At 64.5% G+C, this 57,671-nt stretch carries 49 protein-coding genes and 4 tRNA genes (1 of these 53 running past the window's edge); 17 read left to right on the forward strand and 36 right to left on the reverse strand.

The annotated features are described in order from the left end of the window. From rpsC to OXS31_RS08365, 28 genes are all read right to left on the reverse strand, one after another. Window positions 1-308, reverse strand: the start of a protein-coding gene (gene rpsC / locus OXS31_RS08230; RefSeq protein WP_007161245.1) for a 30S ribosomal protein S3. The gene continues 382 nt to the left of window position 1, outside the view; the window shows 308 of its 690 coding nt (coding positions 1-308); it begins with the start codon at window positions 306-308; its stop codon lies beyond the left edge, outside the window. 13 nt (window positions 309-321) lie between these two features. Continuing rightward, the gene (gene rplV, locus OXS31_RS08235) at window positions 322-654 is read right to left on the reverse strand and encodes a 50S ribosomal protein L22 (protein WP_007161246.1); all 333 of its coding nucleotides are present in this window, start codon (window positions 652-654) and stop codon (window positions 322-324) included. Window positions 655-666: 12 nt separating this feature from the next. Beyond that, window positions 667-942, reverse strand: coding sequence for a 30S ribosomal protein S19 (gene rpsS / locus OXS31_RS08240; protein ID WP_007161247.1), 276 nt, complete (start codon window positions 940-942; stop codon window positions 667-669). An 18-nt stretch (window positions 943-960) separates the two neighbouring features. After that, the gene (gene rplB / locus OXS31_RS08245) at window positions 961-1,782 is read right to left on the reverse strand and encodes a 50S ribosomal protein L2 (protein WP_007161248.1); all 822 of its coding nucleotides are present in this window, start codon (window positions 1,780-1,782) and stop codon (window positions 961-963) included. Window positions 1,783-1,794: 12 nt separating this feature from the next. Then, window positions 1,795-2,094: a 50S ribosomal protein L23 gene (gene rplW / locus OXS31_RS08250; protein ID WP_007161249.1), complete on the reverse strand. Its 300-nt coding sequence runs from the start codon at window positions 2,092-2,094 to the stop codon at window positions 1,795-1,797. Continuing rightward, window positions 2,091-2,693 carry a 50S ribosomal protein L4 gene (rplD, locus tag OXS31_RS08255; RefSeq protein ID WP_007161250.1) on the reverse strand — a complete coding sequence of 201 codons (603 nt, stop codon included), beginning with the start codon at window positions 2,691-2,693 and terminating at the stop codon, window positions 2,091-2,093. Before rplD ends, rplW begins: the two co-directional genes overlap by 4 nt. Before the next feature lie 13 nt (window positions 2,694-2,706). Then, window positions 2,707-3,342, reverse strand: a complete 636-nt coding sequence (rplC, locus tag OXS31_RS08260) for a 50S ribosomal protein L3 (protein WP_007161251.1) — start codon at window positions 3,340-3,342, stop codon at window positions 2,707-2,709. A gap of 84 nt (window positions 3,343-3,426) precedes the next feature. Beyond that, window positions 3,427-3,738, reverse strand: coding sequence for a 30S ribosomal protein S10 (rpsJ, locus tag OXS31_RS08265; protein ID WP_003243886.1), 312 nt, complete (start codon window positions 3,736-3,738; stop codon window positions 3,427-3,429). 171 nt (window positions 3,739-3,909) lie between these two features. Then, window positions 3,910-5,103, reverse strand: coding sequence for an elongation factor Tu (gene tuf, locus OXS31_RS08270; protein ID WP_027603089.1), 1,194 nt, complete (start codon window positions 5,101-5,103; stop codon window positions 3,910-3,912). A gap of 28 nt (window positions 5,104-5,131) precedes the next feature. Further along, window positions 5,132-7,234: an elongation factor G gene (gene fusA / locus OXS31_RS08275; RefSeq protein WP_027599186.1), complete on the reverse strand. Its 2,103-nt coding sequence runs from the start codon at window positions 7,232-7,234 to the stop codon at window positions 5,132-5,134. A gap of 30 nt (window positions 7,235-7,264) precedes the next feature. Continuing rightward, entirely contained in the window at window positions 7,265-7,738 is a 474-nt protein-coding gene (gene rpsG / locus OXS31_RS08280; RefSeq protein ID WP_007163088.1) for a 30S ribosomal protein S7, read from the reverse strand. 86 nt (window positions 7,739-7,824) lie between these two features. Continuing rightward, window positions 7,825-8,196, reverse strand: a complete 372-nt coding sequence (gene rpsL, locus OXS31_RS08285) for a 30S ribosomal protein S12 (protein WP_007163089.1) — start codon at window positions 8,194-8,196, stop codon at window positions 7,825-7,827. A gap of 165 nt (window positions 8,197-8,361) precedes the next feature. Then, entirely contained in the window at window positions 8,362-12,561 is a 4,200-nt protein-coding gene (gene rpoC, locus OXS31_RS08290; RefSeq protein WP_017641871.1) for a DNA-directed RNA polymerase subunit beta', read from the reverse strand. 62 nt (window positions 12,562-12,623) lie between these two features. Continuing rightward, window positions 12,624-16,697 carry a DNA-directed RNA polymerase subunit beta gene (rpoB, locus tag OXS31_RS08295; RefSeq protein WP_027599187.1) on the reverse strand — a complete coding sequence of 1,358 codons (4,074 nt, stop codon included), beginning with the start codon at window positions 16,695-16,697 and terminating at the stop codon, window positions 12,624-12,626. A 224-nt stretch (window positions 16,698-16,921) separates the two neighbouring features. After that, window positions 16,922-17,290 carry a 50S ribosomal protein L7/L12 gene (gene rplL / locus OXS31_RS08300; RefSeq protein ID WP_017641869.1) on the reverse strand — a complete coding sequence of 123 codons (369 nt, stop codon included), beginning with the start codon at window positions 17,288-17,290 and terminating at the stop codon, window positions 16,922-16,924. 79 nt (window positions 17,291-17,369) lie between these two features. Further along, on the reverse strand, window positions 17,370-17,870 hold the full coding sequence (gene rplJ / locus OXS31_RS08305; RefSeq protein ID WP_007163093.1) for a 50S ribosomal protein L10: 501 nt from the start codon (window positions 17,868-17,870) through the stop codon (window positions 17,370-17,372). A 208-nt stretch (window positions 17,871-18,078) separates the two neighbouring features. After that, the gene (gene rplA / locus OXS31_RS08310; protein ID WP_007163094.1) at window positions 18,079-18,774 is read right to left on the reverse strand and encodes a 50S ribosomal protein L1; all 696 of its coding nucleotides are present in this window, start codon (window positions 18,772-18,774) and stop codon (window positions 18,079-18,081) included. Then, the gene (gene rplK, locus OXS31_RS08315; RefSeq protein WP_007163095.1) at window positions 18,774-19,205 is read right to left on the reverse strand and encodes a 50S ribosomal protein L11; all 432 of its coding nucleotides are present in this window, start codon (window positions 19,203-19,205) and stop codon (window positions 18,774-18,776) included. The genes rplA and rplK overlap by 1 nt, the downstream gene beginning before the upstream one ends. 112 nt (window positions 19,206-19,317) lie before the next feature. Further along, window positions 19,318-19,851, reverse strand: coding sequence for a transcription termination/antitermination protein NusG (gene nusG / locus OXS31_RS08320; protein ID WP_007163096.1), 534 nt, complete (start codon window positions 19,849-19,851; stop codon window positions 19,318-19,320). Between the two features lie 11 nt (window positions 19,852-19,862). Continuing rightward, entirely contained in the window at window positions 19,863-20,231 is a 369-nt protein-coding gene (secE, locus tag OXS31_RS08325) for a preprotein translocase subunit SecE (protein ID WP_027601417.1), read from the reverse strand. A 35-nt stretch (window positions 20,232-20,266) separates the two neighbouring features. Next, a tRNA-Trp gene (locus OXS31_RS08330) sits at window positions 20,267-20,342 on the reverse strand. Window positions 20,343-20,396: 54 nt separating this feature from the next. After that, window positions 20,397-21,590, reverse strand: a complete 1,194-nt coding sequence (tuf, locus tag OXS31_RS08335) for an elongation factor Tu (RefSeq protein ID WP_027603089.1) — start codon at window positions 21,588-21,590, stop codon at window positions 20,397-20,399. An 84-nt stretch (window positions 21,591-21,674) separates the two neighbouring features. Then, a tRNA-Thr gene (locus tag OXS31_RS08340) sits at window positions 21,675-21,750 on the reverse strand. Between the two features lie 20 nt (window positions 21,751-21,770). After that, window positions 21,771-21,844 (reverse strand) — tRNA-Gly (locus OXS31_RS08345). Window positions 21,845-21,867: 23 nt separating this feature from the next. Then, a tRNA-Tyr gene (locus tag OXS31_RS08350) sits at window positions 21,868-21,952 on the reverse strand. Between the two features lie 220 nt (window positions 21,953-22,172). Then, complete coding sequence (locus OXS31_RS08355; RefSeq protein ID WP_007161252.1) at window positions 22,173-23,714, reverse strand: phosphoenolpyruvate carboxykinase; 1,542 nt, start codon at window positions 23,712-23,714, stop codon at window positions 22,173-22,175. 104 nt (window positions 23,715-23,818) lie between these two features. Then, window positions 23,819-24,712, reverse strand: a complete 894-nt coding sequence (gene hslO, locus OXS31_RS08360; RefSeq protein WP_007161253.1) for an Hsp33 family molecular chaperone HslO — start codon at window positions 24,710-24,712, stop codon at window positions 23,819-23,821. Between the two features lie 106 nt (window positions 24,713-24,818). Then, window positions 24,819-25,202: a S4 domain-containing protein gene (locus tag OXS31_RS08365; RefSeq protein ID WP_007161254.1), complete on the reverse strand. Its 384-nt coding sequence runs from the start codon at window positions 25,200-25,202 to the stop codon at window positions 24,819-24,821. A 118-nt stretch (window positions 25,203-25,320) separates the two neighbouring features. Between OXS31_RS08365 and OXS31_RS08370 the strand changes: the two genes are divergently transcribed. The 3 genes from OXS31_RS08370 to rimK are packed head-to-tail and all read left to right on the forward strand — an operon-like array spanning window position 25,321 to window position 27,491. Continuing rightward, window positions 25,321-26,097 carry an EAL domain-containing protein gene (locus OXS31_RS08370; protein ID WP_027598256.1) on the forward strand — a complete coding sequence of 259 codons (777 nt, stop codon included), beginning with the start codon at window positions 25,321-25,323 and terminating at the stop codon, window positions 26,095-26,097. Between the two features lie 15 nt (window positions 26,098-26,112). Further along, on the forward strand, window positions 26,113-26,589 hold the full coding sequence (locus OXS31_RS08375) for an ATP-dependent zinc protease (protein ID WP_027598255.1): 477 nt from the start codon (window positions 26,113-26,115) through the stop codon (window positions 26,587-26,589). Then, on the forward strand, window positions 26,586-27,491 hold the full coding sequence (rimK, locus tag OXS31_RS08380) for a 30S ribosomal protein S6--L-glutamate ligase (RefSeq protein WP_027598254.1): 906 nt from the start codon (window positions 26,586-26,588) through the stop codon (window positions 27,489-27,491). Before OXS31_RS08375 ends, rimK begins: the two co-directional genes overlap by 4 nt. Window positions 27,492-27,661: 170 nt before the next feature. Here rimK and OXS31_RS08385 read toward each other — a convergent pair whose 3' ends face one another. After that, window positions 27,662-28,981: an ATP-binding protein gene (locus OXS31_RS08385; RefSeq protein WP_027603085.1), complete on the reverse strand. Its 1,320-nt coding sequence runs from the start codon at window positions 28,979-28,981 to the stop codon at window positions 27,662-27,664. A 137-nt stretch (window positions 28,982-29,118) separates the two neighbouring features. Between OXS31_RS08385 and OXS31_RS08390 the strand changes: the two genes are divergently transcribed. After that, the gene (locus tag OXS31_RS08390; protein ID WP_267398673.1) at window positions 29,119-29,991 is read left to right on the forward strand and encodes an undecaprenyl-diphosphate phosphatase; all 873 of its coding nucleotides are present in this window, start codon (window positions 29,119-29,121) and stop codon (window positions 29,989-29,991) included. Between the two features lie 172 nt (window positions 29,992-30,163). Here OXS31_RS08390 and ompR read toward each other — a convergent pair whose 3' ends face one another. Further along, window positions 30,164-30,898 (reverse strand): two-component system response regulator OmpR, encoded by a 735-nt coding sequence (gene ompR, locus OXS31_RS08395; protein ID WP_027598251.1) that lies wholly within the window; start codon window positions 30,896-30,898, stop codon window positions 30,164-30,166. Between the two features lie 175 nt (window positions 30,899-31,073). On the opposite strand from ompR, the gene OXS31_RS08400 reads away from it, so the two are divergent. The 3 genes from OXS31_RS08400 (at window position 31,074) to gshA (ending at window position 35,566) form a co-directional block, all read left to right on the forward strand. Beyond that, entirely contained in the window at window positions 31,074-33,392 is a 2,319-nt protein-coding gene (locus tag OXS31_RS08400) for a Tex family protein (protein WP_267398674.1), read from the forward strand. A gap of 2 nt (window positions 33,393-33,394) precedes the next feature. Continuing rightward, window positions 33,395-33,778 carry a PaaI family thioesterase gene (locus OXS31_RS08405; RefSeq protein ID WP_267398676.1) on the forward strand — a complete coding sequence of 128 codons (384 nt, stop codon included), beginning with the start codon at window positions 33,395-33,397 and terminating at the stop codon, window positions 33,776-33,778. Between the two features lie 210 nt (window positions 33,779-33,988). Continuing rightward, entirely contained in the window at window positions 33,989-35,566 is a 1,578-nt protein-coding gene (gene gshA / locus OXS31_RS08410; RefSeq protein ID WP_267398677.1) for a glutamate--cysteine ligase, read from the forward strand. Between the two features lie 820 nt (window positions 35,567-36,386). On the opposite strand, the gene argA is transcribed toward gshA, so the two are convergent. Both argA and argE read right to left on the reverse strand, forming a co-directional pair. Beyond that, window positions 36,387-37,685: an amino-acid N-acetyltransferase gene (argA, locus tag OXS31_RS08415; protein ID WP_007161264.1), complete on the reverse strand. Its 1,299-nt coding sequence runs from the start codon at window positions 37,683-37,685 to the stop codon at window positions 36,387-36,389. Between the two features lie 163 nt (window positions 37,686-37,848). After that, window positions 37,849-39,009 carry an acetylornithine deacetylase gene (gene argE, locus OXS31_RS08420; protein ID WP_108581503.1) on the reverse strand — a complete coding sequence of 387 codons (1,161 nt, stop codon included), beginning with the start codon at window positions 39,007-39,009 and terminating at the stop codon, window positions 37,849-37,851. 170 nt (window positions 39,010-39,179) lie between these two features. Here argE and OXS31_RS08425 point away from each other — a divergent pair, with 170 nt between their 5' ends. The 4 genes from OXS31_RS08425 (at window position 39,180) to OXS31_RS08440 (ending at window position 47,286) form a co-directional block, all read left to right on the forward strand. After that, window positions 39,180-40,529, forward strand: coding sequence for an inorganic triphosphatase (locus tag OXS31_RS08425; RefSeq protein ID WP_144955095.1), 1,350 nt, complete (start codon window positions 39,180-39,182; stop codon window positions 40,527-40,529). Between the two features lie 189 nt (window positions 40,530-40,718). Further along, a complete protein-coding gene (locus OXS31_RS08430; RefSeq protein WP_027598246.1) occupies window positions 40,719-42,500 on the forward strand; it encodes a GspE/PulE family protein in 1,782 nt (593 codons plus the stop codon). A gap of 37 nt (window positions 42,501-42,537) precedes the next feature. Beyond that, complete coding sequence (locus OXS31_RS08435) at window positions 42,538-46,884, forward strand: PAS domain S-box protein (RefSeq protein ID WP_150340011.1); 4,347 nt, start codon at window positions 42,538-42,540, stop codon at window positions 46,882-46,884. An 87-nt stretch (window positions 46,885-46,971) separates the two neighbouring features. Then, window positions 46,972-47,286 (forward strand): DUF2388 domain-containing protein, encoded by a 315-nt coding sequence (locus tag OXS31_RS08440; RefSeq protein ID WP_007161269.1) that lies wholly within the window; start codon window positions 46,972-46,974, stop codon window positions 47,284-47,286. A gap of 80 nt (window positions 47,287-47,366) precedes the next feature. Here OXS31_RS08440 and gcvH read toward each other — a convergent pair whose 3' ends face one another. Beyond that, a complete protein-coding gene (gene gcvH / locus OXS31_RS08445) occupies window positions 47,367-47,750 on the reverse strand; it encodes a glycine cleavage system protein GcvH (protein ID WP_007161270.1) in 384 nt (127 codons plus the stop codon). Window positions 47,751-47,827: 77 nt separating this feature from the next. Beyond that, on the reverse strand, window positions 47,828-48,871 hold the full coding sequence (locus OXS31_RS08450; RefSeq protein WP_027598243.1) for a glycoside hydrolase family 5 protein: 1,044 nt from the start codon (window positions 48,869-48,871) through the stop codon (window positions 47,828-47,830). 440 nt (window positions 48,872-49,311) lie between these two features. Here OXS31_RS08450 and OXS31_RS08455 point away from each other — a divergent pair, with 440 nt between their 5' ends. From OXS31_RS08455 to OXS31_RS08470, 4 genes are all read left to right on the forward strand, one after another. Then, window positions 49,312-50,640, forward strand: coding sequence for a sorbosone dehydrogenase family protein (locus tag OXS31_RS08455; RefSeq protein ID WP_267398679.1), 1,329 nt, complete (start codon window positions 49,312-49,314; stop codon window positions 50,638-50,640). Between the two features lie 124 nt (window positions 50,641-50,764). Then, window positions 50,765-51,439, forward strand: coding sequence for a response regulator (locus OXS31_RS08460; RefSeq protein ID WP_027598241.1), 675 nt, complete (start codon window positions 50,765-50,767; stop codon window positions 51,437-51,439). Continuing rightward, entirely contained in the window at window positions 51,436-52,812 is a 1,377-nt protein-coding gene (locus tag OXS31_RS08465) for an ATP-binding protein (protein WP_027603078.1), read from the forward strand. The genes OXS31_RS08460 and OXS31_RS08465 overlap by 4 nt, the downstream gene beginning before the upstream one ends. A gap of 108 nt (window positions 52,813-52,920) precedes the next feature. Then, on the forward strand, window positions 52,921-53,535 hold the full coding sequence (locus tag OXS31_RS08470) for a glutathione S-transferase family protein (RefSeq protein WP_037007333.1): 615 nt from the start codon (window positions 52,921-52,923) through the stop codon (window positions 53,533-53,535). A gap of 7 nt (window positions 53,536-53,542) precedes the next feature. On the opposite strand, the gene OXS31_RS08475 is transcribed toward OXS31_RS08470, so the two are convergent. Then, window positions 53,543-54,799: an HD-GYP domain-containing protein gene (locus OXS31_RS08475; protein WP_267398681.1), complete on the reverse strand. Its 1,257-nt coding sequence runs from the start codon at window positions 54,797-54,799 to the stop codon at window positions 53,543-53,545. A 106-nt stretch (window positions 54,800-54,905) separates the two neighbouring features. On the opposite strand from OXS31_RS08475, the gene OXS31_RS08480 reads away from it, so the two are divergent. Both OXS31_RS08480 and mdtD read left to right on the forward strand, forming a co-directional pair. Then, window positions 54,906-55,793, forward strand: coding sequence for an acyltransferase (locus OXS31_RS08480; RefSeq protein ID WP_027598239.1), 888 nt, complete (start codon window positions 54,906-54,908; stop codon window positions 55,791-55,793). A gap of 71 nt (window positions 55,794-55,864) precedes the next feature. Beyond that, on the forward strand, window positions 55,865-57,298 hold the full coding sequence (mdtD, locus tag OXS31_RS08485; RefSeq protein ID WP_007161278.1) for a multidrug transporter subunit MdtD: 1,434 nt from the start codon (window positions 55,865-55,867) through the stop codon (window positions 57,296-57,298). An 87-nt stretch (window positions 57,299-57,385) separates the two neighbouring features. Here mdtD and OXS31_RS08490 read toward each other — a convergent pair whose 3' ends face one another. Continuing rightward, window positions 57,386-57,595, reverse strand: coding sequence for a cold-shock protein (locus OXS31_RS08490; RefSeq protein ID WP_007161279.1), 210 nt, complete (start codon window positions 57,593-57,595; stop codon window positions 57,386-57,388). Window positions 57,596-57,671 lie beyond the last annotated feature (76 nt).

A 57,671-nucleotide genomic window follows, 5' to 3' on the forward strand; every position in this document is an offset into this window, starting at 1 on the left:
ATGTTGATGTGCACGGGCACACCCATTCTTGCGGTCAGGTCCTGACGCAGCTTCTCGACATCCTCACCTTTCTTGCCGATCACGATACCGGGACGGGCGGTGTGGATGGTGATGCGTGCGGTTTGAGCCGGGCGATGAATATCGATACGGCTTACGGACGCGCTTTTTAGTTTGTCCTGGAGGTACTCACGAACCTTCAGGTCGGCCAGCAGATAGTCCGCATAAGTGCGCTTATCCGCGTACCAGACCGAAGTGTGCTCCTTGACGATACCCAGGCGAATGCCATTGGGATGTACTTTCTGACCCATCTGATCGACTCCGTTACTTGTCCGCAACCTTGACCGTGATATGGCAAGACCGCTTCACGATGCGATCAGCACGACCTTTGGCACGCGGCATGATGCGCTTGAGCGAACGACCTTCGTTTACGAAGACGGTGGAGACCTTCAGGTCGTCCACGTCGGCGCCTTCATTGTGCTCGGCGTTGGCAACAGCCGACTCCAGCACCTTCTTCATGATTTCAGCGGCTTTCTTGCTGCTGAAAGTCAACAGGTTGAGCGCTTCGCCCACCTTCTTCCCGCGAATCTGGTCGGCGACCAAGCGGGCTTTCTGGGCGGAGATACGAGCGCCCGACAGCTTAGCGGCTACTTCCATCTTCCTTACCCCTTAACGCTTGGCTTTCTTGTCAGCCGCATGACCGCGATAGGTGCGGGTAGCAGCGAACTCGCCGAGTTTGTGGCCGACCATGTCTTCGTTCACCAGAACGGGGACATGTTGACGACCGTTGTGCACAGCGATGGTCAGGCCGACCATCTGCGGCAGGATCATCGAACGACGCGACCAGGTCTTGATCGGCTTGCGTTCGTTTTTTTCCACCGCGACTTCGATCTTCTTCAACAGGTGAAGATCGATAAAAGGACCTTTCTTCAGAGAACGGGGCACAGTCGAATCCTCTACTGATTACTTGCCGCGACGGACAATCATCTTGTCGGTACGCTTGTTGGAGCGCGTCTTGAGACCCTTGGTCTTGACGCCCCACGGCGAAACCGGATGACGGCCACCGGAAGTACGACCTTCACCACCACCGTGCGGGTGATCGACCGGGTTCATGGCAACACCACGAACAGTCGGACGCACGCCACGCCAGCGGGTGGCACCGGCCTTACCCAGCGAACGCAGGCTGTGCTCACCGTTGGACACTTCGCCCAGGGTGGCACGGCACTCGGACAGCACCTTGCGCATTTCACCGCTGCGCAGACGCACGGTGACGTAGGCGCCTTCGCGGGCGACCAGCTGAGCGGAGGTACCCGCGGAACGAGCGATCTGAGCGCCTTTGCCAGGCTTCAGCTCGATACCGTGGATGGTGCTACCGACCGGCACGTTACGCAGCGGCAGGTTGTTGCCGGCCTTGATGGGCGCGCCAGCGCCGGACAGCAGCTGGTCACCGGCAGCAACGCCCTTGGGGGCGATGATGTAGCGACGCTCGCCATCGGCGTACTTCAGCAGAGCGATGTGTGCAGTACGGTTCGGATCGTATTCGATACGCTCAACGACGGCAGGGATGCCATCCTTGTTGCGACGGAAATCGACCAGACGATAGTGCTGCTTGTGACCACCGCCGATGTGGCGAGTGGTGATACGACCATTGTTGTTACGGCCGCCGGACTTGCTCTTCTTCTCCAGCAAAGGAGCGTAGGGCGCGCCTTTGTGCAGATCAGAGTTGACCACCTTGACCACAAAGCGGCGGCCAGCGGAGGTCGGCTTGCATTTTACGATTGCCATGATGCCCCCTGATTACTCGGCGCTGCTGGAAAAGTCGAGATCCTGGCCCGGCTGGAGCGCGATGTACGCTTTTTTCCAGTCGTTACGCTTGCCCAGACCACGAGCGGTGCGCTTGGTCTTGCCCTGGACGTTCAGGGTGCTGACGCTGCGAACCTTGACCTCGAACAGTTGCTCGACGGCCTTCTTGATTTCCAGCTTGGTTGCATCGGTGGCAACCTTGAATACGAACTGCTTCTGGCTGTCCGCCAGCATGGTGGCCTTCTCGGAGATGTGCGGGCCAAGCAGCACTTTGAATACGCGTTCCTGGTTCATGCCAGCAGCTCCTCGAATTTCTTCACGGCGGACACAGTGACCAGCACCTTGTCGTAGGCGATCAGGCTGACCGGGTCGGAACCCTGGACATCACGCACGTCGACGAAAGGCAGGTTGCGGGCGGCCAGATACAGATTCTGGTCGACAGCGTCGGTCACGATCAGCACGTCGCTCAGGCCCAGGCCGTCCAGCTTGCTGACCAGGGTCTTGGTCTTGGGCGCGTCGACGGCGAAGTCGTCAACCACGACCAGACGATCCAGACGGACCAGCTCGGCGAGGATGGAGCGCAGTGCAGCGCGGTACATCTTCTTGTTCAGCTTCTGGCTGTGATCCTGGGGCTTGGCTGCGAAAGCCACGCCACCGGAACGCCAGATGGGGCTGCGGATGGTACCGGCACGGGCACGACCGCTGCCCTTCTGACGCCAGGGCTTCTTGCCGCCGCCGCTGACTTCGGAACGGGTCTTCTGGGCACGGGTGCCCTGACGACCGCCAGCCATGTAGGCAACGACTGCCTGGTGAACCAGGGTCTCGTTGAATTCACCGCCGAAGGTGTGCTCGGAGACTTCGATAGCTTGAGAGCCATTCACATTGAGTTGCATGTTCTCTCTCCTCTCAACCACGGGCCTTGACAGCGGGACGCACGATCACGTCACCACCCGGCGCGCCGGGGACGGCACCCTTGACCAGCAGCAGGTTGCGCTCGGCGTCTACACGCACGACTTCCAGCGACTGAACGGTTACACGCTCCGCACCCAGGTGACCGGACATTTTCTTGCCCTTGAACACTCGACCAGGAGTCTGGCACTGGCCGATGGAACCAGGTGCACGGTGGGAAACGGAGTTACCGTGGGTGTTGTCCTGACCACGGAAGTTCCAGCGCTTGATGGTACCGGCGTAGCCCTTACCTTTGGACTGACCAGTGACATCAACCATCTGACCGGCTTCGAACAGGGCTACGGTGACTTCGTCGCCAGCCTTGTACTCACCGTCTTCCAGGCGGAATTCGAGGACGCTACGACCAGCAGCAACGCTGGCCTTGGCGAAGTGACCGGCTTGCGCCTTGGTCACGCGGGAAGCACGACGCTCGCCCACGGTTACCTGAATGGCACGGTAGCCATCGGTTTCTTCGCTTTTGAATTGGGTTACGCGATTCGGCTCGATCTCAATGACCGTAACCGGAACGGAAACGCCTTCTTCGGTGAAAACGCGGGTCATACCGCATTTACGACCGACTAAACCAATCGTCATGTTGAGAACCTCTTGAGTGTACGGGGCTTTCACCCGCTATGGCCGCCCATTTCAGAGCGTTACACGACTGAAACCTTGACGGTCTCAGCCGAGGCTGATTTGCACTTCAACGCCAGCGGCGAGATCGAGCTTCATCAGCGCATCGACGGTCTTGTCGGTGGGCTGAACGATGTCGAGCACACGCTTGTGGGTACGAATTTCGTACTGGTCACGAGCGTCCTTGTTGACGTGCGGAGAAATCAGCACTGTGTAACGTTCCTTGCGGGTTGGCAGAGGAATCGGACCACGCACCTGAGCACCAGTACGTTTCGCGGTTTCCACGATTTCCTGGGTAGATTGATCGATCAGGCGATGATCAAAAGCCTTCAACCGAATACGGATTTGTTGATTTTGCATTTGACCTCAGACTCCAAGCTTTCCCCTCGGGCAAAAAGGTGCCCGATTAAAGGAGGCGCAATTCTAAGGATGTCGCTGACAGCTGTCAAGAACGCCTCTTTTGCCATCTGTCAATTTCATGAGGCAAGAAAAAAGGCCCCGAAGGGCCTTTTTTCGTTTCAGATCAATCGATTACTCGATGATCTTGGCAACCACGCCGGCGCCGACGGTACGACCGCCTTCACGGATGGCGAAACGCAGACCATCTTCCATCGCGATCGGAGCGATCAGGGTGACAACCATCTTGATGTTGTCGCCCGGCATCACCATCTCGACGCCTTCCGGCAGTTCGCAGTTACCGGTCACGTCGGTGGTGCGGAAGTAGAACTGCGGACGGTAGCCCTTGAAGAACGGGGTGTGACGACCACCTTCTTCCTTGGACAGCACGTACACTTCGCACTCGAACTTGGTGTGCGGCTTGATGGTGTTCGGCTTGGCCAGAACCTGGCCACGCTCCACGTCTTCACGCTTGGTGCCACGCAGCAGCACGCCGACGTTCTCGCCAGCACGGCCTTCGTCCAGCAGCTTGCGGAACATTTCAACGCCGGTGCAGGTGGTCTTGACGGTGGCCTTGATGCCCACGATCTCGACTTCTTCCTGGACCTTGACGATGCCACGCTCGACACGACCGGTTACCACGGTGCCGCGACCGGAGATCGAGAACACGTCTTCGATCGGCATCAGGAACGGCTTGTCGATGGCGCGCTCGGGCTCGGGGATGTAGGAGTCCAGGGTCTCGACCAGCTTGCGCACGGCGGAAACGCCCATCTCGTTGTCATCCTGACCGTTCAGAGCCATCAGCGCGGAGCCGATGACGATCGGAGTGTCGTCGCCCGGGAAGTCGTAGGTGTTCAGCAGATCGCGAACTTCCATTTCGACCAGTTCCAGCAGCTCGGCGTCGTCAACCATGTCGGCCTTGTTCAGGAACACGACGATGTAGGGAACGCCTACCTGACGGGACAGCAGGATGTGCTCGCGGGTCTGCGGCATGGGGCCGTCAGCAGCCGAGCAAACCAGGATCGCGCCGTCCATCTGGGCAGCACCGGTGATCATGTTCTTCACGTAGTCGGCGTGGCCGGGGCAGTCGACGTGCGCGTAGTGACGGATCGCCGAGTCGTACTCAACGTGGGAGGTGTTGATGGTGATACCGCGAGCCTTTTCTTCCGGCGCGTTATCGATCTGGTCGAAACCACGAGCGGAACCGCCCCAGGTGTCGGCACAGACTTTGGTCAGCGCTGCGGTCAGAGTGGTCTTGCCATGGTCAACGTGACCGATGGTGCCCACGTTCAGGTGCGGTTTGTTACGTTCGAATTTTTCTTTAGCCACGAGATAAAACCTCTAGTCAAAGCGCTGATTAAGCTTGTTTCTTGATGATGGCTTCGGCGATGTTCGACGGAGCTTCGGCGTACTTGGAGAACTCCATGGAGTAGCTTGCGCGACCCTGAGACATGGAGCGGACATCCGTAGCGTAGCCAAACATCTCGCCCAGCGGAACCTCGGCACGGATGACCTTGCCGGTCACGGTGTCTTCCATACCCTGGATCAGGCCACGACGACGGTTCAGGTCGCCCATGACGTCGCCCATGTAGTCTTCCGGGGTCACGACCTCGACCTTCATGATCGGCTCGAGCAGCACGGCACCACCCTTCTGGGTGAGCTGCTTGGTCGCCATGGAGGCAGCGATCTTGAACGCCATCTCGTTGGAGTCGACGTCGTGGTAGGAACCGTCGAACACAGCGGCCTTCAGGCCAAGCAGCGGATAGCCGGCAACGATACCGTTCTTCATCTGCTCTTCGATGCCCTTCTGGATCGCCGGGATGTATTCCTTCGGAATCACACCGCCCACGACTTCGCTGACGAACTCCAGACCTTCCTGACCTTCGTCGGCCGGTGCGAAGCGAATCCAGCAGTGACCGAACTGGCCACGACCACCCGACTGACGAACGAACTTGCCTTCGATCTCGCAGGTGTTGCGGATGGTTTCGCGGTAGGCGACCTGAGGCTTACCGATGTTCGCTTCCACGCCGAATTCGCGCTTCATGCGGTCCACCAGGATGTCCAGGTGCAGCTCGCCCATGCCGGAGATGATGGTCTGACCGGACTCTTCGTCGGTCTTGACGCGGAACGAGGGGTCTTCCTGGGCCAGCTTGCCCAGTGCGATGCCCATCTTTTCCTGGTCGGCCTTGGTCTTCGGCTCGACGGCGACCGAGATCACCGGCTCCGGGAAGTCCATGCGCTCGAGGATGATCGGCTTTTCGATCGAGCACAGGGTGTCACCGGTGGTGACGTCCTTCATGCCGATCAGTGCGGCGATGTCGCCAGCGCGAACTTCCTTGATCTCTTCACGGGTGTTGGCGTGCATCTGCACCATACGGCCGACGCGCTCCTTCTTGCCCTTCACCGAGTTGATGACGGAGTCACCGGAGCTCAGTACACCCGAGTAGACGCGGGCGAAGGTCAGGGTACCCACGAAGGGGTCGGTAGCGATCTTGAACGCCAGAGCCGAGAAGGGCTCGTTGTCGTCTGCATGACGCTCGTCGGTGATTTCCTCGTTGTCCGGGTTGGTACCCTTGATCGCGGGAATCTCGATGGGCGCCGGCAGGAAGTCGATCACGGCGTCCAGAACCAGGGGCACGCCCTTGTTCTTGAAGGACGAACCGCAGACGGCCGGGACGATTTCGCAGGCGATGGTACGCTGACGCAGGCCGGCCTTGATCTCGTCGATCGACAGCTCGCCCTCTTCCAGGTACTTGTTCATCAGCTCTTCGTTGGCTTCGGCAGCAGCCTCGACCATGTTGGAGCGCCACTGCTCGGCATCGGCCAGCATGCCCGCAGGAATCTCTTCCTCGCGATAGGTCATGCCCTGGTCGTCATCGTTCCAGAAGATGGCCTTCATCTTCAGCAGGTCGATCTGGCCCTGGAAGTTCTCTTCCGCGCCAATGGCCAGCTGAACCGGGACCGGAGTGTGGCCCAGGCGCTTCTTGATCTGCTCGACGACGCGCAGGAAGTTGGCGCCGGCACGGTCCATCTTGTTGACGTAGACGATGCGCGGTACGCCGTACTTGTTGGCCTGACGCCATACGGTTTCGGACTGAGGCTCGACACCGGAGGTGCCGCAGAACACCACGACCGCACCGTCCAGCACGCGCAGGGAACGCTCCACCTCAATGGTGAAGTCCACGTGGCCGGGGGTATCGATGATGTTTACGCGGTACTTGTCGTACTGCTTGGTCGAACCGGACCAGAACGCGGTGGTGGCAGCGGAGGTGATGGTGATACCACGCTCCTGCTCCTGCACCATCCAGTCCATGGTCGCAGCGCCGTCGTGAACCTCACCCATTTTGTGGTTCACGCCGGTGTAGAACAGAATCCGCTCGGTAGTAGTCGTCTTACCTGCGTCCACGTGGGCGCAGATACCGATGTTCCGATAGCGGTTAATAGCGGTTGTACGAGCCATAAGGTCCTCGCTTGATTGGAAGCGCTAGGCTTAGAAGCGGTAGTGCGAGAAGGCCTTGTTGGCTTCTGCCATGCGATGCACGTCTTCGCGCTTCTTGACTGCGGCACCCTTGCCTTCAAAAGCGTCCATGAGTTCACCCGCCAGGCGCAGAGCCATGGACTTCTCACCACGCTTGCGCGCGGAGTCCACCAGCCAGCGCATGGCCAGGGCATTACGACGGGAAGGACGAACCTCAACCGGCACCTGGTAGGTAGCACCGCCGACACGGCGGGACTTCACTTCGACCAGCGGAGCGATGGCGTCGAGCGCTTTTTCGAAAACTTCCAGGGGTTCGGCATTCTTGGAACGCTCTTTGACCTTGTCCAGAGCACCATAAACGATACGCTCGGCAACGGCTTTCTTGCCGCTCTCCATCACGTGGTTCATGAACTTGGCCAGGATCTGGCTTCCGTATTTCGGATCGTCAAGTATTTCGCGCTTGGCCGCTACACGACGTCTTGGCATTGATAAGCCCTCAAAACGGTCTTCAGGTTAGCTCGGGACTCGTTGCCCGACCTTACTCTTATCGACTCGAACAAAAAGAAAGGTGGTTACTTCGGACGCTTGGTGCCGTACTTGGAACGGCCCTGCTTGCGGTCCTTCACACCGGTGGTGTCCAGCGAGCCGCGCACGGTGTGATAACGCACACCCGGCAGATCCTTGACCCGGCCACCGCGGATCAGCACGACGCTGTGTTCCTGCAGGTTGTGACCTTCACCGCCGATGTAGGAGGTGACTTCGAAGCCGTTGGTCAGACGCACACGGCAGACCTTCCGCAGTGCGGAGTTGGGCTTCTTGGGAGTGGTGGTGTACACGCGGGTGCACACGCCACGACGTTGCGGGCAGTTTTGCAGCGCAGGTACGTCGGATTTCTCGACGATACGCTTGCGTGCACTACGCACCAGCTGGTTGATAGTTGCCATCTATAGCTCCACTGATTGTCTTGCGACATAAACGAAATAGCAGAACGTCAGTCCTGCCCATTTTCGGGGAACGAAAGTCTAAAGAGCTTCGGCGTTCCAGTCAAGACAAAGCCCCCGGACGCCTGGGGCGCCGGGGGCTTTGTCAAGCGAGACCTGCTACCGAACTCAGCTGGCGCTGGAGTTCAGCGCTTCGGTCAGGGCGGCTTCGGCCTCGCTGGCGCTCACGCGCTGCGGCTTGCCGAGTTCGCGCTGGCGCTTGCGCTCGCTGTGGTAGGCCAGACCGGTACCGGCCGGGATCAGACGACCCACCACCACGTTTTCCTTCAGGCCGCGCAGGAAGTCGCGCTTGCCGGTCACGGCGGCCTCGGTCAGGACACGGGTGGTCTCCTGGAAGGAAGCAGCCGAGATGAAGGACTCGGTGGACAGCGAAGCCTTGGTGATACCCAGCAGCACGCGCTCGTACTTGGCGACGAAGCGATCATTGCCGACCAGCTGCTCGTTCTCTTCCAGGACGTGGGTCAGTTCGACCTGATCGCCCTTGATGAAGCTCGAGTCGCCGGTATCGCTCACCTCGACCTTGCGCAGCATCTGTCGCAGGATGGTCTCGATGTGCTTGTCGTTGATCTTCACGCCCTGCAGGCGGTACACGTCCTGGATCTCGTTGACGATGTACTTGGCCAGCGCGCTGACACCCAGCAGACGCAGGATGTCGTGCGGGTTGCTCGGACCGTCGGAGATGACTTCGCCGCGGCTTACCTGTTCGCCTTCGAAGACGTTCAGGTGGCGCCACTTCGGAATCAGCTCCTCGTAGGGATCGGTGCCGTCGGTCGGGGTGATGACCAGACGACGCTTGCCCTTGGTTTCCTTGCCGAAGGAGATGGTACCGCTGATCTCCGCCAGGATTGCCGGCTCCTTCGGACGACGCGCTTCGAAGAGGTCGGCCACGCGGGGCAGACCACCGGTGATGTCGCGGGTCTTGGAGGTTTCCTGGGGGATACGGGCGATAACGTCACCCACATGCACCTTGGCACCGTCGCTCAGGTTGACCAGCGCGTTCGGCGGCAGGAAGTACTGGGCCGGTACGTCGGTACCCGGCAGCAGCAGGTCCTTGCCGTTGGCGTCGATCAGCTTGACCGCCGGACGGATGTCCTTGCCGGAAGTCGGGCGATCCTTGGCGTCGAGCACCTCGATGTTGGTCAGACCGGTCAGTTCGTCGGTCTGGCGCTTGATGGTGATGCCCTCCTCCATGCCGACGAAGGCCACGGTACCGTCCATCTCGGTGACGATGGGGTGGGTGTGCGGGTCCCACTTGGCGACGATGGCGCCAGCGTCGACCTTGTCGCCTTCCTTGACCGAGATCACCGCACCGTAGGGCAGCTTGTAGCGCTCGCGCTCACGACCGAAATCGTCGGCGATCGCCAGCTCACCGGAACGGGACACGGCAACCAGGGCGCCATCGGCACGTTCGACGTGCTTCAGGTTGTGCAGGCGGATGGCACCGCCGTTCTTGACCTGGACGCTGTCGGCCGCGGAGGTCCGGCTGGCCGCACCACCGATGTGGAAGGTACGCATGGTCAGCTGGGTACCCGGCTCACCGATGGACTGGGCGGCGATGACGCCGACCGCTTCACCGATGTTGACCTGGTGACCACGGGCCAGATCGCGACCGTAGCACTTGGCGCAGATGCCATGACGGGTTTCGCAGGTGATCGGCGAACGCACCACGACTTCGTCGACGCTGTTGAGTTCGAGGAACTCGACCCAGCGCTCGTCGACCAGGGTGCCGGCCGGCACGATGATCTCTTCGGTACCCGGCTTGGGCACGTCGCGGGCGATGACCCGACCCAAAACGCGCTCACCCAGGGGCTCGACCACGTCGCCGCCTTCGATGTGCGGGGTCATGATCAGGCCGCGCTCGGTACCGCAGTCGACCTCGGTCACCACCAGATCCTGGGCCACGTCGACGAGACGACGGGTCAGGTAACCGGAGTTCGCGGTCTTCAGAGCGGTATCCGCCAGACCCTTACGGGCACCGTGGGTGGAGATGAAGTACTGGAGTACGTTCAGGCCTTCACGGAAGTTGGCGGTGATGGGCGTCTCGATGATGGAGCCGTCCGGCTTGGCCATCAGGCCACGCATGCCGGCGAGCTGACGAATCTGGGCCGCGGAACCCCGGGCGCCGGAATCGGCCATCATGTACATGGAGTTGAAGGACTCCTGGTCGACTTCCTTGCCCTCGCGGTCGATGACCTTCTCTTTCGAGAGGTTGGTCATCATCGCCTTGGACACTTCGTCGTTGGCCTTCGACCAGAGGTCGATCACCTTGTTGTACTTCTCGCCCTGGGTCACCAGGCCGGAGGCGTACTGGCTCTCGATCTCCTTTACCTCGGCGGTGGCGGCATCGATGATGCGGGCCTTCTCGTCCGGGATGACGAAGTCGTTGACGCCGATGGAGACGCCGGACAGGGTCGAATAGGCGAAACCGGTGTACATCAGCTGGTCGGCGAAGATGACGGTGTCCTTCAGACCCACCACGCGGTAGCAGTGGTTGATCAGCTTGGAGATGGCCTTCTTCTTCATCGACTGGTTAACCACGTCGTACGGCAGACCGGCGGGCACGACCTGGAACAGCAGCGCGCGGCCGACGGTGGTGTCGACGATGCGGGTGTTCTTGGTCAGGCTGCCGTCCTTGTGACGGATGGTCTCGTTGATGCGCACCTTGACCTTGGCGTGCAGCGCGGCTTCGCCGGCACGGAAGACGCGATCGACTTCCTGCAGGTCGGCGAACACGCGGCCTTCGCCCTTGGCGTTGATGGCTTCACGGGTCATGTAGTACAGACCCAGAACCACGTCCTGCGACGGCACGATGATCGGCTCGCCGTTGGCGGGCGACAGGATGTTGTTGGTCGACATCATCAGGGCGCGCGCTTCCAGCTGGGCTTCCAGCGTCAGCGGCACGTGCACGGCCATCTGGTCACCGTCGAAGTCGGCGTTGTACGCGGCGCAGACCAGCGGGTGCAGCTGGATCGCCTTGCCTTCGATGAGGACTGGCTCGAACGCCTGGATGCCCAGACGGTGCAGGGTCGGGGCGCGGTTGAGCAGCACGGGGTGTTCGCGGATGACTTCGGCGAGAACGTCCCAGACCTCGGGCAGTTCGCGCTCGACCATCTTCTTGGCGGCCTTGATGGTGGTCGCCATGCCACGGGCTTCCAGCTTGCCGAAGATGAACGGCTTGAACAGCTCCAGGGCCATCTTCTTGGGCAGACCGCACTGGTGCAGACGCAGGGTCGGGCCCACAGTGATAACGGAACGACCCGAGTAGTCGACGCGCTTGCCCAGCAGGTTCTGACGGAAACGACCCTGCTTGCCCTTGATCATGTCAGCCAGGGACTTCAGCGGGCGCTTGTTCGAACCGGTGATGGCACGACCGCGACGGCCGTTATCCAGCAGGGCGTCAACAGCTTCCTGCAGCATGCGCTTCTCGTTGCGCACGATGATGTCGGGCGCAGCCAGGTCGAGCAGCCGCTTGAGGCGGTTGTTCCGGTTGATGACGCGACGATAGAGATCGTTCAGGTCGGAGGTCGCGAAGCGGCCGCCATCCAGCGGCACCAGCGGACGCAGGTCCGGCGGCAGCACGGGCAGCACGGTCATGACCATCCACTCCGGCTTGTTGCCGGATCCCTGGAAGGCTTCCATCAGCTTCAGGCGCTTGGACAGCTTCTTGATCTTGGTCTCGGAGTTGGTCTGCGGAATCTCTTCGCGCAGGCGGCCGATCTCGTGCTCCAGATCAATGGCGCCGAGCAGTTGGAACACGGCTTCCGCACCCATGCGGGCATCGAAGTCGTCGCCGAACTCTTCCAGGGCCTCGAAGTACTGTTCGTCGTTGAGCAGCTGGTACTTCTCGAGGGTGGTCATGCCCGGGTCGATCACCACGTAGCTCTCGAAATAGAGCACGCGCTCGATGTCACGCAGGGTCATGTCCAGCAGTAGGCCGATACGGGACGGCAGCGACTTCAGGAACCAGATGTGGGCTACGGGCGAAGCCAGTTCGATGTGGCCCATGCGCTCGCGGCGCACCTTGGCCAGGGCGACTTCCACGCCGCACTTCTCGCAGATCACGCCGCGGTGCTTGAGGCGCTTGTACTTTCCGCACAGGCACTCGTAGTCCTTGACCGGGCCAAAGATCTTGGCGCAGAACAGACCATCGCGCTCGGGCTTGAAGGTACGGTAGTTGATGGTCTCCGGCTTCTTCACTTCACCGAACGACCAGGAACGAATCATCTCGGGCGAGGCCAGACCGATACGGATGGCATCGAACTCTTCGAGTTGACCCTGGTTTTTCAACAGATTGAGCAAGTCTTTCAAGGCCTTTCCTCCTCACGGACCGGAGACGACCGCCGCGCGGTCGTCTCCTCTAGGGTCTCGTGTTATTCGGTTTCCAGTTCGATATCGATGCCGAGCGAGCGGATTTCCTTGATCAGTACGTTGAAGGACTCGGGCATGCCGGCCTCCATGCGGTGATCCCCGTCCACGATGTTCTTGTACATCTTGGTCCGGCCGTTCACATCGTCCGACTTCACCGTCAGCATTTCCTGCAGGGTGTAAGCCGCGCCATAGGCCTCCAGTGCCCAGACCTCCATCTCCCCGAAACGCTGACCACCGAACTGCGCCTTACCACCCAGCGGCTGCTGGGTAACCAGGCTGTAGGAGCCGGTGGAACGGGCGTGCATCTTGTCGTCCACCAGGTGGTTCAGCTTGAGCATGTACATGTAGCCAACGGTGGTGGTGCGCTCGAAGGCGTTGCCGGTGCGACCGTCATACAGACGCATCTGGCCGCTCTCGGGCAGATCGGCCAGCTTCAGCATAGCCTTGATCTCGCGCTCCTTGGCACCGTCGAATACCGGCGTGGCCATGGGAACACCGCCACGCAGGTTCTTCGCCAGGTCGAGGATTTCCTGATCGCTCAGGTCGTCCAGCTTCTCCTGACGGCCACCGATCTCGTTGTAGATCTCGTGCAGGAAGCCACGCAGTTCGGCAACCTTGCGCTGCTCTTCGATCATCACGTTGATCTTCTCGCCCAGGCCTTTGGCCGCGAGGCCCAGGTGGGTTTCGAGGATCTGACCGACGTTCATCCGCGAAGGTACGCCCAGCGGGTTCAGCACGATGTCCACCGGCGTGCCGTTGGCGTCGTAGGGCATGTCTTCGACCGGCATGATCACCGAGACCACACCCTTGTTACCGTGGCGACCGGCCATCTTGTCGCCCGGCTGGATGCGGCGCTTGATGGCGAGGTAGACCTTGACGATCTTCAGTACGCCCGGAGCCAGGTCATCGCCCTGCTGCAGCTTGCGCTTCTTGTCTTCGAACTTGTCGTCCAGCAGCTGGCGACGGTCGGACAGGTAGGCCTGGGCCTTTTCCAGCTGCTCGTTGTGAGCATCTTCCGCCATGCGCAGCTTGAACCACTGGCCGCGCTCGAGGCCGTTCAGGTACTCGTCGGTGATGACGGCACCCTTCTTGACCGCCGGACCGCCTTCGGCGACCTGACCGACCAGAGCCTGACGCAGACGCTCGAAGGTCGCGCCTTCGACGATGCGGAACTCTTCGTTCAGATCCTTGCGGATCTCGTCGAGCTGGGACTTCTCGATGGCCAGGGCGCGGGAGTCGCGCTCGACGCCGTCACGGGTGAAGACCTGGACGTCGATGACGGTACCCTTGGTGCCGGTGGGCACGCGCAGGGAGGTGTCCTTAACATCGCTGGCCTTCTCGCCGAAGATGGCGCGCAGCAGCTTCTCTTCCGGGGTCAGCTGGGTTTCGCCCTTGGGCGTGACCTTGCCGACCAGGATGTCACCGGCACCGACTTCGGCGCCGACGTAGACGATACCGGCCTCGTCCAGCTTGTTCAGCGCAGCCTCACCCACGTTCGGGATGTCAGAGGTGATCTCCTCCGGGCCGAGCTTGGTGTCACGGGCCACACAGGTCAGTTCCTGGATGTGGATAGTGGTGAAGCGGTCTTCCTGGACCACGCGCTCCGACAGACAGATGGAGTCTTCGAAGTTGAAGCCGTTCCAGGGCATGAAGGCTACGCGCATGTTCTGACCCAGTGCCAGCTCGCCCATATCGGTCGAGGGGCCATCGGCTAGGATGTCGAACTTGGCCACCTGATCACCCTTGCTCACCAGCGGACGCTGGTTGATGCAGGTGTTCTGGTTGGAACGGGTGTACTTGGTCAGGTTGTAGATGTCGACGCCGGCTTCACCGGTCTCGACTTCGTCATCGTTGACCCGCACCACGATACGGCTGGCATCGACGGAGTCGATCACGCCACCCCGACGGGCCACGACGCAGACGCCGGAGTCACGGGCGACGTTGCGCTCCATGCCGGTACCCACCAGCGGCTTGTCCGAACGCAGGGTCGGTACGGCCTGACGCTGCATGTTCGAACCCATCAACGCGCGGTTGGCGTCGTCGTGCTCGAGGAACGGAATCAGCGAGGCGGCGACGGAGACGACCTGCTTGGGCGAAACGTCCATCAGGGTGACGTCTTCGGGCGCCTTGACGGTGAATTCGTTCAGGTGACGCACGGCCACCAGTTCGTCGATCAGCCGGTTGTTCTCGTCCAGCCCGGCGGAGGCCTGGGCGATCACGTGGTTGGCTTCTTCGATGGCCGACAGGAAGACGATCTCGTCAGTGGCTACGCCGTCCTTGACCATGCGGTACGGGCTTTCGAGGAAGCCGTACTGGTTGGTGCGGGCATAGGCAGCCAGGGAGTTGATCAGGCCGATGTTCGGACCTTCCGGCGTTTCGATCGGGCAGACCCGTCCGTAGTGCGTCGGGTGTACGTCACGGACTTCGAAGCCGGCGCGCTCACGGGTCAGACCGCCCGGGCCGAGTGCGGAGACACGGCGCTTGTGGGTGATCTCCGACAGCGGGTTGTTCTGGTCCATGAACTGGGACAGCTGGCTGGAACCGAAGAATTCCTTGATCGCGGCGGCCACCGGCTTGGCGTTGATCAGGTCTTGCGGCATCAGGCCTTCGCTTTCGGCCATGGACAGGCGTTCCTTGACGGCACGCTCTACCCGCACCAGGCCCACGCGGAACTGGTTCTCGGCCATTTCACCGACGCAACGGACGCGACGGTTGCCCAGGTGGTCGATGTCGTCGACGATGCCCTTGCCGTTACGGATGTCGACCAGGGTCTTGAGCACGTCGACGATGTCTTCGCGGCTCAGGACGCCCGAGCCTTCGATGGCGTCGCGACCGATACGGCGGTTGAACTTCATGCGGCCGACGGCGGACAGGTCGTAACGCTCGGCGCTGAAGAACAGGTTGTTGAACAGGGTCTCGGCAGCTTCCTTGGTCGGCGGCTCGCCAGGACGCATCATCCGATAGATCTCGACCAGGGCTTCCAGCTGGTTGCCGGTGGAATCGATCTTCAGGGTATCGGAGATGAACGGACCACAGTCGATGTCGTTGGTGTACAGCGTCTCGAGCCGTACGACATTGGCCTTGGCCATCTTGGCCAGCATGTCCAGGGTCAGCTCGGTGTTGCACTCGGCGATGATCTCGCCGGTGGACGGGTGCACGATGGCCTTGGCAGTGGTACGGCCAATGACGTAATCGAAGGGCACTTCCAGCTCGGTGATGCCGGACTTCTCCAGCTGGTTGATGTGGCGAGCGGTCACGCGACGGCCCTGCTCCACGATCACCTTGCCGGTTTCGTCCTTGATGTCGAAGCTGGCGATGTCACCACGCAGGCGCTGGGGCACCAGTTCCAGATTCAGGGTCTCGCCCTTGATGTGGAAGACGTTGGTGTCATAGAAGGCATCCAGCACTTCTTCGGTGCTGTAGCCGAGCGCGCGCAGCAGTACCGAGGCCGGCAGCTTGCGGCGACGGTCGATACGCACGAACACGGCGTCCTTGGGGTCGAACTCGAAGTCCAGCCAGGAGCCGCGGTAGGGAATGATGCGCGCCGAGTACAGCAGCTTGCCCGAGCTGTGGGTCTTGCCGCGGTCGTGATCGAAGAACACGCCCGGGCTGCGGTGCAGCTGGGACACGATGACACGCTCGGTACCGTTGATGATGAAGGTACCGTTCTCGGTCATCAGGGGGATTTCCCCCATGTAGACTTCCTGCTCCTTGATGTCCTTGATCGCCTTGTTCGACGACTCGCGGTCGAAAATGATCAGACGAACCTTGACCCGCAGCGGGACGGCGAAGGTCACGCCGCGCAGGACGCATTCCTTCACATCGAAAGCCGGCTCGCCCAGGCGATAGCCGACGTATTCCAGGGCCGCATTGCCGGAATAGCTGATAATCGGGAAAACGGACTTGAAGGCCGCATGCAGGCCGATATCGCGGAACTGGTCTTTGCCTGCGCCCGCCTGCAGGAATTCGCGGTACGAATCCAGTTGGATAGCCAGCAAATAGGGCACGTCCATGACGTGCGGCAACTTGCTAAAGTCCTTGCGGATACGTTTTTTCTCAGTGTATGAGTAAGCCATCAGCGTTCCCCAGCTTGGTCACCAGCTTGTTTGGCCTCTCCGACGGGAGCAGCCGGAAAATCGTGCAAACCCTTGGTTTGCCGCACCCCGAGAGCGAGGTGGATACAGCGCGTTTTGCCAGGCGGATATGCTCGCCCTGCACAAAACGGCAAAAGGCCGGTGGCGTTCGCCACCAGCCATCAGCCGAACGTGAGACGTTCTGGCTGTAGACGCAAGAACCGAACTTACTTGAGCTCGACCTTGGCGCCTGCTTCTTCCAGAGACTTCTTGGCAGCCTCGGCTTCCTCTTTGGAAACGCCTTCCTTGACCACGCCCGGGGCGCCGTCAACGACAGCCTTGGCTTCTTTCAGGCCCAGACCGGTCAGTTCACGAACGACCTTGATGACGTTCACTTTCTTGTCGCCGGCTTCGGTCAACATGATGGTGAATTCGGTCTGCTCTTCGACGACGGCAGCGGCAGCAGCCGGGCCAGCGGCAACGGCGGCAGCGGCGGTCACGCCGAACTTCTCTTCCATCGCCTTGATCAGTTCCACCACTTGCATGACGGACATTTCGGATACGGCGTTGATGATGTCTTCGTTGGTCAGAGCCATGACTCTATATTCCTATAACAGGGTGCGGCTTCAGGCCGCAAATAATAAGAAAGACTTGCAGGAAACGCAGCACGCCTGATCAGGCGGCGGCAGCTTCCTTTTGGTCGCGAATGGCGGCGAGGGTACGAGCCAGCTTGCTGGTAGCGCCCTGGATGACGCTCATCAGCTGGGACACAGCTTCGTCGTAGGTCGGCAGCGATGCCAGTACGTCGATCTGGTTAGCCGGAATGAGCTTGCCTTCGAACGCGGCGGCCTTGATCTCGAACTTGTCCTGACCCTTGGCGAAATCCTTGAAGATACGGGCGGCAGCGCCCGGATGCTCCTGGGAGAACGCGATCAGGGTCGGGCCCTTGAAGGTGTCGTTGAGGACGTCGAAAGACGTACCTTCAACGGCACGACGCAGCAGGGTGTTACGTACGACACGTACATAGACACCGGCCGCGCGGGCCTCTTTACGGAGTCCGGTCATGGCACCCACAGTCACGCCACGGGCATCGGCCACGACAGCGGACAGGGCACCTTGGGCAGCCTCGTTGACTTCAGCGACGATAGCCTTCTTGTCTTCGAGTTTGATTGCCACGGGTTTAACTCCTGGATGTTACCGTTTCGCCCGATGGACTGGGCGGCGTTTTGGTGTCTGACTCGGTAACCGAATCGGGAGCACCATCTGCGTAGGCTAGGGTTTCCCCGGTTTAAGACCTGCGTCCCCTACGGTCTTGGACAGCCCCCGCCAGGCAGGGACCCCAATCTTGGCGCCATGCCCGAGGGCACGGCGACTTGCAACTTGCTTAGGCTTCCAGGGAAGCCTGGTCGATCTGCAGACCCGGGCCCATGGTGGAGCTCAGGGTGATGCGCTTGACGTAGATGCCCTTGGAGGTCGAGGGCTTCAGGCGCTTCAGGTCGGCCAGCAGAGCTTCAACGTTCTGCTTCAGCTTCACGGGCTCGAAATCGATCTTGCCAACGGAAGCGTGGATGATGCCGTTCTTGTCGGTACGGAAGCGCACCTGACCAGCCTTGGCATTCTTGACGGCGGTAGCGACGTCCGGGGTCACGGTGCCAACCTTGGGGTTGGGCATCAGACCGCGCGGGCCGAGCAGCTGACCCAGCTGGCCAACAACACGCATGGCGTCCGGCGAGGCGATGACGACGTCGTAGTTCAGGTCGCCGGCCTTCATTTCGGCAGCCAGTTCGTCCATGCCGACTTTCTCGGCACCAGCGGCCAGTGCAGCTTCGGCATTGGCACCCTGGGTGAACACGGCAACGCGAACCGACTTGCCGGTGCCGTTGGGCAGCACGGTGGCGCCACGGACGACCTGGTCGGATTTACGCGGATCCACGCCCAGGTTCACGGAGACGTCGATGGACTCCTTGAACTTGATGGTGGACAGCTCGGCCAGCAGGGCTGCAGCTTCTTCGAAGCCGTACTGCTTGCCAGCCTGGATTTTTTCGGCGATAGCCTTTTGACGCTTAGTGAGCTTGGCCATTACACGCCCTCCACATTCAGACCCATGCTACGAGCGGAACCGGCGATGGTACGCACGGCGGCGTCCATATCGGCGGCGGTGAGATCGGCATTCTTGGTCTTGGCGATCTCTTCCAGCTGGGCGCGGGTGACGGTACCGACCTTCTGGCTGTTGGGACGAGCGGAACCGCTCTGAATGCCAGCAGCCTTCTTGAGCAGCACGGAAGCCGGGGTGCTCTTGATTTCGAAGGTGAAGCTGCGGTCGCTGTACACGGTGATGATCACCGGGGTGGGCAGACCGGGCTCCATGCCCTGGGTGCGGGCGTTGAACGCCTTGCAGAATTCCATGATGTTGACGCCGTGCTGACCCAGCGCCGGACCGACCGGCGGGCTCGGGTTGGCTTGAGCGGCCTTAACCTGCAGCTTGATGTAAGCCTGAATCTTCTTAGCCATGTGCTACTCCAATGATGGGTTCAACGCCCCGCGGGGCTCCCCAATTACTTGCTATATCCCAGTGACGACAAAACCCCGCAGCCTGGGCTACGGGGCGAGGGATGCGGACAACCTAGACCTTTTCGACCTGGCTGAACTCGAGCTCCACAGGGGTCGACCGACCAAAGATCAGTACCGCCACGTGGATGCGGCTCTTCTCGTAATTCACTTCTTCGACGACGCCATTGAAGTCGGCGAACGGACCATCTACCACTCGAACCGTCTCGCCAGCCTCGAACAGGGTCTTCGGCTTGGGCTTGTCGCTGCTGTCGGAGACACGACGCAGGATGGCATCTGCTTCACGATCAGTGATGGGTGCAGGCTTGTCGGCAGTACCGCCGATGAAGCCCATGACCCGAGGGGTATCCTTGACCAGGTGCCAGGTCCCTTCGTTCATTTCCATCTGCACCAGGACGTAGCCCGGGAAAAACTTACGCTCGCTCTTGCGCTTCTGGCCATTGCGCATTTCCACCACTTCTTCGGTGGGCACGAGAATATCGCCGAACTGGTCTTCCATTTCGTGCAGCTTGACGCGCTCGATCAACGAACGCATGACATGCTTCTCGTAACCCGAGTAGGCATGCACGACGTACCAACGCTTAGCCACGGCGAACCCTTTCAACCAACAATCGTGGAAACCAGCCAACCGAGCAGGGAGTCGAGCCCCCACAACAACAAAGCCATCACGAGCACCACTGCAACCACGATCAGCGTGGTCTGAGTGGTCTCTTGCCGGGTAGGCCAGACAACCTTGCGAATCTCGGTACGGGCGTCTTTCAGCAAGCCAAAGAAGGCCTGCCCCTTGGCGGTCTGCAGGGCAACAAAGGCAGCAATGGCTGCCAGCACCAACAGACCTACCACTCGATACAGGATGGACTGAGCAGCGAAGTAGTGGTTGGCAACAACACCGACCGCTACCAGAACGACAACCACCAGCCACTTCAGCGCATCGAAGCGCGACTCTTTGGCTTCCGCCTTGATGCTCATTGCATGAATCCTGTAAGGAGTGCCAGATGGGAATCTGGCAGGCCAGGAGGGAATCGAACCCCCAACCTGCGGTTTTGGAGACCGCCGCTCTGCCAATTGAGCTACTGGCCTGTAACTTGAATCAGGCCGACCATTATGCCGGCCTGACAGTCCAAGATCAATCGATTACTCGATGATCTTGGCAACCACGCCGGCGCCGACGGTACGACCGCCTTCACGGATGGCGAAACGCAGACCATCTTCCATCGCGATCGGAGCGATCAGGGTGACAACCATCTTGATGTTGTCGCCCGGCATCACCATCTCGACGCCTTCCGGCAGTTCGCAGTTACCGGTCACGTCGGTGGTGCGGAAGTAGAACTGCGGACGGTAGCCCTTGAAGAACGGGGTGTGACGACCACCTTCTTCCTTGGACAGCACGTACACTTCGCACTCGAACTTGGTGTGCGGCTTGATGGTGTTCGGCTTGGCCAGAACCTGGCCACGCTCCACGTCTTCACGCTTGGTGCCACGCAGCAGCACGCCGACGTTCTCGCCAGCACGGCCTTCGTCCAGCAGCTTGCGGAACATTTCAACGCCGGTGCAGGTGGTCTTGACGGTGGCCTTGATGCCCACGATCTCGACTTCTTCCTGGACCTTGACGATGCCACGCTCGACACGACCGGTTACCACGGTGCCGCGACCGGAGATCGAGAACACGTCTTCGATCGGCATCAGGAACGGCTTGTCGATGGCGCGCTCGGGCTCGGGGATGTAGGAGTCCAGGGTCTCGACCAGCTTGCGCACGGCGGAAACGCCCATCTCGTTGTCATCCTGACCGTTCAGAGCCATCAGCGCGGAGCCGATGACGATCGGAGTGTCGTCGCCCGGGAAGTCGTAGGTGTTCAGCAGATCGCGAACTTCCATTTCGACCAGTTCCAGCAGCTCGGCGTCGTCAACCATGTCGGCCTTGTTCAGGAACACGACGATGTAGGGAACGCCTACCTGACGGGACAGCAGGATGTGCTCGCGGGTCTGCGGCATGGGGCCGTCAGCAGCCGAGCAAACCAGGATCGCGCCGTCCATCTGGGCAGCACCGGTGATCATGTTCTTCACGTAGTCGGCGTGGCCGGGGCAGTCGACGTGCGCGTAGTGACGGATCGCCGAGTCGTACTCAACGTGGGAGGTGTTGATGGTGATACCGCGAGCCTTTTCTTCCGGCGCGTTATCGATCTGGTCGAAACCACGAGCGGAACCGCCCCAGGTGTCGGCACAGACTTTGGTCAGCGCTGCGGTCAGAGTGGTCTTGCCATGGTCAACGTGACCGATGGTGCCCACGTTCAGGTGCGGCTTGTTACGTTCAAACTTTTCTTTAGCCATCGACACTCTCTCCCTTCACGAATTGAGCAAAGCAATGCCGCCATTAAAACAAAGGCAGATATTTTCATATCTGCCTTTTTAAGATGGAGCTCATGAGCGGATTTGAACCGCTGACCTCACCCTTACCAAGGGTGTGCTCTACCAACTGAGCTACATGAGCGAAACATTTGCCAGTCAAACTGGAGCGGGTAGCGGGAATCGAACCCGCATCATCAGCTTGGAAGGCTGAGGTTCTACCACTGAACTATACCCGCAGAGCCTAAACGCTCTAGCAATCTGGTGGAGGGGGAAGGATTCGAACCTTCGAAGTCTGCGACGTCAGATTTACAGTCTGATCCCTTTGGCCACTCGGGAACCCCTCCAAAGTGAGGCGGCATTTTCTTCATCTGCCCTCCTCTTGTCAAGGATCTTTTTAAAATCTCCTTAACAATCAGTGCTTTCGCCTCGCTCGCTAGCGTTATCAGCGAAAGCGGGCGCAGTTTATGCAACCACGGCGGAGTGCGCAACCCCAAAACGAAAAAAAAGCTTAAAAAACAAAGGCCGCCCTAGCGGCGGCCTTTGTTTGCAGACGGCGACCTCCTGTTACAGCTGGGGACCGGCCGCCACGATGCCTTCGGAGACGCCGGAGAACTTCTTGAAATTCTCGACGAACTTGCCGGCCAGCTCCCGAGCAGCGGCGTCATAGGCGGCGCCATCCTGCCAGGTGTCGCGCGGATTGAGCAGGACGCTGTCCACGCCCGGCACGGCGACCGGGACGTCGAGATTGATGACCGGCACATGGCGAGTCTCGGCACCGATGAGGGCACCGCTCTGAATGGCCGCGATCACCGCGCGAGTGGTGGGGATGTTGAAGCGCTTGCCCACGCCGTAGCCACCACCGGTCCAGCCTGTGTTGACCAGGTACACCTTGGAGCCGAAGCCCTGGATGCGCTTAATCAGCAGATCGGCGTATTCGGCCGCCGGGCGCGGGAAGAAGGGCGCACCGAAGCAGGTGGAGAAGGTCGACTTGATGCCGGGACCGGAACCCATCTCGGTCGAGCCGACCAGGGCGGTGTAGCCGGACAGGAAGTGATAGGCCGCCTGCTCATTATTAAGGATGGAAACCGGGGGCAGGACGCCAGTGAGGTCGCAGGTCAGGAAGATGACCGCATTGGGCTCGCCACCCAGGTTGTGCTCGGCGCGCTTGTCGATCAGCTCGCGCGGATAGGCCGCCCGGCTGTTCTGGGTCAGGCTGTCGTCGGCATAGTTGGGCTGACGGGTCTGGGGATCCAGGACCACGTTCTCCAGCACGGCGCCGAACTGGATGGCCTTCCAGATCACCGGCTCGTTCTTCTCGGACAGGTCGATGCACTTGGCGTAGCAGCCACCTTCCATGTTGAAGACCGTGCCCACGCCCCAGCCGTGCTCGTCGTCACCGATGAGGTAGCGGCTCTGGTCGGCGGACAGGGTCGTCTTGCCGGTGCCGGAGAGGCCGAAGAACAGGGTGACATCCCCCTCCTCGCCCACGTTGGCGGCGCAGTGCATCGGCAGCACATCCTTTTCCGGCAGCAGGAAGTTCTGCACCGAGAACATGGCCTTCTTCATTTCGCCGGCGTAGCGCATGCCGGCGATCAGCACCTTGCGGGCCGCGAAGTTGATGATGACGGTGCCGTCGGAATTGGTGCCGTCACGCTCGGGCTCGCAGACGAACTCGGGCGCATTGAGGATCTCCCAGGCCGGCTTGGACTGGGGATTGTATTCGGCCGGATTGATGAACAGGCAGCGGCCGAACAGGTTGTGCCAGGCGGTCTGGGTGCGCATGACGACGGGCAGGTAGTGCTCGACATCGGCGCCTACATGGACGTGGGAGACGAATTGATCACGCTCGTCCAGGTAGGCGCTGACGCGCTCCCACAGCGGGGCGAACTTCTCCTCCGGGAAAGGCCGGTTGATCGGCCCCCAGTGGATGGCGTCGCGCGTGGAGGCTTCCTCGACGATAAAGCGATCTACCGGCGAACGCCCCGTGCGATGCCCCGTCTTGACGACCAGCGAGCCATTGGCGGCCAGCTCTCCTTCGCCACGTCGCAGGGACTCTTCCACTAACTGCGCGACGCTGATATCGGTATACACGTTGGCTTTCGTCATTTCGTTCCCCATGGCCCTGGGCCGTTCCTCATGCTTGTAGCTCTTACACGGCAGAACTACACGTTGCGGGATTATGCCAGAAAGCCTTCGGGCTTTTGCAACGGCTAGTGCCGGGTATTTCCTGGGGTTTGCGTGCCGCCGCCCGCAAAAATCTGCGCGATATCGGCGGCGTCGAAGACCTGCTGCTCATTGCAAAACTGACAATCGACCCGAATTTGTCCGTCCTGTTCATCGAGCAGACTCTCGACGTCCGGCTGCCCCATGCTGATCAGGGCATTGGCCGCCCGATCGCGGGAGCAGCTGCAGCTGAAGGCCACCGGTTGCTCGTCGAACAGACGCACCGTTTCCTCGTGGAACAGGCGATGCAGGATCACCTCGTTATCGAGGCCCAGCAGTTCTTCGGCGGTGAGGGTATCAGCCAGGGTGACGACGTGCTCCCAGCTGTCCTGGCGGGCCTGGGCATCCTTGATACGCGACGGCGGCAGCTGCTGGAGCAGCAGGCCACGGGCGCGGCGACCGTCGGCGTTCAGCCAGAAGCGGGTGGGCAACTGCTCGGAGGTGGCGAAGTAGCCGGACAGGCATTCGGCCAGGTTCGCGCCCTCGAGCGGGACGATGCCCTGGTAACGCTGACCGTGGCGGGGATCGATGGTCAGGGCCAGGACGCCATCAGGCATGAGCTCACCCAAAGAGGCGGACGCGGTGATCTCGCTTTCTTCGTAGCGGGCGATGCCGCGCACCTCGCGCTCGCTGGAGCACTCGACCATGAGCAGCGGGATTGGCCCGCTGGAACGCGCCTGCAGCACGAGCAGCCCTTCGAACTTGAGGGTTCCGCACAGCAACGCGGCCGCCGCCAGCATCTCGCCCAGCAATTGGGCGACGGGCTCCGGGTATGCGTGCTTGGCGAGGACCTCGACATAGCTGCGATCCAAGGTGGCCAGTTCGCCGCGGACATCGGTTTCGTCGAACAGGAAGCGCTGGGTGAAATCGTGGGAAGTCATGAACTACCTATATAAGGAAGGAGACCGCGAAGCCTGAAGCTGCGGGACACGCCAGGGCCGCCGAGCGGCCCTGGCCATTGAGAGGATCCGGCGAGTCGCGACGGGATCAGTCGTCGAACGGATGGACGTACTCGCGGAACTGGTGGATCTGGCGCCGCTGCTTCTTGGTGGGGCGGCCGTCGGTCTGCAGGCCGAGGTTGCCCGCCTTGCGCGCCGCAGCGGCCTGTTCGCGCGCCTTGAGGCTTTCCGGCGTCTCGGTATAGAGCTGCTGGGCCTCGGGCGCACCACGGCGGTTCTGCGACAGGGCGACGATCACCACGGTCTTCTCGTCATAGCCCTGACGGATGGTGAGGACATCGCCGACACGCGGCTCCTTGCTGGGCTTGCAGCGTTCGCCACGGCACTGGACCTTGCCGCCTTCGAGGGCCGCCTTAGCCAGCGCGCGGGTCTTGAAAAAACGTGCAGCCCAGAGCCATTTATCAAGGCGCATCCGTTCTTCAGTGTGATCTACTGCATACATCGAATAAAAGGTCCCCTATTGGGTCTTAGACTCTTCTCAAGAACTCTAAACCATCGGACCGACGCTGCAAGCGCGCCTCTGGAGAGCCATGACCACATTCTTTCCTTCCGACCTGACCGGTCAGACCCGCTGCGCGGGGTGCCAGCAGTCGGAACCCCTGGGCTTCGACTTCGACTTTGCCTATCAGCCCATCGTGGATCTGGACAGAGGCGCGGTCTTCGCCCGGGAAGCGCTGGTGCGCGGACCAGGCGGCGAAGGCGCACTGTCGGTGCTCAATCAGGTGACCGACAGCAACCGCTATAGATTCGACCAGCTCTGCCGCACCAAGGCCATCGCCACCGCGGCGGCCCTGGGCATGCAGGAGAGTCTCTCGATCAACTTTCTGCCCAACGCCGTCTATCGTCCGGAATTGTGTATCCGCAGCACCCTGGCCGCCGCGCGCGAGCATGGCTTTCCCCTGGAGCGCCTGATCTTCGAGACGGTGGAAACCGAGCACGTGGCCAGCAACCACCTGACGCACATCCTGCGCGAATATCAGCAATTCGGCTTCAAGACCGCCATCGATGACTTTGGCGCCGGTCATTCCGGCCTGACCCTGCTGGCCGAATTCCAGCCGGACCTGGTCAAGCTCGACATGGCGCTCATCCGCGGCATCGACCAGGATCAGGTGCGACGGACCATCGTGCGCAACCTCATCGTCATGTGCCGCGAACTGGGTACCCAGGTGATCGCCGAAGGCGTGGAGACCGTCGCCGAACGCGATTGCCTGCGGGACCTCGGGATCGAGCTGATGCAGGGCTATCTGTTCGCCAAACCAGCCTTCAAGCAGCTCGTTGATCCGCAACATTTAGGCGGAGGCCACTGATTTCAAGGAGCAGCGATGAGCAATTCCGCCGAACCGGTCATTATCGGCCTGAGTGAGTGGGTGGCCCTGCCCGATCTGGGCGTGGTCGGGCTGAGAGCCAAGATCGACACCGGCGCCAGTACCTCGGCGCTGCATGCGACAGAAGTCCAGCCGTTCATGCGTGGCAAGGAGCGCTGGGTGAGATTCACCGTGCACCTGGGCACCCTGGTCCAGTCCCGGCACCGCCATTGCGAAGCACCGCTGGTGGCGAAAAAGACCATCCGCAGCTCCAATGGCATCGCCCAGACCCGTTACGTCATCCGTACCCTGCTGGCCCTGGGCGAGTGCCAGTGGCCGGTGGAATTCACCCTGGCCTGCCGCAAGAGCATGCGCTATCGCATGCTGCTCGGCTCCAAGGCGTTGATCGATGGTGGCTTGCTGGTGAATCCGGCCGTCTCCTATGCGCAAGACAAACCCCAGTTGTCCCTTACTCCGGCCTCCGGTGCCCCATGAAAATCGCCGTTCTCTCGCGTAACCCCAACCTGTATTCCACCCGGCGCCTGGTCGAAGCCGGCGTCAGCCGCGGCCATGAGGTGGTCGTGGTCGACACCCTGCGCGCGTACATGAACATCGCCAGCCACAAGCCGCAGATCCATTACCGTGGCAAACCGCTGGAAGGCTTCGATGCGGTCATCCCGCGCATCGGCGCCTCGGTGACCTTCTATGGCTGCGCGGTGCTGCGCCAATTCGAGATGCAGGGCGTCTTTCCGCTCAACGAGAGCGTGGCCATCAGCCGTTCGCGCGACAAGCTGCGCTCCCTGCAACTGCTCTCGCGCAAGGGCATCGGCCTGCCGGTCACCGGCTTCGCCCACTCGCCGGACGACGTGCCGGACCTGATCCAGATGGTCAACGGCGCCCCACTGGTGATCAAGGTGCTGGAAGGCACCCAGGGCATCGGCGTGGTGCTGTGCGAAACCGAGAAGGCGGCCGAGTCGGTGATCGAGGCCTTCATGGGGCTCAAGCAGAACATCATGGTGCAGGAATACATCCGCGAAGCGGGCGGTGCGGACATCCGCTGCTTCGTGGTCGGCGACAAGGTGATCGCGGCGATGAAGCGCCAGGCGGCGCCCGGGGAATTCCGCTCGAATCTGCATCGTGGCGGCACCGCCAGCCTGATCAAGATCACCCCCGAGGAACGCATGACCGCCCTGCGTGCGGCCCGGGCCATGGGCCTGAGCGTGGCCGGGGTGGACATCCTCAGATCCAACCACGGCCCGCTGGTGATGGAGGTCAACTCCTCGCCCGGCCTGGAAGGCATCGAGCAGACCACCGGCAAGGACGTGGCCGGGATCATCATCGAATACCTGGAAAAGAACGCCGAGCCGGGGCTGACACGGACCAAGGGCAAGGGCTGAGGCCGTGGTTTGGGAGGTTGGGCTGCGCTGGCGTCTGGCCCAACCTCCCTATCTCCTGATAGATCGCGCGCGAGCCCGATGTCGAGGCCATTTCGCTATGTCACAGCATCGCGGCCATGGCGGTCCGCCGATGCGGCCGCTCCTACAAAGTGCAGAAGCAGCGTTCGGCGTCAGCTGGCGCTGCGGGGCAGCAGCAGGCCCAGGGGCAGCAGTACCCGGGCTTCCACCCCGCCACCTTCGCGATTGCGCAGCTCGGCACTGCCGCCGTGCTGCGCGGCAATGCGCTTGACGATGGCCAGGCCCAGCCCGGAACCGCTGACGGTGCGGGCGCGATTGCCGCGGGTGAAGGGATTGAAGATGTCCTGCAGGTCCTTGGGATCGATGCCGGGACCGCGATCCATCACGCTCAGGGCGACATAGGGCGCCGTGGCGGAGCCCGCGACCTGTCCGACCACCTCGATACCGCCACCGCCGCCATGGCGCAGGGCGTTTTCCACCAGGTTGGTCAGCAGCCGCTTGAAGGAGATGCGCCGCACCGGCAGCGGCGGCAGCACGTCCAGCATCAGCCGTACCCGCTCCGTCTCCTGGTTGTAGGGCGCCACCACCTGGCGGGCCAGTTCGTTGAGGTTGGTGAGCTCCTGGGGTTCGTCCCGCCCATCGCGCACGAAAGCGAGGAACTGGTCGAGGATGGCGTTCATGTCCTCGATGTCGCGGATCATGTCCTCGGCTTCTTCGCGCTCCGCCGGCGGCATCAGTTCCACCGCCAGACGCAGGCGGGTCAGGGGCGTGCGCAGGTCGTGGGAGACCCCGGCCAGCATCAGTTCGCGTTCGCGGCCGGCCTGCTCGACGTCTTCGGCCATCTGGTTGAAGGCGTGGTAGACATCCTGGATCTCGCTCGGGGCATCGGTCTCCGGCAGCCGCACGCTACGGCCCTTGCCCAGCTCGCGCGCGGCGTTCACCAGGCGCCGCAAGGGCTGGTTGAGCTGCCGCACGAAGACCCAGGCGGCACCCACGGACAGCAGGCCGATGGCGAAAAACCAGCCGAGCACGCTCCAGATGTGCTGGCCACGCAGCGGATGGGCCATCAGCGGAATCTTGATCCAGTCCGGTCCCAGGCTCGGCGCCAGCACCCAGAGCGCCGGACCGTGCTGGACCCGCACCCGCACCTCGGTCTCCTCGCCCAGTTCCTGTTTCATCTGGCGCTCGAAGATCTCGCTGTAGGGCCAGTGGTATTCCCCGGCCGGCACGGTTTCCGGTGATTCGTAGCGCAGACCGGCGGCCTGGGCGATGCGCGGTCGCTCGGACTCCGGGGTGGCCCAGTAGGCCTTGAGCGTCAGGGCCGCGCCATGGCTGTACTGGCGATCGACCAGGACGTCCTCATTGAGCAGCAGATAGACCAGGGTCAGTGCCTTGGAAAACAGCACCGCGAGCAGGACCATCCACAGCGAGCGGGCGAAGAAACTCTGGGGAAACCAGCTGGGCGCCTTCATCGGTCCGGATTTCCGCGCAAAACGGCGCGAAAGCCATCACAACCTCTGGGATTGCAGGGTCCAGATAGGCCACCGGACGCGGACACATTCGGATACATTTGCTCGTCCATTTCTTCCCTTCAACCTGGAGTTCTCTCGTGTCCGACATCTGCCAGACCGGCCTGGACATCGGCTTCGCCTCGCTCAGCTACGCGCAGATCGCCTTTCTCGGCGTGGTGCAGGGTATCACCGAGCTGCTTCCCATTTCGTCCACGGCACACATGCGGGTGGTACCCGCCCTGCTCGGCTGGCGCGACCCCGGCTCGGCCTTTTCCGCCGCCATGCAGATGGCGGCGCTGGCCGCGGTGATCAGCTATTTCTGGCGCGATGTGAGTGGCGTGACCCGCGGCAGCCTGGCCGCGGTGCGCCAGCGCGACTTCGACAGCCCGGACTTCCTGCTGGCGGTGATGATCGTGCTGGCGACCATTCCCATCTGCATCGCCGGTCTGCTGCTGGCGCCCCTGCTCAACGCCTGCGACTCGCCGCTGCGCGGCATCAGCGTCATCGGCTACGCCTGCCTGGCCATGGCCGCGCTGCTGGCGCTGGCGGAGCGGATCTGCCGGCACAACAGGGACATCTCGCAAATGCGGCTGCGCGATGCGCTGATCGTGGGGATCGCCCAGGTCGGAGCGCTGATTCCGGGCGTGTCCCGCTCGGGCTCGACCCTGACCGCCGCCATGTTCCTCAATCTGCGTCGCGAAGAAGCCGCACGCTTCTCCTTCCTGCTGGGTCTGCCGGCCATCGCCCTGGCCGGACTCAAGGAGCTGGTGGTGCTCTGGCACGCGCACATCCCGGCCGAAGCCTGGTCGCTGCTGCTGGTGGGATTGCTGGTGGCGAGCCTGTCGGCCTTTGCCGCGATCTGGGGCCTGATGCGCTTTCTGGAGCGCTTCTCGACCTGGCCCTTCATCATCTATCGCGCGCTGCTGGGGATTTTCCTGCTGGTCGGCGTGCATCAGGGGCTGTTCGCCTGAGCCTATTCAAAGTCAGCTGCGCGTCGGCCAAACAGCGTTGAAAAGACCTTCGGAATGCTCATTTACGCCTTGTAAACTCCGCTTCCTCAGGTCTTTTCGCCTCGTTTGACTCTAGCTCGCAAGACTTTGAACACGCTCTGTATCGTCGACACCTAAGTGTGGCGGTGAGAGCTTATTTGCCGGCGCCGTCCGGTACGAAGACGTAGCCCACGCCCCAGACGGTCTGGATATAGCGCGGCTTGGACGGATCGGGTTCGATCATCCGGCGCAGGCGCGAGATCTGCACATCGATGGAGCGCTCCAGGGCGTCCCATTCGCGACCGCGGGCCAGGTTCATCAGCTTGTCGCGGGTCAGCGGCTCGCGGGCGTGGTCGACCAGTGCCTTGAGCACGGCGAATTCGCCGGTGGTAAGCATGTGGGTCTCTTCGCCGCGCTTGAGTTCGCGGGTGGCCAGGTGCAGGGCGTAGTCGCCAAAGGTCACCACCTCGTCGGTCCCGGCGGGGGCGCCGGGCACCACCGGCGCCTGACGGCGTAGCACGGCCTTGATGCGAGCCACCAGCTCCAGCGGATTGAAGGGCTTGGCCAGATAGTCGTCAGCGCCCTGGTCGAGGCCCTGGATGCGGCTGCCTTCGTCGCCCTTGGCGGTCAGCATGATGATGGGGATGCGGTTGCCGCTCTCGCGCAACCGGCCGCAGGCGGACAGGCCGTCTTCGCCGGGCATCATCAGGTCCAGCACGACCAGGTTGAAGACCTCGCGCGCCAGCAGGCGGTCCATCTGTTCGGCGCTCTCGACGGTGCGCACGCGATAACCCTGCTCGGCCAGAAAACGCTCCAAGAGGCGACGCAACCGGGCGTCGTCGTCGACGACCAGGATCTTTTCACCTTCCGGGGCAACGGGGGTGCTCATAATATCTCCTTGTGATCTAGCACTGGATTATGCCGTAGGCCATCCGACCGCGGCATTGGGCCATTGTTAGCAGATTTTGCCCACTCCGGGGTGGCGGTGCCGGCATGGGAGGCAGGGCTCCGGCGGGCTCGGGTATACTGCCGCCCGCTTTTTCTCGTGCAAGCCAGGTAGCCCGATGGATATCAATAGCCGCATCGCCGAAGAGCTCGGCGCCCGCCCGCAACAGGTCGCCGCCGCCGTGGCCCTGCTCGACGAAGGGTCGACCGTGCCCTTCATCGCCCGTTACCGCAAGGAAGTCACCGGCAGCCTGGACGACACCCAGCTGCGTCATCTCGAAGAGCGGCTGCGCTATCTGCGCGAGCTGGAAGAGCGCCGCGGCGCGGTGCTGGCCTCCATCGAGGAGCAGGGCAAGCTGACCCCCGAACTGGCCCGCGAGATCAACCTGGCCGACACCAAGACCCGCCTGGAAGACCTCTATCTGCCCTACAAGCAGAAGCGCCGCACCAAGGGCCAGATCGCCCTGGAAGCCGGCCTCGGCCCGCTGGCGGAGGCGCTGCTGCAGGATCCGACCCTGACCCCGGAGTCCGAAGCCGCCGGCTATGTCGACGCGGACAAGGGCGTGGCGGACGTCAAGGCCGCTCTGGAAGGCGCCAAGTACATCCTCATGGAGCGCTTCGCCGAAGACGCCGACCTGCTGGCGCGGCTGCGCGGCGTCCTGCAGCAGGACGCCATCCTCAGCGCACGACTGGTGCCCGGCAAGGAGACCGAAGGCGCCAAGTTCAGCGACTACTTCGAGCATGACGAGCCCTTCAAGGCGGTGCCCTCGCACCGCGCCCTGGCGATCTTCCGCGGCCGCAACGAGGGCATGCTCAGCGCCGCGCTCAAGCTCGGCGAAGAAGGCCCGGGCATCGCCCATCCCTGCGAAGGCCTGATCGCCGCGCATTTCGAGCTGAAGAACCAGGGCCGCGCCGCGGACAAGTGGCTTTCCGAGGTGGTGCGCTGGACCTGGAAGGTCAAGCTCTATACCTCCCTGGAAACCGACCTGCTCGGCGAGCTGCGCGAAAAGGCCGAGGAAGAGGCCATCGCGGTCTTTGCCCGCAACCTGCACGACCTGCTGCTGGCCGCGCCGGCCGGCCCGCGCACTACCCTGGCGCTGGACCCGGGTCTGCGTACCGGCTGCAAGGTCGCCGTGGTGGACGCCACGGGCAAGCTGCTGGCCACCGACACCGTCTATCCCCATGCGCCGCGCAATCAGTGGGACCAGACCCTGGCCACCCTCGGCGTGCTCTGCACCAAGCATGGCGTGGACCTGATCGCCATCGGCAACGGTACCGCCAGCCGCGAGACCGACAAGCTGGCCGGCGAGCTGATCAGCAAGTACCCGGGACTCGGCCTGACCAAGGTGATGGTCAGCGAAGCCGGTGCCTCGGTGTATTCCGCCTCGGAACTGGCCGCCCGGGAATTTCCCGAGCTGGACGTCTCCCTGCGTGGCGCCGTGTCCATCGCCCGCCGCCTGCAGGATCCGCTGGCCGAGCTGGTGAAGATCGAGCCCAAGTCCATCGGCGTGGGCCAGTACCAGCACGACGTCTCCCAGCTCAAGCTGGCGCGCAGCCTGGACGCCGTGGTGGAAGACTGCGTGAACGCCGTGGGCGTGGACGTGAATACCGCTTCCGCCGCCCTGCTGGCGCGGATCTCCGGGCTCAACGCCACCCTGGCGCAGAACATCGTGCAATTCCGCGATGCCAACGGCGCCTTCGCCACCCGTGAGGCCCTGAAGAAGGTGCCGCGCCTGGGCGACAAGACCTTCGAGCAGGCCGCCGGCTTCCTGCGCGTGATGAGCGGCGCCAATCCGCTGGACGCCTCGGCGGTGCACCCGGAGACCTATCCCCTGGTGCAGCGCATCGCCGCCGACACCGGTCGCGACATCCGCTCGCTGATCGGCGATTCGGCCTTTCTCAAGCGGCTGGATCCGAAGAAGTTCACCGATGAGAGCTTTGGCCTGCCGACGGTGACCGACATCCTCCAGGAACTGGACAAGCCGGGTCGCGATCCGCGTCCGGAGTTCAAGACCGCGGTGTTCCAGGACGGCGTGGAGAAGCTTTCCGACCTCAAGCCCGGCATGGTGCTGGAGGGCGTCATCACCAACGTCACCAACTTCGGTGCCTTCGTCGACATCGGCGTGCACCAGGACGGCCTGGTGCACATCAGCGCGCTGTCGGAGAAGTTCGTCAAGGATCCCTACGAGGTGGTCAAGGCGGGCGACATCGTCAAGGTAAAGGTGATGGAGGTGGACGTGCCGCGCAATCGCGTGGGACTGTCCATGCGCATGGGCGACACCCCCGGCGAGAAGGTCGATGGCAAGCCCGGCGGCCAGACCCGCGGCAACGGTGGCAAGCCGCGCACCGACAAGGGCGCCCCGCGCCAAACCCAGGCCGCGCCGGCCAACAATGCCATGGCGTCCCTGTTCGCCAACGCCAAGCAACTGAGGAAATAGGCATGAGCGGTTCTCTCGCAGGCAAAGACAGCGCCTTCAGCACCCTGCTGGGCATGACCATCCACAAGGCCGGGGGTGGCGAGTCCGAGGTGCGCATGAGCGTGCAGGACACGCTCATCAACCTGCACGGCAAGCTGCATGGCGGTGCCATCTTCTCGCTGATCGACACCGCCCTGGGCCAGGCCAGCCACAGCCTGTTCGATGGCCAGGCCGGCAGCGTGACCCTGGAATGCAAGGTCAACTACGTGCGTGGCGTCAGCGACGGCGAACTGGTCTGCCGCGCCCGGGTGATCCACCCGGGCCGCAAGACCCATGTGCTGGAAGCCCAGGTGCATCAGGGCGACAAGCTGATCGCCCTGGCCCAGGCGACCTTCGCCTGTCTGTGACCGGCCAGAGCGGGCGGCAGCGAAGCGGCGCATATCGCCCTTTGCCGTCGCCTGAGCTACGCTGGGAGACAACTGAGCGGGTTGCGGTCTGAGGCTTGAACCCGGACCGCAGCAGTGACTGCTGCCCCCGCGTCGGCCCTGGCCGGCAACCCTCATTTCAGTCGGTTTCTTCTACCCTGCCCGGGGCGAGTACCGCCATAGGAAGTCAACTTGAGCGATATCCTGTCCCGCCGCCTGGCCCTGCTCGGCGCTGATCCCACCCTTCTCGCCGAATGCCTGCACGGCATCGAGCGCGAGACCCTGCGGGTGGACGCCCGTGGCCAGCTGTCCCGCCGCCCCCATCCCCGGGCGCTGGGCTCGGCCCTGACCCATCCGCAGATCACCACGGACTACTCCGAGGCCCTGCTCGAATTCATCACCCCCACCGGCACCCGCACCCCCGACGTGCTGGACGCCTTGGATCGGGTGCACCGCGCCGCGGTCGCCGAACTCGACGGCGAGCGCCTCTGGAGCGGCTCCATGCCCTGCGCGCTGCCGGCGGAGGACGAGATCCCCATCGCCGACTACGGCAGCTCCAACATCGGCCGGCTCAAGCACGTCTACCGCCGCGGCCTGGCCCTGCGCTACAGCCGCACCATGCAGTGCATCGCCGGCATCCACTACAACTTCTCGCTGCCGGAAGCGGCCTGGGAGCTCCTGCGCCAGCAGGAAGGTGACGCCCGCGATGCCCGCGACTACCAGTCGGCGCGCTATATCGCCCTGATCCGCAACTTCCGCCGCTACAGCTGGCTGCTGATGTACCTGTTCGGCGCCTCGCCGGCGCTGGACGCAGGCTTCCTGCGGGGCCGGCCACATCGGTTGCAGACCCTCGACGAGCGGACCCTGTACCTGCCCCATGCCACCAGCCTACGCATGAGCGACCTGGGCTATCAGAGCAACGCCCAGGCCAGCCTGACGCCGGACTACAACGATCTGACCACCTATACCGAGAGCCTGAGACGCGCGGTGGGTACGCCCTACCCGCCCTATGCGGAGATCGGCACGCACCAGAACGGCGAGTGGGTGCAGCTCAACACCAACATCCTGCAGATCGAGAACGAGTACTACGCCACCATCCGCCCGAAGCGCGTCACCCGCAGCGGCGAGCGGCCGGTGCAGGCGCTGATGGCGCGCGGCGTGCAGTACATCGAGGTGCGCTGCCTGGACATCGATCCCTTCCTGCCGCTGGGCATCGATACCACCGCCGCGCTGTTCCTCGACGCCTTCCTGCTCTATTGCGCCCTGGAAGGCAGTCCGCCGCTCAACGGCGAGTGCAGCGAATGCACCGACAACTTCGCCAGCGTGGTGCGCGAAGGCCGCAAGCCGGGCCTGCGCCTGCAGCGCCATGGCGCCTCGGTGACCATGATCGACTGGGCGGCGGAGATGCTCGACCAGATCGAGCGCTGCGCCGAGACCCTGGACGCCAGCCTGGGCGGCGACGCCCATCGCCGGGCGGTGGCGGTGCAGCGGCAGAAGGTCGCCGATGTCCGCCTCACCCCCTCGGCGCGGGTGCTGCAGGAGCTGCGCGAAAGAGGCGAGAGCTTCGCCGACTTCGGCCTGCGCCAGAGCGAGGCTCATGCGGCCTATTTCGCCAGCCACCCGCTGAGCGCCGGCGAGCAGGCCTGCTATGCCCAGATGGCACGCCAGTCGCTGGAAGAGCAGGCGGAGATCGAGGCGGCGCCCCAGGGGGATTTCGATACCTTCGTGGCGGCCTATCAGGCGAGCATTCTGGCGACGATCGGGGTGTAGATGCGTAGGTTGGGTTGAGCGAGAGCGAAGCCCAACATTGCGGTGCCAAGTGCCAAAGAGCTTGTTGGTGCCTTAGCTGATTGTCGTGCTTTGCTGATGGCTCTTGTGTCGCCCCCTCGGGCGACTCACTTTTTTCAGTCGCGGCTGCGCGCCCCGGAAAAAAGTAAGCAAAAACGCTTGCCCCGACCATCCGGCCCTCCGCTGCGCTCCGGGTGACTCGCGTTGCTCGCCCTTCGGGCCAGCCTACGGCTGTTACTTCGCTACGCTACGTTTCGCTCACGCCAGCACCGTTCCGGGGTCGGTCCAGATGGGCCGTCCATGGCCCACTGGACCTCTCGCCGCATCCATGCGGCTCGACCCACTCCACGACACTGGCGCTCGCCCTGCTGAACGGGGCGATTCGCCAGCCTGGAGGTTCTGGATGAAGAACCCTGAACAGCCCGCAGCCCGTAGCCCGTAGCCCGTAGCCCGTAGCCCGTAGCCCGTAGCCCGTAGCCCGTAGCGTGGACGGCGGCGAAGCCTTGTCCGCTGAGCAACGGAGCCCATTAGTGGAAAACGCTGCGCGGTTTTCCACGCTACGTCTCCAGACGCCAGCGGGCGACTCGATGGTTGACGAGTGCGCCTTCCGGCATAGATGCAGGAAGGGCCAGCTCCGCCTTGCAGCGGTTTCCGTTGGGACTGGCGCTATCGCGGCCATGGGCCGCTCCTACAGGCGTGCCTTGAATCTGTAGGAGCGGCCCATGGCCGCGATGACGGTGGGACTTGGCAGTATTGGCTTCGACGATACAGCCGTCTCAGCCCAACCTACGAGCGCGCGCTCTTACAAGCCCTTCTCGAAAATCTTCGAATTGCGCTGGAAGTTGTACAGCGATGCCCGCGCCGCAGGGAGGCGCTCCACGCTGCTGGGTTCGAAGCCGCGTTCGCGGAACCAGTGGGCGGTCTTGGTGGTGAGCACGAACAGGGTGCTCAGGCCGCGCTCGCGGGCGCGTTGTTCGATGCGGGCCAGCAGGGCGTCGCCGCGACCGCCGTGGCGGTAGTCGGGATTGACCGCGAGGCACGCCAGCTCGCCCGCCGCCGAGTCGGCGATGGGATAGAGCGCCGCGCAGGCGATGATCAGGCCTTCGCGTTCGACGATGCTGAATTGCTCGATCTCGCGCTCCAGCACCTCGCGGGAACGGCGCACCAGGATGCCCTGTTCTTCCAGCGGGCGGATCAGCTCCATCAGGCCGCCGACGTCGGCGATGGTCGCCTCGCGCAGGGTCTCGAAAGGCTCCTGGGCCACCAGGGTGCCGCTGCCGGCGCGGGTGAAGAGTTCGGTGAGCAGGGCGCCGTCCTCGGCGTAGCCGACGATGTGGCAGCGGCGTACGCCACCGCGGGTGGCCTGGGCGGCGGCGTCGAGCAGTTCGGCCTGGTAGGAGCTGCCCAGGCGCGCCAGATGGGTGGGGATCTGCTGCGGACCGATCTCGCGGATCAGGGCGCCGTGTTCGTCCAGCAGGCCCGGTTCGGCGCCGTAGAGCACCAGCTTGTCGGCGCCCAGATCGATGGCGGCGCGCATGGCGACGTCTTCGCAGGCCAGGTTGAAGGTCTCGCCGGTGGGGGAATAGCCCAGTGGCGAGAGCAGCACGATGGTGCGCTCGTCGAGCAGGCGGCCGATGCCGCGGCGGTCGATGCGGCGGACTTCGCCGGTGTGGTGGAAGTCGACGCCATCCTGCACCCCGACCGGGCGCGCGGTGACCAGATTGCCGCTGGCGACGCGCAGCCGCGAGCCCTGCATGGGCGAGGCGGCCATGTCCATGGACAGGCGCGCCTCGATGGCGCTGCGCAGGCTGCCGACGGCATCGATCACCGCTTCCAGGGTCGGGCCGTCGGTGATGCGCAGGTCGTTGTAGAAGCGCGGCTCGATGCCGCGCGCGGCCAGGCGCGATTCGATCTGCGGACGGGAGCCGTGGACCAGCACCAGGCGCACACCCAGGCTGTGCAGCAGCACCAGGTCGTGGACGATGTTGCCGAAGTTGGGGTGGGCGACGCCGTCACCGGGCAGCATGACGACGAAGGTGGCGTCGCGGTGGGCGTTGATATAGGGCGAGGCGTGGCGGAGCCAGTTGACGTATTCGTGCATCGAGACGAAGACCCTTGGAGGATAGGCGGGAGGGTGAACGAGGGCAGGCAGGGCGTTCAGCGTCGTCGCAGCACGGGGGTTCCTCGACAGGGAGCGGATGGGCAGACAGCCTCAGTAGACCGTCTGGAGTTTACAAAAAGTCACGCCGGACGCGCGGGTCTGTTCATCGGACCGCTGCGGCCGCGCCCAGGCAGTAGTGGCCGATCAGCTGCTGCAGCAGCTCGACGGTAGGCGCGATCCGCGCCAGCGCCAGGTGCTCCTCGGGCTGGTGCGCGCAGCTGATGTCGCCGGGGCCGAGCACCAGTACCTCCTGGGTGATCGCCTGCAAATAGGGCGCCTCGGTGGCGAAGGCCACGGCCTCGGCGCGGTGGCCGGTGAGCCGCTCGGCCAGGCGCACCAGTTCGGCCTCGGCGGGCTGCTCGAAGGGCGGTACGGCGGGAAACAGCGGCTGGTAGTCGATCCGTACCCCGAAGCGTTCGGCGACCGGCAGCAGCCGCCCGCGGATGGCCTGGCGCAGGGCTTCGGGCTGCATGCCCGGCAGGGGGCGCAGGTCGAATTCCAGAGCGCACTGGCCGCAGATGCGGTTGGGATTGTCGCCGCCATGGATGCAGCCCAGATTCAGCGTCGGCTGGGGCACCAGGAACAGCGGATTGCGGTATTCACGCTGCCACTGGGCGCGCAGGTCGAGCAGCTCGCCCATCACCGCCTGCATGGCGTCCAGGGCGCTGTGGCCCAGGCTCGGATCGGAGGAGTGGCCGCTCTGGCCGAGGATGTCGATGCGCTCCATGAGGATGCCCTTGTGCAGGCGGATCGGCCGCAATCCGGTCGGCTCGCCGATCACTGCGGCGCGGCCCAGGGGGCGGCCGGCTTCGGCCAGTACCCGGGCGCCGTCCATGGAGGATTCCTCGTCGCAGGTGGCCAGCACGATCAGCGGCTGGCGCAGCTGGCGCGGATCCAGGTCGCGTACCGCCTCGAGGATCAACGCGAAGAAGCCCTTCATGTCGCAACTGCCCAGGCCGTACCAGCGATCGTCGGCGTCGCGCAGACGCAGGGGATCGGCCTGCCAGAGCGCGGCGTCATAGGGTACGGTATCGGTATGGCCGGCCAGCACCAGACCGCCCGGCCCGCTGCCCAGGGTGGCGATCAGGTTGAACTTGCCGGGTGCTACCTCCTGGGTCTCGCAGGCGAAGCCCAGGGCGCCGAACCAGTCGCTCAGGCGGGCGATGACGCCAGCGTTGGACTGGTCCAGGGCGGGCTGGGTGCAGCTCACCGAGCTTTCGGCGATCAGGGTTGAGAACAGAGCTTTCAGCGCGGGCAGGGTCATGCGGGGTCTCCTGGTCACGCCTCCATCATGGCGCCATCCGCCGCGCGATGAAACCTTCATGCGCCAGGGGGGCGGGACGGGCTAAACTAGCGCCCACGTTCTCGCCGTCCGTCGTCATGACGCGCTCGGCACGGAGCCGGACCGTTCTCTTCCGGCGCCAGGATCCTCCAATGGCCAAAGAAACCGAAATCAAGCTGCGCGCCAGTGCGGCGACCCTCGACGCCCTGCGCGCTCATCCGCTGCTGAAGAAGCGTTGCAAGGACGGCTGGCAGCGCCACGAGCTGTCCAACTGCTATTACGACACCGACACCCGCGACCTGGCCCATGCCAAGGTCGCCCTGCGTGTGCGCCGTGATGGCGAGCGTTTCATCCAGACGCTCAAGAGTCGCGGCCAGAGCCTGGCCGGGCTGTCCGAGCGCAACGAGTGGGAATGGCCGCTGGCCGATGCCACCCTGGACACCGCGCTGTTCGACGACAGCTGCTGGCCGGCGGAACTGGCCGACCTGGACCTGCGCCGCCTGCAGCCGGTGTTCGACACCGATTTCGTCCGCGACGCCGCGGAGATCGCCTGGGGCCGGGGCAAGGCCCGAACCATCATCGAAGTCGCCCTCGACCAGGGCGAGGTGCGTGCCGGCGACCAGCGCGAGGCCATCGCCGAGGTCGAGCTGGAATTGCGCCAGGGCGAACCGGCCGCGCTGCTGGAACTGGCCGAACAACTGGCCGCCGAATTCCCGCTGATGCCCTGCGACATCAGCAAGGCCGAGCGTGGCTATCGCCTGCACGATGCGGCGAGCTACACCCTCTACCTCTCTGCGCCGGAACTCGACGCCGAAACGCCGCTGGACGAGGCCGTCGCCCGCCTCGGCGGACACCTGCTGGCCGGCAGCCAGCGCTTGGCCGAACAGTATCGCTGGAATGGCCACTGGCGCCTGCTGGTGGACTGGGTGCACCAGCTGATCGACCTGCGCGCCCTGCTCGGCAGCCTTGGCCAGGCCGCTCCGCGGGCCACCAGCCGCGACCTGCGCCAGACCCTCGACGAGCTGCTCGCCGACTGGCGCCCGCTGGCCGCCATCGGCCAGGACGACGAGGAAGCCCGCCGCCAGGCACCGCAGCGCTTCGCCACCGAACTGGAGCAGCCGCGCTGGGGCCTGTTCTCCCTGCGCGCCGCGCGCTGGCTGCACGAGCGCGCCTGGACCCAGGGCCGCACCGGCCGTGGCGAACGCCAGGGCGCGACGCCCCTGGGCCAGTGGCTGCCGCGCTTCCTGGCCCTGGAAGCGGCCGAGTTGCCGCTGCTACGCGCCATCACCGAACCCGAGTTGATCGAGCAGCAGCTGCCGCGCCTGGAGCGCATGCAGGTCTGGCTGCACCTGGCGCGGGGCGCGCTGGACCTGCCCGAAGCCGATCGGCTGTATGGCGAACTGGGCAAGCTGGCGCCGCTGAGCGCCCATGGCGATCTCGCCGGGGTAGCCGAGCAGGCGCGCCTGGTCCATGGCCTGGCGCCCTGGAAAGCCCTGGCCTGAGCCGCCGAATGGCGGGAACGGCTGGCGCATCCGGCCGTCCATCCTGATGGCACAAGGCCGCGAGCGATTCCTTAATACAAAATCGCTATGCTGGAGGAGGCGACCAACCTGGCGGGTAGCGCAGGCGGGTCGTCCCCGGTCAGGCACCGGGCGCCACCCCGAGTGCGACCACCTTTTCAAGGAGTCCAGATGTCCGCCATAGCTTCCCCTTCCGCTGATCGTTGGCTCGACCTGGGCGACATCCTGCGCGAGCTGGTCAGCCAGCAGCGGATCGACCAGCAGACCGCCGAACAGTGCCTGCTCCTGCGCCGCGGTTCGGCCAATCCGCAGCAGCATCCGCTGGAGTTCCTGGCGGCGCAGAGCGTGGACGACCTCAGTCGCCCGGGGCGCAAGCTGGATCTGGACAGCCTTACCCGCTGGCTCGCCGAGTATTCCGGCCAGCCCTTCTACCGCATCGATCCGCTCAAGGTGGACGTGGCCTCGGTCACCCCGCTGATGTCCTACGCCTTCGCCCAGCGCAACAAGATCCTCGCCGTGGCGGTGAGCCCGGACGAGGTGACGGTGGCCAGCGCCCAGCCCTTCGTGCACAGCTGGGAAAGCAACCTCACCCATGTGCTGCAGCGGCCGATCAAGCGCGTGGTGGCCAGCCCGGCGGACATCACCCGCTACACCCAGGAATTCTTTCGCCTGGCGCGCTCGGTCACCGGCGCCTCGGCGGTGGAGCAGAAGACCAGCGGCGTCGGCAACTTCGAGCAGCTGGTCAATCTCGGCGCCGCCGATGGCGAGCCGGATGCCAACGACGCCCACATCGTCAACATCGTCGACTGGCTGTTCCAGTACGCCTTCCAGCAGCGCGCCAGCGATATCCACGTCGAGCCGCGTCGCGAGCAGGGCGCGGTGCGCTTTCGCATCGACGGGGTGCTGCACACCGTCTACCAGTTCCCGGCCCAGGTCACCCTGGCGGTGGTCAGCCGGATCAAGAACCTCGGGCGCATGAACGTCGCCGAGAAGCGCAAGCCCCAGGACGGCCGGATCAAGACGCGCATGGCCGGCGAGAAGGAAGTCGAACTGCGCCTGTCGACCATGCCCACCGCCTTCGGCGAAAAGCTGGTGATGCGGATCTTCGACCCGGACGTGCTGCTCAAGAGCTTCGACCAGCTCGGTTTCTCCGCCGACGACCTGCGCCGCTGGGCCGGCATGACCGGGCAACCCAACGGCATCATCCTGGTCACCGGTCCCACCGGTTCGGGCAAGACCACCACGCTGTACACCACCCTCAAGCAGCTGGCCACGCCCGAGGTCAACGTCTGCACCATCGAAGATCCCATCGAGATGGTGGAGGACGCCTTCAACCAGATGCAGGTGCAGCCCAACATCGAGGTGACCTTCGCCAGTGGCGTCAGGGCGCTGATGCGACAGGATCCCGACATCATCATGATCGGCGAGATCCGCGACCTGGAAACCGCCGAGATGGCCATCCAGGCGGCCCTGACCGGTCACCTGGTGCTCTCCACCCTGCACACCAACGACGCCCCCAGCTCGGTGAGTCGCCTGATCGAACTGGGCGTGCCCTACTACCTGATCCGCGCCACGGTGCTCGGCGTCATGGCCCAGCGGCTGGTGCGGACCCTCTGCCCGGCCTGCAAGACGCCCACCGAACTGGACCCGGCCGCCTGGCAGGAACTGACCAAGCCGTGGAACGCCCCGCTGCCCACCGGCGCCATGCAGCCGGTGGGTTGCCCGGAATGTCGTGACACCGGCTATCGCGGTCGTGCCGGGGTATACGAAATCCTCACCCTCTCCGATAGTCTGCGCGAACTGGTGACGGCGGATACCGACATCACCGCGCTGCGGCGGCAGGCGTTCAAGGAAGGCATGCGCAGCCTGCGGCTGTCCGGTGCGCAAAAGATCGCCGCCGGCTTCACCACCGTGGAAGAAGTCCTGCGCGTCACGCCCCAGAGCGAACGTTAGGTCCAGCAGCCCGCGAGCGGAACAAGGATAGCCAGCCGTGCAGACAACCGTCGTGAACCCTGCCGTGGGTGCCGAGGACGCCGAGCAGCGCCGTCGCCGCCAGGCGCTCCTGGCCACCTGCGGCCTGCTCGACGGCCAGCCGGAGCCGGCCCTCGACGACCTGGTGGAACTGGCGGCCACCCTCTGCGAGACGCCCATCGCCGCGGTCAACCTGCTTGGCGAGGAGCAGCAGCTGTTCATCGCCGAACGCGGCCTGGGCGTGGCGGAAATTCCCCTGGCGCTGTCCTTCTGCCAGCACCTGCACGACGCCCGGGAGGCGCGGCAGATCGAGGACCTGAGCCAGGATCCGCGCTTTACCGACAATCCCCTGGTGACCGATCCGGCCGGGCTGAGATTCTATGCCGGCGCTCCGCTGCGGACGGCCGAAGGCGTCTTTCTCGGCACCCTCTGCGTGCTCGACTGGCAACCGCGCGAGCTGAACGCCGCACGCCTGAGCGGCCTCGAACGCCTGGCGCGCCAGGTGCTGCGCCTGTTCGAGACGCGGTTGCAGGCGGCCTCGCCGGCGCGGCACAGCACCCTCGACGAAACCCATTACCGCGCCCTGATGGACGTCAATCCGCAGATCATCTGGTTCGCGCGGCCCGATGGCAGCTTCGAATACGCCAATCGCTACTGGTACGAATACAGCGGCCTGAGTCCGGCCAGCGTGGTCGCCGACCCCGATCTCTGGGCCGGCGCCATCCATCCCGAGCAGCGTCCGCAGCTGTTGCGGCGCTGGCGCGAGGTGCGCGAGCAACGCGTCGCCGGCAGCCTGGAATTGCAGCTGCGCGATGCCGAGGGTCACTATCGCTGGTTCGAAACCCGCACCATGCCCTTCACCAATGCCAGCGGCGAGATCGAGCACTGGGTGGGCGTGGCCCAGGACATCGACAGCCGCAAGCGGGCGGAAACGGCGCTACGGGAAAGCGAGGCCTTCGCCCACCTGCTGCTCGAATCGACCCACGAGGGCTTCTGCGCCCTGGATCGCCAGGGCCGCGCCACCCTCTGCAACCGCGCCTTCCGGCAGATGCTCGGCCTGCCCGAGGACCGCGACATCCTCGGCGAACGCCTGGACACCCGGCTCAGCTCCGCCCGCAGCGAGGATGGCGCCCGGGCCCTGCAGCGCGCCGCCAGCGAAGGCGCCACCCTGCACCTGTCCGCCGACGCCCTGCTGCGCGAGGACGGCAGTCTGCTGCCGGTGGAATGGCGCGCCCAGCCGCTCTGGCGCGACGGCGAGGTCCAGGGCGCCATCTGCACCTTCGTCGACCTCAGCGAACGCATTCGCAGCCATGACCGCCAGCGCTTTTTGCTCGAACTGGGCGACCTGCTGCATGGCGTGACCCACACCGGCGAAGTCGCCTCGGTACTGGGCGACAGCCTCGGCCACCTGCTCGCCGTGCAGCGCATCGGCTATGCCCGGGTCGGCCGCGACGGCAGCCTGACCATCGACAGCGACTGGCTCGAACAGGGCCGAACCCACCGTCTCAACCTGCCCAGCCTGGCGCACTGGCACACCTCGGCGGTGGAGGAGCTGCGCCGCGGCATCATCGTCAGCGTGGAAGACAGCACCCAGGACAGTCGCCTGGGCGAGATGCGCACCCAGTTGGTGGAGCATGGCGTGCGCGCCGGCCTGGTGGTGCCCCTGCTCGCCGAAGAACAGCTGGTGGGTCTGCTGTTCCTCTATGCCGACACGCCCCGCCACTGGACCATCGGCGATGTCGCCCTGGTACGCGAGGTGGCCGAGCGCATCCGCATCGTCATCGAGCGCACCGCCGCAGCCGACGCCCTGCGCCTGGCCGAGCAGCGCATCGCCCTGGCCATGGACGTGGCCGACTTGGGCGTCTGGGACTATGACATCGACCGCGACCTGATCAGCTGGGATTCGCGCCTCGCCCATCTGGTCGGGGCCACGGAGCGCCGCTGCACCCTGCGCGGCGCGGCGCTGCTGCGCGCCCTGCACCCCGCCGACGCGCCCCGGGTGCGGGCCTATGTCAGCGCGGCCATCCAGGGCGGCGGCAATGCCTATGACCTGCGGCTGACCTTTCGCGTGCGCAGTCCGCGCCAGGGCGAGCCGGTGTGGCTGAGCATCCGCGGCCGCGAACGCCTGGAGCCCGGCGGTCAGCGGCGGCTGGTGGGCATCGCCCGCGACATCACCCGCGAACGCCATGACGCCGATCGCATCAGCGAGACCAATCGCCAGCTGCGCCGGCAGATCGAGGAGCGCCGCGCCGCCGAAGCCCGCCAGCACGCCCTCATCGAACTGGGCGACCGCCTGCGCGAAGGCGACCCGGAAAGCGCCGGGGTGGCCGCGGCCCTGGAACTGGTGGGTACCCGACTGGGCCTGCGCCGGGTCGGCTATGCCCGTCTGGACGAGAGTCGCGGCACCTTCGTCCCGCACCAGATGTGGACGCCCAATGGCCACTTCGACCAGGCCCTGGCCTATCCGCTGCTCGCCCCCGACAGCCTGGGCAGCCAGGAGGGCGAAGCGCCCCTGGTGATCGACGACGTCAGCCAGGACCCGCGCGCCCAGGCCAATGCGCAGCGCCTGCTCGACCTGGAGATCGCGGCGCTGGTGGACATCCCGCTCTATGAAGACGGTCGCCTGCGCGCACTGTTCGTCGCCCATGACCAGCGCGCCCGGTTGTGGACGGAAGGCGAGGTGCAATTTCTGCGCGACGTCACCGACCGGCTCTGGTCGGCCATCTGCCGGCAGCGCTCCCAGGACGCCCAGCGCGAGAGCGAGGGCCGTTTCCGGCTCATGGCCGACAGCGCACCGGTGCTGATCTGGGCCTGCGACGCCGACGGCCAGCTGCAATTCGTCAACCAGCGCTTCGCCAGCGAATTCGATCTGCACGACGCCGATCTGCACGACCAGGGCTGGAGCGCCCTGCTGCCGGACAGCGAATGCCCGGCCTTCGAGGGTGCCTTCAAGCAGGCCGTCGCCACCCACAGCGCCCTGCGCGCGGAGGTGCGAGTGCGCAATGCCCAGGGCGAATGGCGCTGGCTACGCCTGGAGGGCACCCCGCGCCTGGAGCTCGACGGCGAATTCCATGGCCTGGTGGGCTGTGGCGTGGACGTCACCGAGGCGCGCCAGACCACCGACCAGCTGGAACAGCGCATCGCCGAGCGTACCCAGGAACTGGGGCGTAGCCATGCGCGGCTGATCGCCGAGATCTACGAACGCGAGCGCACCGAGGAAGCCCTGCGCCAGTCGCAGAAAATGGAAGCCATCGGCCAGCTCACCGGCGGCATCGCCCACGACTTCAACAACATGCTCACCGGCATCGTCGGCGCCCTCGACCTGATCCGCCTGCGCATCGCCAACGGCCGCACCCAGGACCTGGATCGCTACATCAACGCCGCGGTCAATTCGGCCGACCGTGCCGCCGCCCTCACCCACCGGCTGCTGGCCTTCGCCCGCCGCCAGACCCTGGACCCGCAGCCGGTGGACGTCCACCAGCTGGTCGCCTCCCTGCAGGACCTGCTGGTGCGCACCGTGGGCGAAAACGTCGCCCTGCGCCTGGATCTGGCGCCGGTCGCCTGGCTGGCCCACAGCGATACCCATCAGCTGGAAAACGCCCTGCTCAACCTGGTCATCAATGGCCGCGACGCCATGCCCGCCGGCGGCGAGCTGTGCATCGCCACCGCCAACCTCAGCCTCGACGCCGAGGCGGCGGCCCGCGAATCCCTGACTCCGGGCGACTATGTGCGCCTGAGCGTGGCCGACACCGGCACCGGCATGCCACCGGAGGTCAAGGCCAAGGCCTTCGAACCCTTCTTCACCACCAAGCCGGCCGGCCAGGGCACGGGGCTCGGCCTGTCGATGATCTACGGCTTCGTCAAGCAGTCCGGCGGCACCGCGCGCATCGACACCGAACAGGGCCAGGGCACCACCATCAGTCTCTATCTGCCGCGCCATCCGGAGGTGGCGGCCGCCGCCACCGATCAACCGACGCTCAAGGTCGCGCCCCGCGCCGAGGCGGGCCAGACCGTGCTGGTGGTGGAGGACGAATACGCGGTGCGCATGATCGTGCTGGAGGTGCTCGCGGAGCTGGGCTACACCGCGCTGGAGGCGAGCGATGCCGATGGCGCCCTGCCGATCATCGAGAGCGATCAGCGGCTGGACCTGCTCATCAGCGACGTCGGCCTGCCCGGCATGAACGGCCGCCAGCTCGCCGAGATCGCCCGTGGTCGGCGCCCCGAGCTCAAGGTGCTGTTCATCACCGGCTATGCCAAGAACGCCAAGGTGCGCGGCGAATTCCTCGGCGAGAACATGGACATGCTGATCAAGCCCTTCGACATCGATGCCCTGGCCGAGCGCATCCACAGCATGATCCAACGCTAGGCACTGGCGAAGAAGCCGGCACAGGGCGCTGGAACTCGAAGGACGTCTGAGCTCTCTATAGGAAACCTCAAGAAGGAGATCTCATCCATGCGCCTGAAGAAGCTTGCTCTGGTTTCCCTGATCGGCCTGCCGCTGCTGGCCGCGACCACCGCCGCCAATGCGGATGCCCGGTTCTGGCGGCATGCCGCGACCCTCGGGGCGACCTCGGGCTCGTTCTATACCACCAGCCGTGACGACCACAAGATCGTCGCCGCCACCCAGGACGACGCCAGCTCCTACCTGGCCAGCAACGGCCAGATCCGTGGCCCCTACCTGGAGGCCGCGCTGCGCGACATGCGCGCCGCCGAGCCAGGCCTCAAGGCCAGCGACAGCGATCTCGCCATGCGTATCCTGACCCAGTAAGGGCCAGGCAAAAAAAGAACCCCGCCGGCCACGCCGCGCGGGGTTCTTTTTTGCTCGGGGTCCGGGCGGCGGATGGCGCCTCAGCTCTCGCTGGCGGCGCGATAGCCGTCGGCGTCGAGCAGCTTGTCCAGCTCGGCCGCATCCTGCGGCTTGAGCTTGAAGAACCAGGCGCCATAGGGCTCGCCATTGACCTGCTCGGGGGCGTCGGCCAGGGCCTCGTTGACGGCGATCACCTCGCCGCCCACCGGGGCATAGATGTCCGAGGCCGCCTTCACCGATTCCACCACCCCGGCCTGGTCACCGGCGGCGAGGGTCTTGCCGACTTCCGGCAGTTCGATGAAGACCACATCGCCCAGGGCTTCCTGGGCATGGTCGGAAATGCCGACGGTCACGCTACCGTCGGCTTCCAGACGGGCCCATTCGTGGCTGGCGGCATAACGCAGGTCGGCGGGAATCTGGCTCATGAGAGGTCCTCGGGGCTGGCACGGTTAAAAGGCAAGGGTAGCCTGCCGACCCCGGGGACCGCCATCGCTGGCCGGGCTTATTTGGGACCGATGCTCGCGCAGCTGCTGCTGTCGACGTACTTCTTCAGGGTCGCCCACTGGGGTCGATCCACGCCGTTGATGGGTTCTACCGCCAGGTTGTAGTTGCCCCAGCCGGGACCGGCGGCCCAGTAGCTGGCCGGAATGCAGTGCTGCTTGAGATAGGCCAGCATGTTGTCCATGGCCACCAGCCAGCGCGGATCGTCGTCCGGCACGCCGAATTCGCCGATGTAGCCCTGCTTGCCGTTCTTCTTCAGCCAGTCGACGAAGGGCTTGACGCGATTCACCCCGACCATGGGGTCGAAGCCGCTCATGTCCTTGCTGGCGTACTGGCCGCCACCGTCATTGTCGAAATAGACGTGGGCGGAAAAGATCAGCTTGTTGGCCGGGTCCTTGAGCGCCAGCAGCGGATCGTTCCACTGCGGCCAGCGCGCGGCGCTGGACCAGCCGTTGCCCTCGACGATGATGGGGTGGACGCTGTCCACGGTACGGATGCCGTTGATGCCGTGTTGGGCGGCGGTCGGCCAGAAGGCCACGGCGTCGTGGGGCTCGTTCATGATGTCGTAACCGAAGAGCGCCGGGTGCTTGCCGAAGCGGAAGGCCAGGCGATAGGTCACGTCCCAGTAGTTGAAGTAGGTGACCTTGCCGGCGCCGATCACCTCGCCGCGATAGCGCGCATAGTTGTGCAGGTCGAGGATCACCTTGACGCCATACTTCTGGGCGTAATTCAGTGTCTGGGTGACCAGGGCGCCATAGTCCGGATCCAGCATCGAATTCAGGTTGGGCTGGATGCGCTCCCAAATGATCGGAAAGCGCACCAGCTTGATGCCCTTGGCGCTCCAGTCCTTGAAGTGCTGTTCGCTGGGAAAGATGTAGTTGCGGTTGTTGAGGCCGGGCAGCACCTGGCTGGCGAAGCCGGCACCGGAGAAGTTGAGACCGACCAGGTCGACCGCCTGGGCCGAACCCAGGAGTGCGCTGCTCAGGGCCAGGGTACCGGCCAGCCGCAGGGAAAACTGGCGCAAGCGCCGGGTAAGGGATTGCATGACTGCACCTGTGAAAAGAAAGACTCCCCGCCCCCGCAAGCTAGCGGGTCCTGGCGTAGGCGAGTTCAGGCGGCCGCGTCCGCTTGCGGCGCCACTGGGTGCGACTTCGTCGTCATTGTTGGGGCAGCTATCGGCGTCAGCTGCGCCAGCTTTAGTGAATCTTTCGTTCAAAAACAGCTAGTTACGCTTTGATTTACGTCAGATAGCCGGCGCTTTTCCGCAGACCTCGGCGCAGTCCCGCTAACACCTTGAATCGGCAAGACTTTCCGTATCCGTGAAAGAACGAGCGCAGCGCCCGAGCACTCAAAAAGACCGACTGGGGAAAAAGAGTCATTTTCAAAACCGGACTGCACAGATGCCCAGTATGGCCACGGAACCGGCCCCGGAACGTTCGCCGGCAGCCGGGCTCTATCCTGCGAGCCCCTCGCGAGAGCCCTGCCATGCCCCTGAGCACGCCCCATCCCTTGCGTACCCTGGCCCTGACCCTGGCCGCCGTGACCCTGCTCGGCTGCGGCGAGACCGCGCGCCTGCAGCGCGAAGCCGGCTATGGGCCGACGCCGACCCTGCCGGAACCCCACAAGACACTGCTACCGACCATCAACGTGGCCCCGGCGGTCGGCTGGCCCGAAGGCGGCAAGCCCACTGCCGCGCCCGGCACCCAGGTCCAGGCCTTCGCCCGTGGCCTGGACCATCCGCGCTGGCTCTATGTGCTGCCCAATGGCGATGTGCTGGTGGCGGAAAGCAATGCGCCCAAGCGCGAGGATTTTCCCGGGATCAAGAACTGGATCGCGGGTCTGTTCATGAAGAAGGCCGGCGCCGGGGTGCCCAGCGCCGACCGCATCACCCTGTTGCGCGATGCCGACGGCGATGGCGTCGCCGAGACCCGCACCGTCTTCGCCGAACAGCTGCATTCGCCGTTCGGCATGGTGCTGGTGGGCGAGGACTTTTATGTCGCCAATGCCGATGCCCTGGTGCGCTTCTCCTATCGCCCCGGTGCGACTCGCCTGGAAGGCCAGCCGGTGACGGTCACCGAGCTGCCGGCGGGCATCAATCACCACTGGACCAAGAACGTCATCGCCAGTCGCGACGGCAAGAAGCTCTATCTCACCGTGGGCTCCAACAGCAACGTCGGCGAAAACGGCCTGGATATCGAGGAAGGCCGCGCCGCCATCTGGGAGCTGGATCGCGCCAGCGGCCAGAAACGCCTGTTCGCCACCGGCCTGCGCAACCCCAATGGGCTGGACTGGGAGCCCAGCACCGGCAAACTGTGGACGGTGGTCAACGAACGCGACGAGATCGGCAGCGACCTGGTGCCGGACTATGCCACCTCGGTGCAGGACGGCGGCTTCTATGGCTGGCCCTACAGCTACTGGGGCAAGACCGTGGACAGCCGGGTACAGCCGCCCCGCCCGGATCTGGTGGCCAAGGCGCTGACCCCGGACTACGCCCTGGGTACCCACACCGCCTCCCTGGGCCTGGCCTTCGCGAGCGCCGACAGCGGGTTGCCGACGGCGTTTCGCCAGGGCATGTTCGTCGGCCAGCACGGCTCCTGGAATCGCGATCCCAAGAGCGGCTACAAGGTCGTCTTCGTGCCCTTCCAGAACGGCAAGCCCAGCGGCCCGCCGCGCGACCTGCTGACCGGCTTCCTCAATGGCAAGGAAGAGGCCCAGGGACGTCCGGTCGGGGTGGTCAACGATGGTCACGGCGGCCTGCTGGTGGCCGACGATGTCGGCAATACGATCTGGCGGGTCAGCGCCCAGCGTCCCTGAGCCGTGTTAATCCGGCCTTAAGCGCCCTGGCCTAGGCTGGAGGCTGACCATCCTAGAGATGGTCACCGCTCTTGCCGAGGCCGGCCCGGAGCGGTAAAACCGCTCAACCGCCTGGGAAAATCCGATGAGAATACTGCTGGCCGAAGACGACATGCTGCTGGGCGACGGCATCCGCGCCGGCCTGGCCCTGGAAGGCGATACCGTCGACTGGGTGACCGATGGCCAGGCCGCCCAGGCTGCGCTGGAAACCGATCCCTTCGATCTGGTGGTGCTCGACATCGGCCTGCCCCGCCGCTCGGGACTCGAGGTCCTGGCCGCGCTGCGTAAGCGCGGCGACGCCACCCCGGTGCTGATCCTCACCGCCCGCGACAAGGTCACCGACCGGGTCACCGGCCTGGACACCGGCGCCGACGACTACCTGACCAAACCCTTCGACCTGGACGAACTGCTCGCCCGGGTCCGCGCCCTCACCCGCCGCAGCGCCGGCCGGGCGCTGCCGCAACTGGAGCACAACGAGCTGCGGGTCGATCCGGCCACCCACCGGGTGACCCTGGCCGGCCAGCCGGTGGAGCTGGCACCGCGGGAATACGCCCTGCTGCGCCTGCTGCTGGAAAACATGGGCAAGGTGCTCTCGCGCAATCGCCTGGAGCAGGCGCTCTATGGCTGGGACGGTGACGTCGAGAGCAACGCCATCGAGGTCCATATCCATCACCTCAGACGCAAGCTCGGCACCAGCCTGATCCGCACCGTGCGCGGCATCGGCTACGGTATCGACCAGCCCGAGCGGCCGGCTCCATGACCGACGGCCCGGCCGTCTCGCTGCGCCGGCGGCTGCTGACGCTGCTGCTGTGCGGCATCTTCGCCTGCTGGCTGATCGCCGCCCTGGTGACCTACCAGCTGGTCCTGCGCCAGGTGAATCGCCTGGCCGACGAGGACATGCTCGACTTCGGCTCGGCCGCCCTGCACCTGGCCACCCTGGGCGAGGGCGGTGACCGCAGTCTGCCGCCCGCGGCCCGGGCCCTGGAGCGCAGCCGCACGGCCATCGCCGACCTGCCGCTGTTCAAGCGGCGCAACGCCCTGGGCTATCTGCTGCAGGCCGGCGACCAGCGCCTCGGCACCCCGGCGCCGCCGGCCGGCCTGGCCGACCAGCCGCCCGGCTTCAGCAGCCTGCTGGCCGAGGGGCAGCACTGGCGCGTGTTGCGGCTGAGCAGCGGCGAGGGGCGCATCTGGATCTACGAAAACCTGGCCGATCGCCGCGGCGCCACCAACCTGCTGCTGCTCGGCTCGCTGTTTCCCCTGGCCCTGGCCCTGCCGGTGCTGGCCGCCCTCATCTGGTTCGGCGTCACCCGCGGTCTGGAGCCCCTGCGCCAGCTGGCCGCGCAGATCAAGCAGCGCTCCGCCCAGCGCCTGGAGCCGTTACCGCTGAGCCGGGTGCCGCTGGAAGCCGCGGTCCTGGTGGAGGAGATCAACGCCCTGCTGGAACGCCTGGACGGGGCCCTGGAGGCGGAGCGCCGGCTGACCAGCGACGCCGCCCACGAGATCCGCACCCCCCTCGCCAGTCTGCTGACCCACACCCAGGTCGCCCTGAGGTCCAGCGATCCCCAGGCCCATGCCCGTGGCCTGGTGCAGGTGCGTCGCAGCGCCGAACGCATCAGCCAGCTGATGGAGCAGATCCTGCTCCTGGCGCGGCTGGACAGCGGCGCCCTGCAGGAGCAGTTCGTCCCCGTCCATCTCGGCCGGCTGGCGGCGGACACCCTGTCGGAACTCGCGCCCCTGGCCATCGAGAAGAACATCGACCTGGTGCTGGAGGATCAGGAGGTCAGGCTGTCGGGTATTCCCACCTGGCTGGGCGTGCTGCTCACCAACCTGGTCGGCAACGCCATCCGCTATACCCCCAGCGGCGGCCAGGTGCTGGTCCGGGTCGTCGAGGAGGTGCCCGGCCAGGTACGTATCGACGTCTGCGACAGCGGCCCCGGGGTCAGTCCGGAAGAACGGGCGGTGATCTTCACTCGTTTCTACCGCAGCGAGAGCGCTGGCCAGAACGTCGGCAGCGGCCTGGGGCTGCCCATCGTCAAGCGCATCGTCGAAATCCATGGCGGCAGCCTGCACCTGGGCGAAGGCCTGCAGGGACGCGGGCTGGGGGTATACGTCGAGCTACCCGGCCTGGCCTGATCCGGCCACCTACGACCAAGGCCATCTTTTACCCGGGACGGCCTAGGGCTTACAGTGCAGGGATTCGCCACAAGCGAATGCAGTCCTGCCTTCTGGAGAGCCCGGCCCATGTCCATGATCCTGTACCACACTCCCGCCTCGCCCTTCGGTCGCAAAGTCGTGGTGATGCTCCACGAGACGGACCTGATCGAGCAGGTGGAGGTGGAAATCGTCCAGCAGACGCCGCTCAACCCCAATCGCGACGTCCTCGATACCAACCCCGCCGGCAAGATTCCCGCCCTGCGCCTGGCCGATGGCACCTGCCTGCACGACAGCCGCGTCATCCTCGACTACCTGGATACCCTGCACGCGCGCACCCCGCTGATCCCGCGGCAGGGCCCGGAGCGCTGGCGGCGCCTGACCCTGGCCTCGCTGTGCGACGCCATGATGGAAGCCGCGGTGCAGATCCGCTACGAGAGCTTCATGCGCCCACCGGGCATGCAGTGGAAGCTCTGGCTGGACAACCAGCAGGAAAAGATCGCCCGGGCGCTGGACTACTTCGAGCGCGAGGCCATCGCCGAACTGGAGGGCGAATTCGACGTGGCCAGCCTGGGCATGGCCTGCCTGCTCGGCTATCTGGACTTCCGCATCCCCACCTGGGCCTGGCGCAGCGACTGTCCGCGCATCGCCGCCTGGTACGCCCGTACCGGCGAGCGGCCCTCGCTGCAGGCGACCCGCCCCTGAGCCGGCGCTAGGCCTGCTGCCAGAGCCGCTCCAGATTGCGAAAGCCCCACTCCTGCGGATCTTCCCGCCGCACGATGCGTTCGTCGGCGGGCGGCCGGGCGAGATCCAGCAACCGCTGCGGCAGCGGCGTGCGCGAACGCGCGGAAAAGAATACCCGCACCCGCGGGGTCAGCAGGCTGTCCGGGTGCTGCTCGACCACCACCGCCAGCTGCTCGTTGCTCAGCCGCACCAGGGAGCCGATCGGATAGATGCCCAGCGTCTTGACGAAGGCCTGGAACACCCGGGGATCGAAGTGCCCCTTCCACTCCGCCATGCGCCGGATCGCCTCGGCCGGACTCCAGGCGGTCTTGTAGGGCCGGGTCGAGGAGACGGCGTCATAGACGTCGCAGACCGCGGCGATGCGCGACAGCAGACTGATCTGGTTGCCGGCCAACCCATGGGGATAGCCGCTGCCATCGAATTTCTCGTGATGGTGCAGGCAGACGTCGATGACCTCCGCGGATGCGCCCCACTGCCGCAGCAGGGCGACGCCTTCCTCGGGATGCCGCCGCATCACGGCGAATTCGGCCTCGGTCAGCCTGCCCGGCTTGTTGAGCACCTCGACGGGGGTGCGCATCTTGCCCACGTCGTGCAGCAGACCGGCCTGACCGGCCAGCAGCACCTGCTCAGCCGGCAGGTCCATCTGCCGCGCCACCGCCGTCATCAGGGCGCAGACCGACACCGAATGGATGTAGGTATACTCGTCGACCGTGCGCAGCCGCGTCAGGCTGATCAGTGCCGTGGGGTGCCGCAACACCGACGCCGAGATCTGCTCGACCACGGTCGCCACTTCGCTCAGCTCGATGGCCTGGCCCAGGCGCACGTCCTGGAACAGCCGCGCCACCTCCTGCTTGGCGTGGGCGCTGACCGCCGACGCCTGCGCCATTTCCTGCGGACAACTGATGGCGGCGACCGGTGCGGTGCCCGTCTCCGGGGTCGGAGCGGCAGCGGGGAGCGCTTCGGGGGCAGCGACCGACGCGGCAACGGGCTCAGGGACCGCCACCGGTTCCAGGGCGGGCGAGCATTCGCTCGGGGACCGGCAATCCAGGCCCTTGGCGATATCGATCCACACCGCGGTCACCGCGCTGTCCTGGATCTTCTGCAGGTCGCGTGGCTCCTGCAGCAGGAAGCGCGCCTTCCAGAACGGATGGTCGATCCAGCTGCCTTCGAATTTGTGGATGTACATGCCGAGGCAGACCTCGGCACTGGTAACCTTTTTGAGCATGGCGTTCACTTCGCAGCGGATCGGCAGCAGCCATCCAGAGGCGGATGATCGCAAAATGCTATGTCACGCCAAAGACTATCGCCCCAAGTTCTAGACGAGAGAATCCATGCACCTCCTGACCGGTATCACCGTCTCTGCGCTGCTCCTGTTGAACACCCTGGTCATGATCGGTCCGCTACTGGTATTCGCCCTGATCAAGCTGCTGCCCCTTGTCGCGCTGCGCGACCTCTGCTCCCGGGTGGTCACCGCCATCGCCGAGACCTGGGCCGAGATCAACAAGGCCATCTTCGCCCGCCTCACCCCCACCGTCTGGGACATCCGCGGCACCGAGGCGCTCAGCCGTGACCGCTCCTACCTGGTCATCTGCAATCACCAGTCCTGGGTCGATATCCCCGCGCTCATCGAGACCTTCAACGGCAAGGTGCCCTATTTCAAGTTCTTCCTGAAGAAGGAGCTCATCTGGGTACCCTTCCTGGGGCTCGCCTGGTGGGCGCTGGACTACCCCTTCATGAAGAGATACACCCGCGCCCAGCTGGCCCGCCGCCCGGAACTCAAGGGCGCGGACCTGGCCATCACCCGCCGCGCCTGCGAGAAATTCCGCCGCCAGCCGGTGACCATCGTCAACTACCTGGAAGGCACCCGCTTCACCGCCGCCAAGCATGCGGAGCAGCAGTCGCCCTATCGCCACCTGCTCAAGCCCAAGGCCGGCGGCATGGCCTTCGTCCTCGCCGCCATGGGCGAGCAGCTGGACACCCTGCTGGACGTCACCCTGGTCTATCCCGACGGTCGCGTGCCCGGCTTCTGGGACCTGCTCTGCGGACGAGTCAAACGCGTTATCATCGATATTCGCGCGCGACCTCTGGATCCGGCGCGCTGGGCGGGTGACTACAGTGAAGATGCGGAATTTCGCGCAGGCTTCCAGCAGTGGGTCAGCACGCTCTGGGCAGAGAAGGACCAGCGGATCGAGGCGCTGCTAGATTCCCGCTCGCGCTGAAGGAGCGGGGCACCCTGCCGCCGCCAGACAGTCAGAGAGCGGGTAGTCGGCTGTCTCGACAAGGACCTCCCATGCCCTCCCCGACCCTGGATACCACCACGGCCCGCTGGCTTCCCTGGCTGATCGCCGTGGCCTTCTTCATGCAGTCGCTGGACGCGACCATCGTCAACACCGCCCTGCCGCGCATGGCCGCCGACCTCGGCGAGAATCCGCTGCGCATGCAGGGGGTGGTGATCGCCTACCTGCTCACTGTCGCGCTGCTGATTCCCGCCTCGGGCTGGATTTCCGATCGCTTCGGCAGTCGCCGCGTCTTCTTCACCGCCATCGCCCTCTTCACCTTTGGCTCGCTGCTCTGCGCCCTGGCGCCCAGCCTCAACCTGCTGATCGCCGCCCGGGTCATCCAGGGCCTCGGCGGTTCGCTGATGCTGCCGGTGGGGCGCCTGGTGATCCTGCGCGTCTATCCGCGCAGCGAGCTGGTCCGCATCCTCAGCTTCATCACCATTCCCGGCCTGATCGGCCCTCTGGCCGGCCCGGCCCTGGGTGGCTGGTTGGTGGAAGCCGTGTCCTGGCACTGGATCTTCCTGATCAACCTGCCAGTGGGCATCCTCGGCTGCCTGGCCACCCGCCGCCTGCTGCCGGATCTGCGCAGCCCCCTGCCGCAACGCTTCGACGGCCTGGGCTTCCTGCTCTTCGGCACTTCCATGATCCTCATCAGCATCGCCCTGGAAGGCCTCGGCGAATTGCACCTGCCCCATGTGCGGGTGGTGCTGTTGCTGATGGCCGGCATGGCATGCATGGTGGCCTACTGGCTGCGCGCCCTGCACCACGACCAGCCACTGTTCTCCGCCGAGCTGTTTCGCATCCGCAGCTTCGCGGTGGGCATCTTCGGCAATCTCTTCGCCCGCCTCGGCAGCGGCGCCCTGCCCTTTCTCATCCCGCTGCTGTTCCAGGTGGGCCTCGGCTACTCGCCGACCCAGGCCGGCCTGCTGATGATGCCCCTGGCGCTGTCGGCGATGCTGGCCAAGCCCATCGCCGGTCCGCTGATCGGGCGCCTCGGCTATCGCCGCCTGCTGGTGGGCAACACCCTGCTACTGGGTTGCCTGATCGCCAGCCTCGCCCTGATCGGTCCCTCGACGCCCTTCGTCTGGCTGCTCATCCACCTCGGCATCCTCGGCGCGGTGAATTCCATGCAGTTCACCGCCATGAACACCATTACCCTCATCGACCTGCACGACCAGCAGGCGGCCAGCGGCAACAGCCTGCTGTCGGTGGTGATGCAACTGGCCATGAGCTTTGGCGTGGCCTGTGCGGCCGCCCTGCTGGGCGGTTTCCAGGACGACTATGGCGACACCGAGGTGCTGTCCGCCTTTCGCGCGACCTTTCTCTGCGTCGGCGCGCTCTCGATGCTGGCGGCGGCGATCTTCTTGCAGGCCTCGCGGGAGACCGGGCGCCGGGTCAAGCCGCTGGCGGCCGAACCGGAAAAGAGCGCGCAGAACGTCGAGTGAAGCGGGCTATAGCACCGCTCGACACGCCATAAACGAAAAACCCCGGCCTGGCCGGGGTTTTTCGTGAGCTTCGGGCGACGTCAGGTGTCAGATGACCTGTACGTGCTCTGCCTGCATGCCCTTCTGGCCTTGCACGACTTCGAAGCTGACCTTCTGGCCTTCAGCCAGGGTCTTGAAACCTTTGCCTTCGATTGCGCGGAAGTGAACGAACACGTCCGGACCGCTCTCGGGAGTAATGAAGCCGTAGCCTTTGGTTTCGTTGAACCATTTGACGGTGCCGTTCTGACGATTCGACATGACGGGTGTTGCTCCTTGGAATAACGGGTTTGTTATGACAGGTGCTGGCGCGGCAGCGCGTTGCATAGACCAGGCA

Origin of the sequence: Pseudomonas sp. GM_Psu_1 (genome assembly GCF_026544185.1) — a bacterium.
Taxonomy (GTDB): domain Bacteria; phylum Pseudomonadota; class Gammaproteobacteria; order Pseudomonadales; family Pseudomonadaceae; genus Chryseomonas; species Chryseomonas oryzihabitans.

Coding starts and splice junctions, on each gene's coding strand:
- rplV (WP_007161246.1), bottom strand. CDS start 654: ATGGAAGTAGCCGCTAAGCTGTCGGGCGCTCGTATCTCCGCCCAGAAA.
- rplB (WP_007161248.1), bottom strand. CDS start 1,782: ATGGCAATCGTAAAATGCAAGCCGACCTCCGCTGGCCGCCGCTTTGTG.
- rplW (WP_007161249.1), bottom strand. CDS start 2,094: ATGAACCAGGAACGCGTATTCAAAGTGCTGCTTGGCCCGCACATCTCC.
- rplD (WP_007161250.1), bottom strand. CDS start 2,693: ATGCAACTCAATGTGAATGGCTCTCAAGCTATCGAAGTCTCCGAGCAC.
- rplC (WP_007161251.1), bottom strand. CDS start 3,342: ATGACGATTGGTTTAGTCGGTCGTAAATGCGGTATGACCCGCGTTTTC.
- rpsJ (WP_003243886.1), bottom strand. CDS start 3,738: ATGCAAAATCAACAAATCCGTATTCGGTTGAAGGCTTTTGATCATCGC.
- fusA (WP_027599186.1), bottom strand. CDS start 7,234: ATGGCTCGTACAACCGCTATTAACCGCTATCGGAACATCGGTATCTGC.
- rpsG (WP_007163088.1), bottom strand. CDS start 7,738: ATGCCAAGACGTCGTGTAGCGGCCAAGCGCGAAATACTTGACGATCCG.
- rpsL (WP_007163089.1), bottom strand. CDS start 8,196: ATGGCAACTATCAACCAGCTGGTGCGTAGTGCACGCAAGCGTATCGTC.
- rpoB (WP_027599187.1), bottom strand. CDS start 16,697: ATGGCTTACTCATACACTGAGAAAAAACGTATCCGCAAGGACTTTAGC.
- rplL (WP_017641869.1), bottom strand. CDS start 17,290: ATGGCTCTGACCAACGAAGACATCATCAACGCCGTATCCGAAATGTCC.
- rplA (WP_007163094.1), bottom strand. CDS start 18,774: ATGGCCAAGCTCACTAAGCGTCAAAAGGCTATCGCCGAAAAAATCCAG.
- rplK (WP_007163095.1), bottom strand. CDS start 19,205: ATGGCTAAGAAGATTCAGGCTTACATCAAGCTGCAGGTTAAGGCCGCT.
- secE (WP_027601417.1), bottom strand. CDS start 20,231: ATGAGCATCAAGGCGGAAGCCAAAGAGTCGCGCTTCGATGCGCTGAAG.
- tuf (WP_027603089.1), bottom strand. CDS start 21,590: ATGGCTAAAGAAAAGTTTGAACGTAACAAGCCGCACCTGAACGTGGGC.
- OXS31_RS08355 (WP_007161252.1), bottom strand. CDS start 23,714: ATGACGAAAGCCAACGTGTATACCGATATCAGCGTCGCGCAGTTAGTG.
- hslO (WP_007161253.1), bottom strand. CDS start 24,712: ATGACTTCCCACGATTTCACCCAGCGCTTCCTGTTCGACGAAACCGAT.
- OXS31_RS08365 (WP_007161254.1), bottom strand. CDS start 25,202: ATGCGCCTTGATAAATGGCTCTGGGCTGCACGTTTTTTCAAGACCCGC.
- OXS31_RS08370 (WP_027598256.1), top strand. CDS start 25,321: ATGACCACATTCTTTCCTTCCGACCTGACCGGTCAGACCCGCTGCGCG.
- OXS31_RS08375 (WP_027598255.1), top strand. CDS start 26,113: ATGAGCAATTCCGCCGAACCGGTCATTATCGGCCTGAGTGAGTGGGTG.
- rimK (WP_027598254.1), top strand. CDS start 26,586: ATGAAAATCGCCGTTCTCTCGCGTAACCCCAACCTGTATTCCACCCGG.
- OXS31_RS08385 (WP_027603085.1), bottom strand. CDS start 28,981: ATGAAGGCGCCCAGCTGGTTTCCCCAGAGTTTCTTCGCCCGCTCGCTG.
- ompR (WP_027598251.1), bottom strand. CDS start 30,898: ATGAGCACCCCCGTTGCCCCGGAAGGTGAAAAGATCCTGGTCGTCGAC.
- OXS31_RS08400 (WP_267398674.1), top strand. CDS start 31,074: ATGGATATCAATAGCCGCATCGCCGAAGAGCTCGGCGCCCGCCCGCAA.
- OXS31_RS08405 (WP_267398676.1), top strand. CDS start 33,395: ATGAGCGGTTCTCTCGCAGGCAAAGACAGCGCCTTCAGCACCCTGCTG.
- argA (WP_007161264.1), bottom strand. CDS start 37,685: ATGCACGAATACGTCAACTGGCTCCGCCACGCCTCGCCCTATATCAAC.
- argE (WP_108581503.1), bottom strand. CDS start 39,009: ATGACCCTGCCCGCGCTGAAAGCTCTGTTCTCAACCCTGATCGCCGAA.
- OXS31_RS08425 (WP_144955095.1), top strand. CDS start 39,180: ATGGCCAAAGAAACCGAAATCAAGCTGCGCGCCAGTGCGGCGACCCTC.
- OXS31_RS08430 (WP_027598246.1), top strand. CDS start 40,719: ATGTCCGCCATAGCTTCCCCTTCCGCTGATCGTTGGCTCGACCTGGGC.
- OXS31_RS08440 (WP_007161269.1), top strand. CDS start 46,972: ATGCGCCTGAAGAAGCTTGCTCTGGTTTCCCTGATCGGCCTGCCGCTG.
- gcvH (WP_007161270.1), bottom strand. CDS start 47,750: ATGAGCCAGATTCCCGCCGACCTGCGTTATGCCGCCAGCCACGAATGG.
- OXS31_RS08450 (WP_027598243.1), bottom strand. CDS start 48,871: ATGCAATCCCTTACCCGGCGCTTGCGCCAGTTTTCCCTGCGGCTGGCC.
- OXS31_RS08455 (WP_267398679.1), top strand. CDS start 49,312: ATGCCCCTGAGCACGCCCCATCCCTTGCGTACCCTGGCCCTGACCCTG.
- OXS31_RS08460 (WP_027598241.1), top strand. CDS start 50,765: ATGAGAATACTGCTGGCCGAAGACGACATGCTGCTGGGCGACGGCATC.
- OXS31_RS08465 (WP_027603078.1), top strand. CDS start 51,436: ATGACCGACGGCCCGGCCGTCTCGCTGCGCCGGCGGCTGCTGACGCTG.
- OXS31_RS08470 (WP_037007333.1), top strand. CDS start 52,921: ATGTCCATGATCCTGTACCACACTCCCGCCTCGCCCTTCGGTCGCAAA.
- OXS31_RS08475 (WP_267398681.1), bottom strand. CDS start 54,799: ATGCTCAAAAAGGTTACCAGTGCCGAGGTCTGCCTCGGCATGTACATC.
- OXS31_RS08480 (WP_027598239.1), top strand. CDS start 54,906: ATGCACCTCCTGACCGGTATCACCGTCTCTGCGCTGCTCCTGTTGAAC.
- mdtD (WP_007161278.1), top strand. CDS start 55,865: ATGCCCTCCCCGACCCTGGATACCACCACGGCCCGCTGGCTTCCCTGG.
- OXS31_RS08490 (WP_007161279.1), bottom strand. CDS start 57,595: ATGTCGAATCGTCAGAACGGCACCGTCAAATGGTTCAACGAAACCAAA.